Annotated in this window: 50 protein-coding genes (2 of these 50 cut by a window edge); 19 read left to right on the forward strand and 31 right to left on the reverse strand. The window is 62.8% G+C overall.

Annotated elements, in window-relative coordinates; all coding sequences use genetic code 11:
• From AC1D0N_RS16670 to melA, 5 genes are all read left to right on the forward strand, one after another.
• Positions 1-574, forward strand: partial view of an ABC transporter substrate-binding protein gene (locus tag AC1D0N_RS16670; protein ID WP_477245691.1) — the end only. The gene continues 1,511 nt to the left of window position 1, outside the view; the window shows 574 of its 2,085 coding nt (coding positions 1,512-2,085); the start codon falls outside the window, past its left edge; its stop codon occupies positions 572-574.
• A gap of 154 nt (positions 575-728) precedes the next feature.
• The gene (locus AC1D0N_RS16675; protein WP_477245693.1) at positions 729-1,736 is read left to right on the forward strand and encodes an ABC transporter permease; all 1,008 of its coding nucleotides are present in this window, start codon (positions 729-731) and stop codon (positions 1,734-1,736) included.
• 1 nt (position 1,737) lies between these two features.
• Entirely contained in the window at positions 1,738-2,874 is a 1,137-nt protein-coding gene (locus AC1D0N_RS16680) for an ABC transporter permease (RefSeq protein ID WP_477245695.1), read from the forward strand.
• A gap of 9 nt (positions 2,875-2,883) precedes the next feature.
• Positions 2,884-4,551, forward strand: coding sequence for an ABC transporter ATP-binding protein (locus tag AC1D0N_RS16685; RefSeq protein ID WP_477245697.1), 1,668 nt, complete (start codon positions 2,884-2,886; stop codon positions 4,549-4,551).
• 21 nt (positions 4,552-4,572) lie between these two features.
• Positions 4,573-5,943, forward strand: coding sequence for an alpha-galactosidase (gene melA / locus AC1D0N_RS16690; RefSeq protein ID WP_477245699.1), 1,371 nt, complete (start codon positions 4,573-4,575; stop codon positions 5,941-5,943).
• A gap of 67 nt (positions 5,944-6,010) precedes the next feature.
• On the opposite strand, the gene AC1D0N_RS16695 is transcribed toward melA, so the two are convergent.
• The 6 genes from AC1D0N_RS16695 to AC1D0N_RS16720 all read right to left on the reverse strand — a co-directional run bounded on the left by AC1D0N_RS16695 (position 6,011) and on the right by AC1D0N_RS16720 (position 11,978).
• Entirely contained in the window at positions 6,011-6,838 is an 828-nt protein-coding gene (locus AC1D0N_RS16695; RefSeq protein WP_477245701.1) for a GNAT family N-acetyltransferase, read from the reverse strand.
• A 5-nt stretch (positions 6,839-6,843) separates the two neighbouring features.
• Positions 6,844-7,590, reverse strand: a complete 747-nt coding sequence (locus tag AC1D0N_RS16700) for an aspartate/glutamate racemase family protein (protein ID WP_477245703.1) — start codon at positions 7,588-7,590, stop codon at positions 6,844-6,846.
• Positions 7,591-7,598: 8 nt separating this feature from the next.
• Positions 7,599-8,417 (reverse strand): ABC transporter permease, encoded by an 819-nt coding sequence (locus tag AC1D0N_RS16705; RefSeq protein WP_477245705.1) that lies wholly within the window; start codon positions 8,415-8,417, stop codon positions 7,599-7,601.
• 1 nt (position 8,418) lies between these two features.
• Positions 8,419-9,327, reverse strand: coding sequence for an ABC transporter permease (locus AC1D0N_RS16710; protein WP_477245707.1), 909 nt, complete (start codon positions 9,325-9,327; stop codon positions 8,419-8,421).
• 235 nt (positions 9,328-9,562) lie between these two features.
• The gene (locus tag AC1D0N_RS16715) at positions 9,563-10,855 is read right to left on the reverse strand and encodes an ABC transporter substrate-binding protein (RefSeq protein WP_477245709.1); all 1,293 of its coding nucleotides are present in this window, start codon (positions 10,853-10,855) and stop codon (positions 9,563-9,565) included.
• 34 nt (positions 10,856-10,889) lie between these two features.
• Positions 10,890-11,978 (reverse strand): ABC transporter ATP-binding protein, encoded by a 1,089-nt coding sequence (locus AC1D0N_RS16720; RefSeq protein ID WP_477245711.1) that lies wholly within the window; start codon positions 11,976-11,978, stop codon positions 10,890-10,892.
• 261 nt (positions 11,979-12,239) lie between these two features.
• Between AC1D0N_RS16720 and AC1D0N_RS16725 the strand changes: the two genes are divergently transcribed.
• From AC1D0N_RS16725 to AC1D0N_RS16735, 3 genes are all read left to right on the forward strand, one after another.
• Positions 12,240-12,953, forward strand: coding sequence for a GntR family transcriptional regulator (locus tag AC1D0N_RS16725; RefSeq protein WP_477245713.1), 714 nt, complete (start codon positions 12,240-12,242; stop codon positions 12,951-12,953).
• Positions 12,954-13,140: 187 nt separating this feature from the next.
• Entirely contained in the window at positions 13,141-14,004 is an 864-nt protein-coding gene (locus tag AC1D0N_RS16730; RefSeq protein WP_477245715.1) for a hypothetical protein, read from the forward strand.
• Between the two features lie 137 nt (positions 14,005-14,141).
• Positions 14,142-15,005, forward strand: a complete 864-nt coding sequence (locus AC1D0N_RS16735; RefSeq protein ID WP_477245717.1) for a hypothetical protein — start codon at positions 14,142-14,144, stop codon at positions 15,003-15,005.
• Positions 15,006-15,014: 9 nt separating this feature from the next.
• Here AC1D0N_RS16735 and AC1D0N_RS16740 read toward each other — a convergent pair whose 3' ends face one another.
• A complete protein-coding gene (locus tag AC1D0N_RS16740) occupies positions 15,015-16,229 on the reverse strand; it encodes an ROK family protein (RefSeq protein WP_477245719.1) in 1,215 nt (404 codons plus the stop codon).
• Positions 16,230-16,448: 219 nt separating this feature from the next.
• Here AC1D0N_RS16740 and AC1D0N_RS16745 point away from each other — a divergent pair, with 219 nt between their 5' ends.
• The 6 genes from AC1D0N_RS16745 (at position 16,449) to AC1D0N_RS16770 (ending at position 22,532) form a co-directional block, all read left to right on the forward strand.
• Positions 16,449-17,687, forward strand: a complete 1,239-nt coding sequence (locus AC1D0N_RS16745; RefSeq protein ID WP_477245721.1) for an extracellular solute-binding protein — start codon at positions 16,449-16,451, stop codon at positions 17,685-17,687.
• An 83-nt stretch (positions 17,688-17,770) separates the two neighbouring features.
• Positions 17,771-18,655, forward strand: a complete 885-nt coding sequence (locus AC1D0N_RS16750) for a carbohydrate ABC transporter permease (protein ID WP_477245723.1) — start codon at positions 17,771-17,773, stop codon at positions 18,653-18,655.
• Entirely contained in the window at positions 18,655-19,500 is an 846-nt protein-coding gene (locus AC1D0N_RS16755) for a carbohydrate ABC transporter permease (protein ID WP_477245725.1), read from the forward strand. Before AC1D0N_RS16750 ends, AC1D0N_RS16755 begins: the two co-directional genes overlap by 1 nt.
• Positions 19,501-19,502: 2 nt before the next feature.
• Entirely contained in the window at positions 19,503-20,519 is a 1,017-nt protein-coding gene (locus AC1D0N_RS16760; protein WP_477245727.1) for an SIS domain-containing protein, read from the forward strand.
• Positions 20,519-21,457, forward strand: coding sequence for a PfkB family carbohydrate kinase (locus tag AC1D0N_RS16765; protein ID WP_477245729.1), 939 nt, complete (start codon positions 20,519-20,521; stop codon positions 21,455-21,457). The genes AC1D0N_RS16760 and AC1D0N_RS16765 overlap by 1 nt, the downstream gene beginning before the upstream one ends.
• The gene (locus tag AC1D0N_RS16770) at positions 21,444-22,532 is read left to right on the forward strand and encodes an ABC transporter ATP-binding protein (RefSeq protein WP_477245730.1); all 1,089 of its coding nucleotides are present in this window, start codon (positions 21,444-21,446) and stop codon (positions 22,530-22,532) included. The genes AC1D0N_RS16765 and AC1D0N_RS16770 overlap by 14 nt, the downstream gene beginning before the upstream one ends.
• Before the next feature lie 57 nt (positions 22,533-22,589).
• Here the strand turns inward: AC1D0N_RS16770 and amaB are convergent, their stop codons facing one another.
• The 14 genes from amaB to AC1D0N_RS16840 all read right to left on the reverse strand — a co-directional run bounded on the left by amaB (position 22,590) and on the right by AC1D0N_RS16840 (position 39,547).
• Positions 22,590-24,101: an L-piperidine-6-carboxylate dehydrogenase gene (gene amaB / locus AC1D0N_RS16775; protein ID WP_477245732.1), complete on the reverse strand. Its 1,512-nt coding sequence runs from the start codon at positions 24,099-24,101 to the stop codon at positions 22,590-22,592.
• Positions 24,102-24,284: 183 nt separating this feature from the next.
• Positions 24,285-25,559 (reverse strand): RNA polymerase sigma factor, encoded by a 1,275-nt coding sequence (locus AC1D0N_RS16780; protein ID WP_477245734.1) that lies wholly within the window; start codon positions 25,557-25,559, stop codon positions 24,285-24,287.
• Positions 25,556-25,930 carry a YciI family protein gene (locus AC1D0N_RS16785; RefSeq protein ID WP_477245736.1) on the reverse strand — a complete coding sequence of 125 codons (375 nt, stop codon included), beginning with the start codon at positions 25,928-25,930 and terminating at the stop codon, positions 25,556-25,558. The genes AC1D0N_RS16780 and AC1D0N_RS16785 overlap by 4 nt, the downstream gene beginning before the upstream one ends.
• An 85-nt stretch (positions 25,931-26,015) precedes the next feature.
• Positions 26,016-27,122: a DNA topoisomerase IB gene (locus AC1D0N_RS16790; protein ID WP_477245738.1), complete on the reverse strand. Its 1,107-nt coding sequence runs from the start codon at positions 27,120-27,122 to the stop codon at positions 26,016-26,018.
• 64 nt (positions 27,123-27,186) lie between these two features.
• Positions 27,187-27,951: a glycosyltransferase family protein gene (locus tag AC1D0N_RS16795; protein WP_477245740.1), complete on the reverse strand. Its 765-nt coding sequence runs from the start codon at positions 27,949-27,951 to the stop codon at positions 27,187-27,189.
• Positions 27,948-28,904 carry a glycosyltransferase family 2 protein gene (locus AC1D0N_RS16800; RefSeq protein WP_477245742.1) on the reverse strand — a complete coding sequence of 319 codons (957 nt, stop codon included), beginning with the start codon at positions 28,902-28,904 and terminating at the stop codon, positions 27,948-27,950. Before AC1D0N_RS16800 ends, AC1D0N_RS16795 begins: the two co-directional genes overlap by 4 nt.
• Positions 28,819-29,754, reverse strand: coding sequence for a glycosyltransferase family 2 protein (locus AC1D0N_RS16805; protein ID WP_477245744.1), 936 nt, complete (start codon positions 29,752-29,754; stop codon positions 28,819-28,821). The genes AC1D0N_RS16800 and AC1D0N_RS16805 overlap by 86 nt, the downstream gene beginning before the upstream one ends.
• A 129-nt stretch (positions 29,755-29,883) precedes the next feature.
• Positions 29,884-30,768 (reverse strand): transglutaminase family protein, encoded by an 885-nt coding sequence (locus AC1D0N_RS16810; protein ID WP_477245746.1) that lies wholly within the window; start codon positions 30,766-30,768, stop codon positions 29,884-29,886.
• A gap of 8 nt (positions 30,769-30,776) precedes the next feature.
• Complete coding sequence (locus AC1D0N_RS16815; RefSeq protein ID WP_477245748.1) at positions 30,777-33,188, reverse strand: circularly permuted type 2 ATP-grasp protein; 2,412 nt, start codon at positions 33,186-33,188, stop codon at positions 30,777-30,779.
• 6 nt (positions 33,189-33,194) lie between these two features.
• The gene (locus AC1D0N_RS16820; protein WP_477245750.1) at positions 33,195-36,554 is read right to left on the reverse strand and encodes a transglutaminase family protein; all 3,360 of its coding nucleotides are present in this window, start codon (positions 36,552-36,554) and stop codon (positions 33,195-33,197) included.
• 191 nt (positions 36,555-36,745) lie between these two features.
• Positions 36,746-37,162, reverse strand: a complete 417-nt coding sequence (locus AC1D0N_RS16825; RefSeq protein WP_477245752.1) for a GFA family protein — start codon at positions 37,160-37,162, stop codon at positions 36,746-36,748.
• A gap of 39 nt (positions 37,163-37,201) precedes the next feature.
• Complete coding sequence (locus tag AC1D0N_RS16830) at positions 37,202-37,666, reverse strand: SRPBCC family protein (RefSeq protein ID WP_477245754.1); 465 nt, start codon at positions 37,664-37,666, stop codon at positions 37,202-37,204.
• On the reverse strand, positions 37,663-37,983 hold the full coding sequence (locus AC1D0N_RS16835; RefSeq protein ID WP_477245756.1) for an ArsR/SmtB family transcription factor: 321 nt from the start codon (positions 37,981-37,983) through the stop codon (positions 37,663-37,665). Before AC1D0N_RS16835 ends, AC1D0N_RS16830 begins: the two co-directional genes overlap by 4 nt.
• Before the next feature lie 367 nt (positions 37,984-38,350).
• The gene (locus AC1D0N_RS16840; RefSeq protein ID WP_477245758.1) at positions 38,351-39,547 is read right to left on the reverse strand and encodes an acyl-CoA dehydrogenase; all 1,197 of its coding nucleotides are present in this window, start codon (positions 39,545-39,547) and stop codon (positions 38,351-38,353) included.
• A gap of 110 nt (positions 39,548-39,657) precedes the next feature.
• On the opposite strand from AC1D0N_RS16840, the gene AC1D0N_RS16845 reads away from it, so the two are divergent.
• Entirely contained in the window at positions 39,658-40,581 is a 924-nt protein-coding gene (locus AC1D0N_RS16845; RefSeq protein WP_477245760.1) for a LysR family transcriptional regulator, read from the forward strand.
• Here the strand turns inward: AC1D0N_RS16845 and AC1D0N_RS16850 are convergent.
• Entirely contained in the window at positions 40,566-41,459 is an 894-nt protein-coding gene (locus AC1D0N_RS16850) for an SDR family oxidoreductase (protein WP_477245762.1), read from the reverse strand. The genes AC1D0N_RS16845 and AC1D0N_RS16850 overlap by 16 nt on opposite strands.
• A 127-nt stretch (positions 41,460-41,586) precedes the next feature.
• On the opposite strand from AC1D0N_RS16850, the gene AC1D0N_RS16855 reads away from it, so the two are divergent.
• Positions 41,587-42,552: an AraC family transcriptional regulator gene (locus tag AC1D0N_RS16855; protein WP_477245764.1), complete on the forward strand. Its 966-nt coding sequence runs from the start codon at positions 41,587-41,589 to the stop codon at positions 42,550-42,552.
• A 9-nt stretch (positions 42,553-42,561) separates the two neighbouring features.
• On the opposite strand, the gene AC1D0N_RS16860 is transcribed toward AC1D0N_RS16855, so the two are convergent.
• The 8 genes from AC1D0N_RS16860 to AC1D0N_RS16895 all read right to left on the reverse strand — a co-directional run bounded on the left by AC1D0N_RS16860 (position 42,562) and on the right by AC1D0N_RS16895 (position 53,156).
• Entirely contained in the window at positions 42,562-44,880 is a 2,319-nt protein-coding gene (locus AC1D0N_RS16860; protein ID WP_477245766.1) for a Tex family protein, read from the reverse strand.
• 128 nt (positions 44,881-45,008) lie between these two features.
• Positions 45,009-46,184: a serine hydrolase domain-containing protein gene (locus AC1D0N_RS16865; protein WP_477245768.1), complete on the reverse strand. Its 1,176-nt coding sequence runs from the start codon at positions 46,182-46,184 to the stop codon at positions 45,009-45,011.
• Between the two features lie 44 nt (positions 46,185-46,228).
• Positions 46,229-47,425, reverse strand: a complete 1,197-nt coding sequence (locus AC1D0N_RS16870; RefSeq protein WP_477245770.1) for a serine hydrolase domain-containing protein — start codon at positions 47,423-47,425, stop codon at positions 46,229-46,231.
• Positions 47,426-47,488: 63 nt separating this feature from the next.
• Positions 47,489-48,523, reverse strand: coding sequence for an ABC transporter substrate-binding protein (locus AC1D0N_RS16875; protein WP_477245772.1), 1,035 nt, complete (start codon positions 48,521-48,523; stop codon positions 47,489-47,491).
• A 23-nt stretch (positions 48,524-48,546) separates the two neighbouring features.
• A complete protein-coding gene (locus AC1D0N_RS16880; protein WP_477245774.1) occupies positions 48,547-49,347 on the reverse strand; it encodes an ABC transporter permease in 801 nt (266 codons plus the stop codon).
• Positions 49,340-50,260: an ABC transporter permease gene (locus tag AC1D0N_RS16885; RefSeq protein ID WP_477245776.1), complete on the reverse strand. Its 921-nt coding sequence runs from the start codon at positions 50,258-50,260 to the stop codon at positions 49,340-49,342. Before AC1D0N_RS16885 ends, AC1D0N_RS16880 begins: the two co-directional genes overlap by 8 nt.
• Complete coding sequence (locus AC1D0N_RS16890) at positions 50,260-51,354, reverse strand: ABC transporter ATP-binding protein (RefSeq protein ID WP_477245777.1); 1,095 nt, start codon at positions 51,352-51,354, stop codon at positions 50,260-50,262. The genes AC1D0N_RS16885 and AC1D0N_RS16890 overlap by 1 nt, the downstream gene beginning before the upstream one ends.
• Positions 51,355-51,482: 128 nt before the next feature.
• Positions 51,483-53,156, reverse strand: coding sequence for an amidohydrolase (locus AC1D0N_RS16895; protein WP_477245779.1), 1,674 nt, complete (start codon positions 53,154-53,156; stop codon positions 51,483-51,485).
• Positions 53,157-53,407: 251 nt separating this feature from the next.
• Here AC1D0N_RS16895 and AC1D0N_RS16900 point away from each other — a divergent pair, with 251 nt between their 5' ends.
• The 3 genes from AC1D0N_RS16900 (at position 53,408) to AC1D0N_RS16910 (ending at position 56,741) form a co-directional block, all read left to right on the forward strand.
• A complete protein-coding gene (locus AC1D0N_RS16900) occupies positions 53,408-54,061 on the forward strand; it encodes a TetR/AcrR family transcriptional regulator (protein ID WP_477245781.1) in 654 nt (217 codons plus the stop codon).
• Positions 54,062-54,084: 23 nt separating this feature from the next.
• Complete coding sequence (locus AC1D0N_RS16905) at positions 54,085-55,116, forward strand: histone deacetylase family protein (RefSeq protein ID WP_477245783.1); 1,032 nt, start codon at positions 54,085-54,087, stop codon at positions 55,114-55,116.
• A 326-nt stretch (positions 55,117-55,442) separates the two neighbouring features.
• Positions 55,443-56,741 (forward strand): ImmA/IrrE family metallo-endopeptidase, encoded by a 1,299-nt coding sequence (locus AC1D0N_RS16910; RefSeq protein ID WP_477245785.1) that lies wholly within the window; start codon positions 55,443-55,445, stop codon positions 56,739-56,741.
• 135 nt (positions 56,742-56,876) lie between these two features.
• Here the strand turns inward: AC1D0N_RS16910 and AC1D0N_RS16915 are convergent, their stop codons facing one another.
• A protein-coding gene (locus tag AC1D0N_RS16915; RefSeq protein ID WP_477245787.1) for a TMEM43 family protein crosses the window boundary here: on the reverse strand, positions 56,877-57,671 show its 3' portion. The gene runs 399 nt beyond the window's last position; the window shows 795 of its 1,194 coding nt (coding positions 400-1,194); the start codon falls outside the window, past its right edge; it ends in the stop codon at positions 56,877-56,879.

A 57,671-nucleotide genomic window follows, 5' to 3' on the forward strand; every position in this document is an offset into this window, starting at 1 on the left:
CACCACCGACAAGAGTCTCGCCGAAGGTGTCGTCGGCCAGATGGAAAAGCTTGGCCTGCGCATTGTCCTCAACGGGCTCGACGGCACCCAGCGCGACGCCTCACAATATTCCGGCCGCTTCGACTGGCTGGTACGGCGTAACGACCAGGAGCTCACCTCCGTCGTGCAGAACACCGAGCAACTGGCCCCTGTCGGTCCGAAGACCAGCTGGAACCATCGCGCCCCGGAAAGCGGCCAGGTCGATCTGATGCCGTTCGAGAAGGACCTTGTCGACATCGTCAACAAGTTCGTCTCGACGCAGGACAATGACGAGCGCGCCAGCCTGATGAAGCAGTTCCAGAAGATCTCGACGGAACACATCTACACGATCGGCCTGACGGAATATCCGGGCGCGCTGATCATCAACAAGCGCTTCTCGAACATCCTGCAAGGCACGCCGATCTTCATGTTCAACTGGGCCGAAGACTCGATCATCCGCGAACGTGTCTGGGTCGCCGCCGACAAACAGGGCAAGTATGAGCTGTTCCCCGAACAATTGCCCGGCAAGCCCGGAGACAAGGGTCCGATGAACTAAGCAGAAACTTAAGGCGCGCCGCACTGCGACGCGCTTTAAGATCCTCCCAGACGAAAAGACCTTCCGGCCGCGCCGCGAGCGCGGCCGGACAAAAAAGAAACCGCCGGCTGCACCCACGAGGAGCATCTGCTGCAAAAGCGAAGCGAACCGTCCAATGTTACGATTCCTGCTCGTGCGCATAGCCTCCGCCATACCGGTGCTGGTCATCTTGAGCGCGGTCACTTTTGCCATCATCCAGGCACCGCCGGGCGACTACGCGGATTACATTCGCTCCCAGCTCATCAATCAGGGCGGCGCCTCCTTCGCCGAGGCCGACGCCCAGGCGCAGGCCTACCGGGTCGAGCACGGGCTCGATAAGCCGATGTTGGTCCAGTATTTCAACTGGATCGGCGGCATCGTCACCCACGGCGATTTCGGCTACAGCCTCTACTACAACAAGCCGGTTGCCGATGTGGTCGGCGAGCGCTTGCCGCGGACGTTGTTACTGGCGCTGGTTTGCCACATCCTGGCTTCCGTGCTCGGCATCGGTTTCGGCATCTGGGCAGCGACAAGACAGTATAGCTGGATTGACAGCGCGCTTTCGACCGTCGCCTTCCTCGGCATGACGGTGCCGCGCTTCCTGATGGCGCTGATCATCGTCTATCTTCTGGTTTTCAAGTTCAACGTGTCCGAGATCGGCAGCTTCTTCTCGCCGCAATATGGCGGGGCGCCATGGTCGTGGGCAAAATTCGCCGATCTCGTCAAACATGTCTGGCCGGTCGTGGCGATCGCAACTTTTGGCGGGCTTGCCTACAATATGCGCGTCATGCGCGGCAACCTGCTCGACACGCTGAATGCCCAATATGTCGAAACGGCCCGCGCCAAGGGCCTGGGCGGCGCTGCGGTCGTCATGCGCCATGCGGTGCCCAATGCACTGCATCCGCTTGTCATGTACCAGGGCGTGGTGCTGCCCTACATGTTGACCGGCGAGATCGAGACGGCAATCATCTTTGCGCTGCCGACCGTCGGGCCCGCGATCGTCGGCTCGATGGCGGTCGGCGACGTCTATGTCACCGCCACCTTCATGATGGTGCTGTCGGCGACACTGATCGTCGGCAACATCATCGCCGACATGCTGCTGGTCCTGCTCGACCCCCGCGTCCGCCAGTATGCGGGGGCTTGAGATGCTTGCCATCGATCCCTCCCTGCCGCCGCCTGTCGAAGAACCCGTCACGACGAGAACGTCGCATGGCAATGAAAGCTATATGGCGCTCGTCTGGCGTCGGCTGAAGCGATCCTGGACCGGCATGGCCGGGCTGATCCTGGTTGTATTTCTGGTGCTGATGGCGGTGTTCGCCGATTTCTTCGCCCCCATGGACCCCAAGGTGACCGATGTCGGTTTCGCGCCACCGCAAATGATGAGCTTCCACGACAAGGACGGCAATTTCGTCTTCCAGCCGCGTGTCTATGCGCTGGCCGATTCCGAAGAGCTTGACCCGGTCACCTTCCAGCCGGTCGTAGGACCGGACTATGACCACCCGCGCCTGCTCGGTTTCTTCGTCAAGGGCGCGGACTACAGGCTCCTTGGCCTGATCCCTGCCAACCGGCACTTCTTCGGCTCGACCGACGGCCTTCCGGTGCATTTCCTCGGCACCGACAAATTCGGCCGAGATGTGCTGGCCCGCGCCATCTATGGTTCGCGCATCTCCTTGATGATCGCGCTGACCGTGGTCTTCATCGTCACCGTGATCGGCACCACTGTCGGCATGGTTTCGGGCTATTTCGGTGGTGTGTTCGATGTCTGGGTGCAACGCTTCGTCGAACTGGTGCTCGCTTTTCCGCAATTGCCGCTCTACCTGGCGCTGACATCGCTGGTCCCGGTGACGGCGCCGACCAACGTCTTCCTGGCCTTTGTGATCATCGTCATGTCGGCACTCGGCTGGGCGCAGATGTCGCGCGAAGTCCGCGGCAAGACGCTGGCGCTGGCCCGGATCGACTATGTCCGTGCCGCGATCGCCGTCGGCGCCACCGACCGTCGCATCATCATGCAGCACATTTTCCCGAACGTAATGAGCCACGTCATCGTTGCCGTCACCTTGGCGATCCCGAGTGTCGTGCTGCTCGAATCGTTCCTGGGCTTCCTCGGTTTCGCGGTGAAGCCGCCGCTGATCTCCTGGGGGCTGATGCTGCAGGACACCGCGACCTATTCGGTCATCGGCACCTATCCCTGGATACTTGCGCCCGTCGGCTTCGTGCTCGTCACCGTCTTCGCGTTCAACGCGCTTGGCGATGGGCTGCGCGATGCAGTGGATCCTTATTGAGGTGATGTGATGGCTCTCGCACTCGTCAACACCTTCGCCCCGCCTGTCCGGCTCGATCATGACGGACGTTCGGAAAACCCGGTCATCGACGCCCGCAACATCGCGGTCGATTTCAAGGTCGAACACGGCACGGTCGAAGCCGTCAAGGACATCTCGTTCCAGCTCTATCGCGGCGAGACGATCGCCATCGTTGGCGAATCCGGATCGGGCAAGTCGGTGACGGCGCGCACCGTCATGGGGCTGCTGTCCAAGCGCGCCGTGGTGTCGGCGAAATCGACAGTCGAGTACGATGGCGCCAACATCCTGAAATTCTCCGAACGGGAGCGGCGCAAACTGCGCGGCGACCGCATTTCGATGATCTTCCAGGAGCCGATGAGTTCGCTCAATCCGATCTACACGATCGGCAGCCAGATCGTCGAGGCGATCCGGGTGCATCGCAAGGTGAGCCGCAAGCAGGCCGAGGCACGAGCCCTGGAATTGCTGCAACAGGTGCAGATACCAGACCCTTCCGCGCGGCTGCGGCAATATCCGCACCAGCTTTCCGGCGGCCAGCGCCAGCGTGTGATGATCGCCATGGCGCTCGCCAACGATCCGGACGTGCTGATCGCCGACGAGCCGACAACGGCGCTCGACGTCACGGTTCAGGCGCAGATCCTGAACCTCATTCGCAACCTGCAGAAACAATTGCGGATGGCGGTGATCCTGATCACCCACGACCTGACGGTGGTGCGGCAGTTCTCCGACTATGTCTATGTCATGCAGCACGGCGCCATGTGCGAGCACAATGTGACGGACAGGCTTTTCGCCGATCCGCAGCATCCCTATACAAAGCATTTGCTGGCCTCCGAACCGCGCGGCCAGGCCAATCCGCTGCCGGAAGGCGCCGGCATCATCCTCGATGCCAAGCGCGTGCGCGTCTCCTTCATGCTGCGGCATGGCACGTTCCTGAAACCGGACCTGCGCGAACTCGTCGCCGTCGACAGTCTCGACCTGACCCTTTGCCGCCACGAGACACTGGGCCTCGTCGGCGAATCCGGATCGGGCAAGACGACCTTCGGTGAAGCGCTGCTCAGGCTCAACACCAGCAGCGGCGGCGAGATCTATTTCGACGGCCAGCCGATCCATGGCCGGTCACGGGCGGAGATGCGACCGTTGCGCTCGCGCATGCAGATCGTCTTCCAGGATCCGTTTTCGTCGCTCAACCCGCGTATGACGATCGGCCAGATCATCGAGGAAGGGCTGGTCGTTAACCGGATCGGGGCGACCAAGAACGACCGCATCGACCGGGTGCGCGACGCGCTGACCAGCGCCGGCATGCCGGGCAACATCCTCTCGCGCTTCCCGCACGAGTTCTCCGGCGGCCAGCGCCAGCGCATCGCCATCGCCCGCGCCATTGCGCTGGAACCCGAGTTCATCGTGCTCGACGAGCCGACATCGGCGTTGGATCTCTCGGTCCAGGCGCAGATCATCGAACTGCTGCGCAAGCTGCAGCGCGAACGCGGCCTCAGCTACCTCTTCATCTCGCACGATCTCAAGGTCGTCCGCGCGCTCTGCCACCGTGTGATCGTCATGCAGCACGGCAAGATCGTCGAAGCGGGGCCGGTCAACGAAGTTCTGTCCAATCCCAAAACCGCCTACACGCAACGGCTCGTCAAAGCCGCTTTCGAGGTAGCCTGATTGCATTTGCCGGAGACTGTAATGACAAGAAATCCCAAGATCACATTCATCGGAGCTGGCTCCACGGTGTTCATGAAGAACATCGTCGGCGACGTGCTGCAGCGTCCGGCATTATCGGGGGCAAGCATCGCCCTGATGGACCTCAACCCGCAGCGCCTCGAAGAGAGCGCCATTGTCGTCAACAAGCTGATCTCGACTCTCGGCGTCAAGGCCAAGGCCGAAACCTATTCCGATCAGCGCAAGGCGCTGAAGGGCGCGGATTTCGTCGTCGTCGCCTTCCAGATCGGTGGCTACGAACCCTGCACGGTCACCGATTTCGAAGTCCCGAAGAAATACGGCCTGCGCCAGACCATCGCCGATACGCTGGGCGTCGGCGGCATCATGCGGGGCCTCAGAACCGTGCCGCATCTCTGGAAGGTCTGCGAGGACATGCTCGCCGTTTGCCCGCAGGCGATCATGCTGCAGTACGTCAACCCGATGGCGATCAACACCTGGGCGATATCAGAGAAATACCCCGAGATCAGGCAGGTCGGCCTCTGCCATTCGGTGCAGGGAACGGCGATGGAACTGGCGCACGACCTCGACATTCCCTACGAGGAAATCCGCTACCGCTCCGCCGGCATCAACCACATGGCCTTCTACCTCAAATTCGAGCATCGCCAGCCCGACGGCTCCTACCGCAACCTCTATCCCGATCTGGTGCGCGCCTATCGCGAAGGCCGGGCGCCAAAGCCAGGTTGGAATCCACGCTGCCCAAACAAGGTGCGCTATGAGATGCTGACGCGGCTCGGCTATTTCGTTACCGAAAGCTCGGAACATTTCGCCGAATACACGCCCTACTTCATCAAGGAAGGCCGCGACGATCTGATCGAAAAATTCGGCATCCCGCTCGATGAATATCCCAAGCGCTGCATCGAGCAGATCGAACGCTGGAAAGGGCAAGCCGAAGCCTATCGTTCCGCCGACAGAATCGAGGTCGAGCAGTCGAAGGAATATGCGTCCTCGATCATGAATTCGGTGTGGACGGGCGAGCCGTCGGTGATCTACGGCAACGTCCGCAACAATGGCTGTATCACCTCGCTGCCCACCAATTGCGCCGCCGAGGTGCCGTGCCTCGTCGATGCTTCCGGCATCCAGCCGACCTTTATCGGTGACCTGCCGCCGCAACTCACCGCCCTGATCCGCACCAACATCAACGTGCAGGAACTGACGGTTCAGGCACTGATGACGGAAAACCGCGAGCATATCTATCACGCGGCGATGATGGACCCGCACACGGCAGCCGAACTCGACCTCGACCAGATATGGTCGCTGGTGGATGAATTGCTCGCCACCCATGGCGACTGGCTTCCGGTCTGGGCGCGTAAAACGCCAGGAGCCCGGGCGGCCTGACCGTCGTTTCCAAAACCCGACTGGGAAGAACGAGGCGGCAATGACCGCCCGTTCCTGGAGCTCGGCTTCAGCCGAGCTCCAGGGTCGTTATCCCGAAAACTCCTGACGGGGCAGACACGCCTCCCCTGTACATCCGGGTCGTTGTGAAGCCCGGTGACAGACCAGCCGCCTCGAGCGCGGCGATGAACCCGCCATTGGTTGCGGGAGCGTCGATGTGCAGCGTGTCGCTTGCCTGCAAGCCTGCCAGTCCCGTCAAAAGTTGCAGCGCGATGTCCATATTGTCGGCGAACAAAGGCCCGATCTTGAAACCGTCGCGGCACGGCCGCGCGACGCCATAGCCGGAGATCCTTCCTCCGTTGACGACCGCAAACGCGTTGCGCGGTGGCCGCAACCATTCCTGTAGGAAGGCTTGCCGCGGCGCCGGAAAACAGTGGCGGTCGTAAGCCACGATATCGGTGACAAGGCCAGGCGTGACGGGCCGGATGTCGCCTCCGCTGGCCAGGCTGGCCGCGCGCCCGCTGTAGCGAACGGTGTCATAGGCAGGCACGAAGCCCATGCTGCGGTAATTGGCCTGCTGCTCTGCAACGCCGTCGAGACCGATGGTTCGGTTGCCAAGCCGCGCCATGCCTGCGTCCCACACCGCCTTGCCATGGCCCTCGCCACGCCGGTCCGGACGGCAGATGTAGAGGCCGATGAAGCCGAAATCGTCGCCATAGGCGACAGCCGAAATCCCGGCCACCATCTCGCCATCGACAAAAGCGCCGATGAAGCCACCTGGATCCGCCGCCCGGAACACCGCGGCATCGCCGAAGCCGGGGTTCCAGCCTTCGACAGCTGCCCAGTCGACAAGCGTTTCCACTTCGCTCTCAGCGAGCGTCCGGATCGTTCGAGGCATTGCAATCACTCGGCGGCGACAGTTCCCGGTGCAAAGGATTCTAGTGCGCCACGATAGGGCTTTGCCAGCGGGTTTGCATAGGCGCCACGCTTGGATGTCGACAGGCCGAGCGCGATCAGCGCCTCGGCCTGTTTGACCGCGGCGCCGACACCGTCGATGACCGGAACGCCGAATTCCGCCTGCAGCCGGTGGGCAAGATCGGCCATACCGGCGCAGCCGAGCACGATCGCCTCGGCGCGATCCTCGTCGATGGCGCGCGCAATCTCGCCACGCAGTTTTTCGACCGCACCGGATGCCGGGTCTTCAAGCGCGAGCACTGGAACATCGGCGGCGCGCACGCGTGCCCGGCCCGCCATGCCGTAACGCTGCACCAGCGCCTCGACAGGAACCCATGACCGTGTGGTCGTCGTCACCACGGTAAAGCGCTGGGCAATGAACGAAGCGAGGCTGAGCGCCGCCTCGCAAATGCCGATGACAGGAATGTTGGCCATGGCGCGCGCGGCGTCGAGGCCGGTGTCGTCGAAGCAGGCGATGATCGCAGCCTGCGCGCCCGCGCGCTCGCCGGCGGCGATCTCGACCAGCAGGCCCGGCACGGCCAGCGCCTCGTCATAATAGCCTTCGATCGACACAGGTCCCATCGACGAAGTGACGGCGACGATTTCCGTCCAGGCGCCAGCCGCCGACCGGGCCGCCGCCGCAACGGTTTCGGTCATGCTGGCTGTGGTGTTCGGATTGACGACGAGGATCTGCACTGCGGTTCTCAAGCCCTTGCCCGGCGGCGGCCGACATAGAGGATCGCGCCAAGCGTCGCCAGGATCACCAGGAAGGAGAACACCGTAGTCACCGTGCCCAGCGCATAGAGCACCGGCGTCGTGACGTTGGTGGTCATGCCGTAGATTTCCAGCGGCAGCGTGTTGAAGGTGCCAGACGTCATCAGCGTGCGGGCGAACTCGTCATAGGACAGCGTGAAGCCGAAAAGGCCGACGCCGATCAGACTCGGCGCGATCATCGGCAGCACGACATGCACGAAGGTCTGCCAGGACGTGGCGCCAAGATCCCGCGCGGCTTCCTCATAGGCCGGCGAAAACCGGTTGAAGACGGCGAACATGATCAGCACGCCGAACGGCAAGGTCCATGTCAGATGAGCACCGAAGGCAGACGTGTACCAGGCGGGACGAAAACCGATCTGCTGGAAGACAACGCCGATGCCGAGTGAGATGATGATCGACGGCACCACGAGGCTGGCAACGGCCAGGTAGAACAGCGCGGTGGCGCCGCGAAATTTCTGGCGGAAGGCGAGGCCGGCAAGCAGCGACACGACAACGGTGACGATCATCACCATGACACCCAGCATCAGCGAGCGCTTGAAGCTGCCGCCGAAATCACCGACCGCCTGGCGCTCGAACAGATTGGCGAACCAGTGCAGCGACACGCCATTGAGCGGAAACGTCAGGCCGCCATTCTCACCCTGGAAGGACAGGATCAGGATCGCCGACAGCGGACCGTAGAGAAACAGCACGAACAGCGCGAAGAACGCCGCCAGCACGTAGAATTCAAGAGTGCGCTTCTCGTGGCTCACGTCAAAGCTCCTTGCGGATGTCGACGATGCGCAGGATGCCGGCGACCATCAACAGCACCAGCACCAACAGCACGACCGCATTGGCGGCGGCCGCCGGATACTGCAGCAGCGACATCTGGTTCTTCATCATCAGCGCCACCGAGGCGCTCTGGCCGCCCGACATCACCTGCACGGTGGAGAAGTCGGCCATCACCAGCGTGACGACGAAGATGGTGCCGATCGCCATGCCCGGCTTGGCCAGCGGTATGATGACGTTCCAAAGCACCTGCCAGCCGGAGGCGCCGGCGTCGCGCGCGGCCTCCATCAGCGAGCGGTCGATGCGCATCAGCGTGTTGAAGATCGGCGTCACCATGAACAGCGTGTAAAGATGCACCATGGCCAGCACCACGGCGAATTCGGAATAAAGCAGCCACTCGATCGGCTTCGGCACCAGGCCCAGTTGCACCAGCGTCGAGTTGATCAGCCCGTTGCGGCCGAGCACCGGAATCCAGGAGATCATGCGGATGATGTTGGAGGTCAGGAACGGCACCGTGCAGACCAGAAACAGCACCATCTGCATGGCCGTGGTGCGGATATGGAAGGCAAGGAAATAGGCCACCCAGAAACCGATGAACAAGGTCAGCGCCCAGACGATGGCTGCGAATTTGATGGTGTTGAGATAAGTCTTCCAGGTGACCCAGGAGCCGAGCACGTCGGAATAGTTGGTGGTCAGCAAATCCGGATACATCGCCGCGAAGTCGTAGTCCCAGAAGGAGACGACAACGATCATGATGATGGGCAGCAAAAGGAACGCGCCGAGGATGAGCGCCAAGGGGGCTGACTGCAGGTAGGGCGTGACGGCGCTGAACGACCAGCGCTTGGCGGGCTTGGCGGCAGTGACGGTAGCAGGCTGATCGAGAGCCACGGTCATCTGGAGAATCCTCGCGATCGCGATGATTCGCGATCCTTCGCGCCCCCCTCTGTCCTGCCGGACATCTCCCCCACGAGGGGGGAGATTGAACTCTCATAGCGACCTTCGCCAACCTCCAACGTTGCTAAGGGAGAGCCGGCCATGACGCTGCCAATCTCCCCCCTCGTGGGGGAGATGTCCGGCAGGACAGAGGGGGGCGCGAAGGATCGCAACATCACAGCGAACGCGTCCCGCTTTACGCCGCGATGAACTCGTTCCAGCGCTTCACCATGTAGCGGTCCTCGTCCATCACCGAGTTCCAGCAGGCAACCTTGCCCATGCGCTCTTCGAAGGAGCCGCCGTCGCGCACGGCGCCGGCCTTTTCCATGACGGTGCCGTCCGGCGCCTTGATCTCGCCCTTGGCCGGCTTGCCCTCAATCCAGTAGCCCCACTCGTCCTCGGACATGAACTTCTTGGCCGAGACCATGTTGGCGGAATAGTAGCCTTGGCGGTTTAGATAGCCGCCTACCCAGCCGGACGTGTACCAGTTGATGTATTCATAGGCAGCGTCGAGCTCGGCGCCCTTGAGGTGAGCCGCAAGACCAAGGCCGCCGCCCCACGAGCGATAGCCCTCCTTGAGCGGCTGGAACCGGCAGGCGATGCCCTTGGAGCGCACGGCGGCAACGGCGGGCGACCACATCGACTGGATCACCACTTCGCCCGATGCCATCAGATTGACGCTCTCGTCGAAGGACTTCCAGAAAGCACGGAACTGGCCGGCCTGCTTGGCCTTGATCAGGAAGTCGATCGTCTTGTCGATCTCTTCCTTGGTCATGTTGCCCTTGTCGGCATATTTGATGTTGCCGGTGGCTTCCATGATCATCGCCGCGTCCATGATGCCGATGGACGGGATGTTGAGGATCGCGGTCTTGCCCTTGAACGCCGGGTCCATGATGTCGGCCCAGGTGGTGATGTCGCGGCCGACGAGGTCGGGCCGGATGCCAAGCGTGTCGGCGTTGTAGATGGTCGGCACCATGGTGAACCAGTTGGTCGGCGCCTTAGCGAAGGTCTTTGAGTCCTGCGCCTCGACATAACCGACCGTGTGCGGCGCGGTGCCCTGGGCAATGACGCTGTCGGGCGTCAGTTTGCCGGTTTTGAACAGCGGCACCAACTCGTCGTAGTATTTCAGCTTGCTGACATCCATCGGCTGCAGCACGCCGCTCGGGAACACCTTCTTGCAGATCCAGTATTCGATGTCGGCGATGTCGTAGCTGTCCGGCTGCGTCACCGCGCGCTGGGCGGCAGCGTCGGAATCGGTCGCGGTCATTTCCAGCGTGATGCCGAGATCGGCCTTGCACTTGTCGGCGATGGCGTTGAGGTTCGACACGCCGGTGCCGAACTGGCGCAGCGTGATGTTGGACTGCGCCCAGATGGTCGGGAAGCCTGTGATGGCGCCGGAGCCGGCGGCAAAGCCGACGGCGGCGGCCCCTGTCTTGAGCAGCGAGCGGCGGGAAATTCCTGTCTTCTTGGTGTCGGTGGTGTTGGTCATTTTCTGTTCCCCTTTTCTGGTTGGTTATGCTGGTTCAGGAATCGAGACGGCCGAGGACGATCGCGTCCGCGGGGTCCCAGGCGATTGGCACCGCATCGCCGACGGCCACCGGCTTGGCGAAGAAGCTGGTGTCGTCGACGATGACGGTGAAATCCTCGATGCCGGCGCCGTTGACCGAGAGCTTCACGGTCGAGCCGCGGTACTCGATGTTGGAGATGATGCCGGTGAAGCCGAGCCCGCTGGCCGGCGGCTCACCGATCCGCACATGATCGGTGCGAATGGCGATGTCGATGGGCTCACCGGCCGGCCTGCTCTGCCCGCTGGCTGCCAACGAGATACCACCCGGCACATCGAAGACGACCATGCCGTCGCGCTCACCACTGACGCGGCCGGAGATCACGTTGTGGTCGCCCATGAAACGGGCGACGAAGGCGGTGGCCGGTCGCTCGAAGACGTCGCGCGGTGGTGCCGCCTGCTCGATGCGGCCGTCATTCATCACCACGATCAGATCGGCCAGCGCCATCGCCTCTTCCTGGCTGTGGGTGACATGGACGAAAGTGATGCCGAGCGACGCCTGCAGTTTCTTCAACTCGGCCCGCATGCGGATTTTCAGGAACGGATCGAGCGCCGACAGCGGTTCGTCGAGCAACAGCGCCTCGGGGTCGGTAATCAGCGCGCGGGCCAGCGCCACGCGTTGCTGCTGGCCGCCTGAAAGCTGCGCCGGGCGACGGCCGGCATAGGCCTCCATCTGCATCAGCTTCAGCATGTCGAGCGCCTTGGCGCGACGCTCCTCCTTGCCGACGCCTTTCATCTTGAGGCTGAACGCGACATTGTCGATCAGGTCGAGGTGCGGAAACAGCGCGTAGGACTGGAACATCATGGCGGTGCCGCGCTTGGCCGGCGGCAGGTCGGTGACCACCACATTGCCGAGCCGCACATCGCCGCTGGAAATGCTCTCGTGCCCGGCGATCATGCGCAGTGTCGAGGTCTTGCCGCAGCCGGACGGCCCAAGCAGGCAGCAATAGGTGCCGGCCGGGATTTTCAGGCTGATGTCTTCGACGGCGGTGGTCGCGCCATAGACTTTCGAAACGGACACGATGTCGATTTCGGCGGCTTTGGACATCCGGCTTCCCCTTTGATCGGATTAACCAAAGCATCATGCGTGCCAGTCACTCGCCGTGAGCCTCAAGCATTTGAATCTTTGAGAAAATCAGCGTCGATACCGACTGCCCGCCGAAACGTCACCCTTGTGCAATGCACAAATTATGAGCGATTGTTTTCGATCTGCGCAAAAATCGTATGCAATCTTTTCTGCGATCGTGTTCACTTTGGCTCTCGTCCATGCGCCCCGATTCAGGATAGAAAGGCGCGAGGGTACGCCGCCATGAACATTGCCGACCAGACTTTCCCCGCTATCGACAACGCCAATGAGGATCGCGCCCAGGCGATCCGCGACCAGCTGCGCGACGCGATCGTCGACCGCCGGCTGGCGCCCGGAACCAAGCTGTCCGAAGGCGAGGTCGGCACTCTGTTCGATGTCAGCCGCACCGTGGCACGCGCCGCACTGCAGATGCTGTCCTTCGAAGGCCTGGTGCGAACCGAGCGCAACCGCGGCGCTTTCGTCGCCAATCCCTCGCCGGAAGAAGCGCGACAGGTCTTTGCCTCGCGCCGGCTCATCGAACCCGGCATCGCCATTGCAGCCGCCGGGCGCATCACGCCGGAGCATGTCCTTGCGTTCAAGGCTCAGCTCGAGGAAGAGGGCCGCTTCATTGCCGAACGCGGGCCGACCGCGAGACGCTCCGAAATCAAGGCGTCAGGTGATTTTCACTTGCTGCTGGCCTCGGTGGCGGGAAACGTCATCCTGCAGCGCTTCATGGAAGAGCTGGTGGCGCGCTCCTCGCTGGTGATCGCGCTTTATGGCCGCTCCGGCATTTCGAGCTGCGGCCACAACGAGCACATGCAGATTCTCGACGCGCTCGAAAACGGCAATGCCGAACGCGCCAGCGCACTGATGCTGCACCATATCGACCACATCGAAGCCGATCTCGATCTTCGCGTCAGGGGTGGTCCGGCACTGCGGGAAGCACTCGAACTCTGACGCGCCGCTCCTTCAACCAGGTGAAGACGGGCACCTGCTCCACGAACAGTCGCCAACAGTTGGCCGCAAGTATTGGGTGCGATCGGCTCGGGCCTATTGTTCAGGCTGGAACGTCTAGACACGAAGTGTGAAGGCTGAAAATGTAATCTGCGTCTTCGCAGGCTGGGGCTGGGTCGGAGCGAGGAGGATGGCGCTGAATTTGGAAGATATTGCCGGCCATCCGGCATTGCATCGCGGTGTCCGGGCGCAGTCGCTGGCCCTGCTCCAGATTTATGAAGCGACGCCGCGTCTTGCTTCGGTGTTCGCCACGCAGCAGCGTTGGCTGATGGCCCATGTCGGCCTTGCCCTGCATTTCAGGCGAGACCCGCACGACCGTCACACCGAGGTGACGGTGACGCGTTTCATGGAGGCCATCCGCCGCAATTCGGTGGCCAGCCGCAACACCGCCGACGCTTTCATCAAGGAGATGTTGCACTACCACATCATTGAGTATCTGCCGAAGACCGAGGACGGCCGTGCCCACCCCTTTCAGGTGACGGCGGCCACGCTGAAGGCATTTGTCGGCTGGGTCGTTGCCCACCTGCGCACGCTGGACAGTCTCGATGGCGGGAGCCGGTTGGCCATGTTCCTCGAACGACCCGACATCATTGCCAAATTGCAGCCGCTGGTGGCGGACGGCCTGCTTTCCTCCAGCCCGGTGCGCGAACCCAAACAGACCTTTTCGCTGTTCATCTGGCTCAACAATGGCGGCATCGTCATGGACCGGCTGATGTCCGGCATCGACCCCGATCATGCTGGCCTCGATCGTATCCCGACCAGTGTCGTTTCGATCGCGGAGTTTGCCGATTGGCTCAAGCTGTCGCGAACCCATCTGGCGCGCAAATTGCGCGATGCCGAGGCGCTCGGCAGTATTGGCTGGCTGGGCCAGCCCGGCCATTCGGTCATGTGGGTGTCGAACCAGTTTTACCAAGAGTACATGACGGTCCAGGCCGCTAAGCTCGCCATCGTCGAGGCAGCCTTCCAGGCGTGTTTTCCGACAGCTGAGGCGTAGCAACCACCTGCAGAACACAGCCATGATCGATCCGTTGTGTCGTCCTGATTTTGGGCGTCTGGACACAAGCGGCGAAGACTGAAAATGTGATTTTCTTCTTCGCAGCCGGGAGCCTGTAGCGGCGCACGGGGGAGGATATGCTGACCTTGGAAGATATTGCCGGGCATCCGGCATTGCACCGCTGTGTCCGGGCGCAGGCGCTGGCGATGGTCAAAGCCTTCAGAGCCGACCCGCGCCGCTCTTCGGTGTTTGCCACGCAGCAGCGCTGGCTGATGGCGCATCTCGGCCTTGCAATGCATTTCAGGCGGGATCCGAACGACTATCGCAAGCAACTGACGATAGCCCGTTTCATCGACGTGATCCGTCAGCACTCCGTCGCCAGCCGTAACACCGGTGACGCCTTCATCCGCGAGATGCTGCACTATAATTTCATCGAGTATCTGGAAAACAGCGAGGACAGGCGCATCCGCCCTCTGCAGCCCGCAGCAGCTACGCTGGAGGCGGTGACCGGCTGGCTTCTTGCCCATCTGCAGACGCTGGACGGTTTGGACGGCGCCAGCCGGCTTGCGAATTTCCTCCAACGACCCGACGCGCTCGCAAGGGTGCAGCCGCTGGTGGCCGACGGCTTGCTGTCGTCGAGTCCGGTGCGTGAGCCAAAACAGACCTTCTCGCTGTTCACCTGGCTCAACAATGGCGGCGTCGTCATGGACTGGCTGATCTCCGGCGTCGATCCCGACCATTCCGGGTTGGACCGGATCCCGACCGGCGTGGTGTCGATCGGCGACTTTGCCAACTGGCTCAAGCTTTCGCGCACCCATCTTGCCCGCAAACTGCGCGATGCCGAAGGGCTCGGCAGCCTCGGCTGGCTCGGCCAGCGCGGCAAATCCATCATGTGGATCTCGAACAGTTTCTATCAGGAGTACATGACCGCCCAGGCCGTCAAGCTGGCCATCATGGACGCGGCCTTCGCAGCGTGTTTTCCGCCATCGAATGGCGCTTGAACGTCGATTTCAGGACCCGCCGGAGCGTGTCTTCAGGATCGCTGAAAACCGCGGGTCGAAGGCGCGGCTGATCGGCTCGGCCGCGGCACCGAGCGCAATCGACCAGGGATCGGTGATGCCGAGTTGCAGGCGTGGCAACAGCCGTCCGGGCCGGTCGGCGATCGACGGCAGCAACGGGTGCATCGCCTCCAGCAGGCGGCGGGCCAACGCTTCCGGTGCGCCGCTGGTCAGGATGACGGTCTGCGGATCGAAGATCGTTTCGATGAGATGCACGCTCCAGCGCAGATCATGCGCAGCACCCTCGATCCAGCCCATGATCTTGGGATCCTCGGCCACGGCCAGTGCATTCATCCGCTCGTAGAGACCTTCGTCGGCGAGGTTCATGTCGAGGTGCTGGTAAAGTGAGGCGAGCGAGGCGCGGTGCTCGAGCGGCGTCGAGCCGGGACCAGCCGGCGACAGCAGCGCCATGCCGATCTCGCCGGCATTGCCGTTGCCGCCGCTGTACAGCTCGCCGTTCAGGATAAGTCCGGCGCCGATGCCGTAGCCGACATAGAGGCAAACCGCATGATCGACACCATGCGCGGCGCCGACGATCCGCTCTGCCGTTGCACAGGCGGCAGCGTCGTTCTGCAGCCCGACATTCAACCCGGTGCCTGCGGCAAGGGTTTCCAGCAGCGGAAATTTCTGCCAGGCCGGCATCATCCATTTGTCGTCGGAATTCTTCACCCCGAACGGGCCGGGCATGGCGACGCCAAGGCCGACGAGCCGGCTTTCGGACTGGCTGGAAATATCGGCCAGCTGGCGTCTGACGCCGGCGATCAGGCCGAGGATGATTTTGACGCCTTGTGAGGGCTCGTCGACGGGCAGGTTGGCTTCGGCGCGCGCCAGCACGCTGCCGACCAGATCGACGGCGACCGCCCGCGTCACATGCCGGTCGATCTGCAGCCCGATGGCGAAGGCGCCTTCCGGAACCAGCCTGTAGGGAGTCGAGGGTTGTCCCCTGCCCTTGCGCACCGTGTCGAGGGCAATGACCAGGCCATCGCGCTCAAGGTCGTCGATGATGTTGGAAACCGCCTGCTTGGTCAGTTGTGTCGCCCGTGCCAGGTCGGCGCGCGAAAGCGCACCGTTGAGCCGCAGCGCCTCGATCATGACACGGCGGTTGTGCGCGCTGGTGCCTTCCTGGTTGGTGCCGCTTTTGGCGCGGATCGGGCTGATATCGTTCACCGGCGTTTCCCTCTTGACTCCAGTAAACTATTGATCGACTAATTAAGTCAAGCGGATTGACTTAATGGTGAAACGGGCGCTCCAGAAAAAGATGGCCAAGGCTGAATGCCTATCGCCACCGATCGCTCCGGGGAACAAAAGGTCACGCGACATCAGTTCGAGAAGGCGGTGCAACGCCGGCGCCACCAACTCGCCAACGCTGGAAAATGGGAGATGAAAATGTTGAAATCGATTGGTAAGGCACTTTTGGGCGCAGTCTTCGCAGGAGGATTGCTGGTTCCTCACGCTTTCGCAGAAACCTCGCTGAATGCGCTGTTCATGGCGCAGGCCGCCTACAGCGAAGCCGATGTCCGCGCCATGACGGACGCCTTCACCAAGGCCAATCCGGACATCAAGGTCAATCTCGAATTCGTCCCCTATGAGGGCCTGCACGACAAGACCGTGCTGGCGCAAGGATCGGGTGGCGGCTATGACGTCGTGCTGTTCGACGTCATCTGGCCGGCTGAATATGCCACCAACAAGGTGCTGGTCGACGAGTCGTCGAAGATCACCGACGACATGAAGAAAGGCGTGCTGCCCGGCGCCTGGACCACCGTCCAGTATGACGGCAAATATTACGGCATGCCCTGGATCCTCGACACCAAGTACCTGTTCTACAACAAGGAGATCCTGGAAAAGGCCGGCATCAAGGCGCCGCCCAAGACCTGGGAAGAACTGAACGAACAGGCCAAGATCATCCAGGACAAGGGCCTGCTCAAGACCCCCATCGCCTGGAGCTGGTCGCAGGCCGAAGCCGTGATCTGTGACTACGCCATGCTGGTCAGCGCCTATGGCGGCGACTTCCTCAAGGACGGCAAGCCGGACTTCCAAAACGGCGGCGGGCTCGACGCGCTGAAATACATGGTGGCCAGCTACAAGTCCGGCCTCACCAATCCCAATTCCAAGGAATTCCTCGAAGAGGACGTCCGCAAGGTGTTCGAGAACGGCGATGCCGCCTTCGCGCTCAACTGGACCTATATGTACAACATGGCCAACGACCCCAAGGACAGCAAGGTCGCTGGCAAGGTCGGCGTCGTGCCGGCGCCCGGCATTGCCGGCAAGAGCGAGGTTTCGGCCGTCAACGGTTCGATGGGCCTTGGCGTCACCGCGGTCTCCAAGCACCCGGACGAAGCCTGGAAGTACATCGAGTTCATGACTTCGCAGGCAACGCAGAACCAATACGCCAAGCTCTCGCTGCCGATCTGGGCCTCGTCCTATGACGATCCGGCGGTCACCAAGGGCCAGGAAGAACTGATCGCCACCGCCAAGGTCGGGCTTGCCGCCATGTATCCGCGCCCGACCACGCCGAAATACCAGGAGATGTCGACCGCTTTGCAGCAGGCGATCCAGGAATCGCTGCTCGGTTCGGCTTCGCCGGAAGACGCGCTGAAGACGGCTGCTGAAAACAGCGGTCTTTGAGCCCAGCTGTTCGTTGAGCACGGGCGGCGAAAGGCCGCCCGTGCTATCTCTCAAATCGCGATGAATGAAGAGAGGCTGCTCCGATGTCGAGCACCTGGATGACAACCCGTGCGTGGCTGCTGATGCTGCCGTTGCTCGTGGTCATGGTCGCCGTCATCGGCTGGCCGCTCGTCGACACTGTCGGCCTGTCCTTCACCGACGCTAAGCTGGTCGGCACGGAGGGCTCGTTCGTCGGCATCGACAACTACACCAAGATGCTGTCCAGCTCGAATTTCTCGCGCACGCTGGTCACCACGACCTGGTTTGCTGTCGCCTCCGTCGCCATCGAAATGGTGATCGGCGTCCTGGCCGCACTGCTGCTGAACCAGGAGTTTCGCGGTCGTGCCTTTTTGCGGGCGCTGATGATTCTGCCCTGGGCATTGCCGACCGTGGTCAACGCCACGCTGTGGCGGCTGATCTACAATCCGGAATATGGCGCGCTGAACGCGGCGCTGACGCAGCTGCATCTCATCGACGCCTACCGCTCCTGGCTCGGTGAGCCAGGGACGGCGTTGGCGGCATTGATCGTCGCCGACTGCTGGAAGAATTTTCCACTGGTGGCGCTGATTGCGCTGGCCGCCCTGCAAGCGGTGCCGCGCGACATCACCGCTGCCTCGCTCGTCGACGGCGCCGGACCTTTCGCCCGCTTCCGCTTCGTCATCCTGCCCTATCTCGCCGGACCGCTGATGGTGGCGCTGGTGCTGCGCACCATCGAGGCCTTCAAGGTCTTCGACATCATCTGGGTGATGACCCGCGGCGGCCCTGCCAACAGCACGCGCACGCTGTCGATCCTCGTCTACCAGGAGGCCTTTTCCTTCCAGCGCGCCGGCTCCGGCGCCTCGCTGGCGCTGATCGTCACCTTGCTCGTCACCGTGCTCGCCGTCGCCTATGCAGCACTTGTGAGGAAGACCGCCGGGAGTGCCAACTGATGGAACGCAAGAGCCCTGCCTTCACCGTCTTCATCTACGCATGCGCGCTGCTGCTTGCCGTGGTGATCCTCGCTCCTATCGCCTGGCTGTTCATCATGAGCATATCGCCGGCCGCCGACCTGGCCGCCAAGCCGCTGCGCTGGTGGCCGCAAAGCGCCGACTTCTCGCGCTACCGGCAATTGCTGTCGACGGGCGAGAACAGCGCCGGCGCCGCCTTCACCGCGTCGCTGCGCAACAGCCTTGAGATCGCCGGCATGGCGACCATTGCCGCCCTGCTGCTCGCCATTCCCGCCGGCTGGGCCGTCTCGCGCACGCCGTCGATCGGCTGGTCGCTGTCGATGGTCATCGCCACCTATATGCTGCCGCCGGTGGCACTCGCCGTGCCGCTCTATATGGGTCTTTCGCATCTTGGCCTGCTCAACAACGTCTTCGGCCTGGCGCTGGTCTATCTGACCATCCTGGCGCCGTTCACCACCTGGCTGATGAAGGCGGGATTCGACTCGATCCCGCGCGAAATCGAAGCGGCGGCGATGATCGATGGCGCCGGCCTGTTCCAGACGCTGCGCATCATCACGCTGCCGCTGGCAGCCCCTGTCATGGCGACCTCGGCACTGTTTGCCGTGCTGCTTGCCTGGGACGAGTTCTTCTACGCGCTGCTTTTCACCTCCGATCAGCGCGCCAAGACGCTGACCGTCGCCATCGCCGACCTCGCCGGCGGCCGTGTCTCCGACTACGGGTTGATTGCTACAGCCGGCGTGCTGGCCGCCTTGCCGCCAGTGCTGATCGGGCTCGTCATGCAACGTGCCCTGATTTCCGGCCTGACCAGCGGTGGTGTCAAAGGATGACGATGACTGTACAAAAACCGCGGCCTTCCGGGCTCGCTGCGATCGACCGCGAAATGGCGCGCCAGCATACGGATGCGATCGCGTCTTTCCAGGACAACGCGGTAATGGCGACCAAAATCGCCACCTCGATACGACGGACCGGCCGCCTGCTTCTGCTCGGCATGGGCGGCTCGCATGCCGTGGGACGCGCCGTCGAACCGCTCTATCGCGCCCATGGCGTCGAGGCCATCGCGTTGCCACTGTCCGAGCAGCTTGGCCAGCCGTTGCCGCTCACCGGCAGGACCGTGCTCGTCACCTCCCAGTCCGGCGAAAGCGCCGAGGTCGTGCGCTGGTTCGCGGAAGCCGGCGTTGCCTCCGACGCGTTCGGCCTGACGCTGGAGAGCGCCTCATTCCTCGCCAGAACGGTGCCCTGCCTGGTTGGCGCCGGCGGCACCGAGCTGGCCTTCGCCGCGACCCGCAGCCTGACTGTCAGCTTTGCTCTGCATCTCGCGATCCTGGCGGCGCTCGGCGACGACCCGGCGGCGGCACTCGGCGCGCTCGACGCTCCCGAGACCGCCGACATCGGTGACGCGCTTGCAGCCCTCGACAAGGTGACGACTGTCGTCACCTCCGGCCGCCGGCTGCAAGGTCTTGCCGAAGCGCTGGCGCTCGGCCTCACCGAACTGTCGCGATTGCCGTGCTTTTCTCTCGAAGGTGGCCAGCTCCGTCACGGTCCGATGGAGATGCTTGGCCCGCAGACCGGAATCATCCTGTTTCGCGGCAGCGACCCGACGGCGGAGCTGGTCGCCGCCATGGCCAGGTCCGTGGTCGAGGCCGGCGCACCACTCGTCATCTTCGATTCCTCAGGGCAAGCGCCGGTTGCCGGCGCCGTCACGCTTTCGTTCAAGCCGGCCTCCGGCCTGGCGGCGATCTTTGCCATGCTGCCGGTGGCGCAACTGCTGATGATCGCCTTTGCCGACGCCCGCGTCGACAATGCCGGTACGCCGGTTCGTTCCACCAAGATCACCCGGAGCGAATGATGCGGCCGCTTGCAGTGATCGGCAACGTCAATGTCGACCTGATTGTCGGCCCGGTCGCGCCGTGGCCTGCGGCGGGCACGGAAACCGTCGTCGACCATGACGAGTTGCGCGTCGGTGGGCAGGCGGGAAACACCGGCCTCGCCTGGATGGCGCTCGGTGTCGACTTCGAGATCGCCGCCAATGTCGGCGACGACCAGTTCGGCCGTTGGTTGCGCGAGGCCTTCGGCAGCCGGGCGCAGAAATGGCCGGTGCGCCCGGAAGGCACGACGCTGTCGGTCGGCATGACCCACCCCGACGGTGAGCGCACCTTCTTCACCACGCGCGGCCACTTGCCGCGCTTCAGCCTTGCCGATGTGTTCGCCGTGCTCGACGGCAAGCGGCTCTCCGGCGGCTACGCGCTGTTGTGCGGCTCCTTCCTCACCGATGATCTGACCGGTGACTACGACGCGTTTTTCGACTGGGCGGACGAGCACGACATTGCCGTCGCGCTCGACACCGGCTGGCCGATGGCGGGCTGGACGGCGACGAACTGCGCCGCCGCGCGCGCATGGCTGTCGCGCTGCGATCTCGCGCTTTTCAATGAGGTCGAGACGCTGACCCTGGCGGGGCTTGAAAGCCCTGTCGACGCGGCACGCGAGATGAGGTCCAGCATGAAGAAAGGCGCCACCGTCGTCGTCAAGCGCGGCCCGGATGGCGCGCTCGCCATCGGCTCCGACGGTGCCCTGGTCGAGGCGCCGGCGCCAAACGTGAAAGTCGTCGACACGATCGGCGCCGGCGATGTCTTCAACGCTGCCTTCCTCGCCGCACTGGCGCAGGACCAGCCGCTGAGTTCCTGCCTGTCGGCCGCCACGCATGTGGCGTCCCGTGCGATATCCACTCTGCCCCGCAACTATGGCGGGCCCATGCAATTCGAGGACGCCGTCCATGAGCGCGCTTGAAATCCGCAATATCCGCAAAAGCTACGGCGCCGTCGAAACGCTGAAAGGCATCGACATCGCGCTGGAGAGCGGCGAATTCCTGGTGCTGCTCGGTTCGTCGGGCTGCGGAAAGTCGACGCTGCTCAACATCATCGCCGGGCTGGCCGAGGCGACCAGCGGCGATGTGCTGATCGGCGGCCGCTCGGTGCTTGGCGTCCATCCCAAGAACCGCGACATCGCTATGGTCTTCCAGTCCTACGCGCTCTATCCGAACCTGACTGTTCACCGCAACATCGGCTTCGGCCTGGAGATGCGCAAGGTCCCAGCCGTCGAGCGCGACAAGACGGTGCGCGAAGCCGCAAAACTGCTGCAGATCGAAGCCCTGCTCGACCGCAAGCCGAGCCAGCTGTCCGGTGGCCAGCGCCAGCGCGTCGCCATCGGCCGGGCACTGGTGCGCAAGCCGCAGGTCTTTCTGTTCGACGAGCCGCTCTCCAACCTCGATGCCAAGCTGCGCCTCGAAATGCGCACCGAGCTCAAGCGCCTGCACCAGCTCCTGCAGACCACCGTCGTCTATGTCACCCATGACCAGATCGAGGCGATGACGCTGGCAACGCGGATTGCCGTGATGCGCGACGGCAGGATCGAACAGCTCGGCACGCCCGAGGACATCTACAATTATCCGGCGACGCTCTACGTCGCCGGTTTCGTCGGCGCGCCGTCGATGAACATGCTGCAGGCGGTGGTCGAGAACGGAACGCTGGCCATTGCCGGCTCGGCTGTGCGATTGCCCTTGCCTGCCCGTTTCAGAAACGCGGTAAAGGATGGCGCACAGGTCGTTGTCGGGATCAGGCCCGAGGCGCTTCGCCTCGCCACCGGCGCGGCAACGGAATTGTCTTTGCCGGTAGAAATCGACGTCGTCGAGCTGACCGGCCCAGAACTGGTCACCACCGCCCGGATCGGCACGCAAAGGCTGACGGCCTGCCTGCCGCCACGCGCCCGCGTCGCCAAGGGCGAACCATGCGCGTTCGCCTTCGACGAGGAGACCTTGCGCCTCTTCGACCCCACGACCGGCAAGGCCTTTGACGCCGTGCCATAGAAACGAAAACGGGCAACGCCTCACGGCGCTGCCCGAATGCTATTTCCAACGAATTCCTCAGTCGATGTCGAAGGACACGCCCTGCGCCAACGGCAGCGCCTTGGAATAGTTCACCGTGTTGGTGGCACGGCGCATATAGGCCTTCCACGCATCGGAACCACTCTCGCGACCGCCGCCGGTTTCCTTCTCGCCGCCAAACGCGCCACCGATCTCGGCGCCCGACGTGCCGATATTGACGTTAGCGATGCCGCAGTCCGAACCGTCGACGCCGAGGAAGCGCTCGGATTCCTGCAGGTCGCGGGTGAAGATCGACGACGACAGGCCGGCGCCAACCGCATTGTGCTCGTCGAGCACGGTGTCGAAGTCGGAATACTTCATCACATAGAGGATCGGCGCAAAGGTCTCTTCGGTGACAGGAGCCACCTGCTTCGGCATTTCGACCAGCGCCGGATGCACGTAATAGGCATCGGGATGGCCGTTCTCGACCCGCGAGCCGCCGGTCAGCTTGCCGCCGTGAGCGGTGGCTTCCTTGAGCGCTTTCTGCATGGCGTCGAAGGCAGCCTTGTCGATCAGCGGACCGACCAGCGACGACGTCTCCAGCGGATTGCCGACCGAAACGCTCTCATAGGCCTTCTTCAAGCGCGGCAGCAAAGCATCATAGACGCTGTCATGCACGAACAGGCGCCGCAGCGTCGTGCAGCGCTGTCCCGCCGTGCCCATGGCGCCGAAGGCGATGGCGCGCAAGGCCATGTCGAGATCGGCCGTGGGGCAGACAATGCCGGCATTGTTGCCGCCGAGTTCCAGCACGGCGCGGGCAAAGCGCTTGGCCAGCCGCGGACCGACGTCCCGGCCCATGCGGGTCGAGCCGGTGGCCGAAACCAGCGCCACCTTCGGGTGGTCGACCAGGATTTCGCCGATGGCGCGGTCGCCGATCAGCACCGGCGCCAGCCCTTCCGGGGCATCGCCGAAACGCTCTGCCGCGCGCTTGAAGATCGCCTCGCAGGCAAGCGCTGTCAGCGGCGTCTTTTCCGACGGCTTCCACACCACGGCGTCGCCGCAGACCAGCGCAAGTGCTGCGTTCCACGACCAGACCGCAACCGGGAAGTTGAAGGCCGAGATGACGCCGACGACGCCCAGCGGGTGCCAGGTTTCCATCATGCGATGTCCCGGACGTTCGGTGGCGATGGTCAGGCCGTACAATTGCCGGGAAAGGCCGACGGCGAAATCGCAGATGTCGATCATTTCCTGCACTTCACCAAGGCCTTCGGACGGGATCTTGCCGACCTCAATCGACACCAGCCGGCCAAGCTCGGCCTTGTGCGCGCGCAGTTCCTCGCCGAGCAACCGCACCAGTTCGCCGCGTCTCGGGCCAGGCACCATCCGCCAGGTCTGGAAGGCCTTGTGGGCGGCTTCGATGGTCTTTGCCGCATCGGCCGGTGAGATCGTCTTCAGCGCCGCAATCTGCTCGCCCGTTACCGGGCTGCGCACGATGAGATCGCCGCCGACAAGCGCGCCCTTGGCGACGCCCAGTTTCGCCAGAAGCTCAGTCGTTTCCTTCGCTATCGTCATTTTTGTTCCTTTCAGAGTCCGCCGCTTATTGGCTGGCGGCTCAAGCCTTGCGTCATGCCTTCCTGGTGCCATCTGGCACAGGAGGCGCTGTCATGGCGTGCCATTACCTGTTTCAGGGAAAAATCGCCACCCCGGCATGGTCCAAGCCGGGGTTAGACCGTTGAACCAGACGGATGAACAGGATCAGAGGGCCGCCTTGGTGACGCCCTTTGCGGCGCCGTCCTTCATCAAGCGATCGATATGCATGCGGATATGGGCCGCTTCCGCAGCCGTGTTGGCCAGTGCGATGGCACGGTCGAAGGCGACGCGCGCCTCCTCGCCGCGGCCAAGCTGCATCAAGAGGCCGCCCTTGAGGCCGAAGAAGTGGAAATAACCGGAGAGCCTGGATTCCAGCGGCTCGATCATGGCAAGCGCCGCTTCCGGGCCGCGCACCTTGGCAACGGCGACCGCGCGGTTGAGGGTGATCACCGGCGACGGCTGCATCTGTTCGAGCAGGCTGTAGAGCAGATCGATTTCAACCCAGTCGGTATCCTCGGCCCGTTCCGCCCGCGCATGCAGCGCCGCGACCGCCGCCTGCACCTGGTAGGGTCCGGGCCTCTGGTGGCGCAATGCCTTATCGACCAGCGCCAGGCCCTCGTCGATCATCTTGCGGCTCCACAGGCTGCGGTCCTGGTCCTCGAGCAGCACGATCTCGCCGTTCTCGTCGAAACGCGCCGGCGCCCGCGCATGCTGCAGCAGCAGCAGCGCCGTCAGGCCCATGATCTCCGGCTCGGTCTGGAACAGCCTGAGCAGCAGCCGGGCCAGCCGGATCGCCTCTTCGCAGAGCGGCGCGCGCGCCGGTGCTTCACCGCTGTTAGTCGAATAGCCTTCGTTGAAGATCAGATAGACCATGGCCGCGACAGCAGCGAGCCGCTCCGAACGCTCGACCGCGCCCGGTGTCTCGAACGGCACGCCGGCGTCGGCAATGCGCGCCTTGGCGCGGGTGATGCGCTGCTCCATGGCGCTTTCGCCGACAAGGAAGGCGCGGGCGATCTGCTTGACGGTCAGGCCGGAGACGATACGCAACGCCACCGCAATCTGCTGTGTCGGCGGCAGGTCTGGATGACAGCAGATAAACAACAGCCGCAAGATGTCGTCGCGGTAGTGCGCTCCGTCCAGCCGCTCGGCGATATCGCTCTCGGCATCCTCAAGGTCGGAAATCTGATCCTCCTCCGGCAGCGGCGCCTGTTTGGCCCGCTTGCGCACCGCGTCGATGCCGCTGTTGCGGCCGACAAAGATCAGCCAGGCTGCCGGATCGCGCGGCGGACCGTTTTTCGGCCAGTTGTTCAGCGCTCTCAGGCAAGCGTCCTGGAATGCTTCCTCCGCCGCATCGAGATCGCGGAAGTAGCGCAGCAGCGCGCCCATCGCCTGCGGACGGGCGGTGCTGATCGCCGTGCTGATCCAGGCGAGCTCGGTCATACGGGAACTCTTGCGGGGTTGAAGAGGGAAACCGGCCGGATCTCGTAGGAGCCGCCGCTTGGGTTGACCTCGGAAAGCTCACGCGCGAACTCGACCGCCTCGTCGAGATCGGCGCATTCGAGCGTGTAGAAGCCGAGGAACTGTTCCTTGGTCTCGGCGAACGGGCCGTCGATGACCACCGACTCGCCCTTGACCCTTCGTAGCGTTGTCGCCGCCGTCGTCGGCAGCAGGCGCGCCACCGGGCCAAGACGGCCGGCCTTGGCGTATCTTTCCTGGACGTCGAGCAGATTGGCCATGACCTCGTCGTCCTGCGCCTTGCTCCAAGAGCAGACGACATCTTCGGAGGCGTAGCAGAGGATAGCGTAGAGCATGGCACGTCCTTTTCTCTGTCAAAGGACGAAACAGTAGGACCGATCCCGACATGGCGTCGATAAAAAAATTGCGCCTGACCTGGCGTCAACCAGCCACCGCCTTGAGCCATCTCAAAACGAGGGCTTCCTCGTCGTCGAGACCGTCTATCGATCGTTTGCGCCTGTTGGCCTCCGCCATTTCACCGAGCAGCCTTTTTCCAGACCAGGCATCGAAGACTTGCGGATGGATGTAGCATTTGCGGCAGACGGCGCGCGTGTTGCCCAGCCGCGCGGCGACCTTGTCGATGACCCCGTTGATCACCCTTTTCGACTGCACCTGGCTGTCGGGACGCTCGGTCTGCGCAAACAGCGACGCGGCTTGGATGGTGCCGCCCCAGGTGCGGAAATGCTTGGAGCTGAAATCGGCGCCTGCTGCTTCGCGGATGTAGCGGTTGACATCGTCGGAATGGACCGGCCGCCTGTTGCCGTCCTCGTCGACATACTGGAACAGTTTCTGGCCGGGCAGCTCCTGCGCCCCACGCACGATCTTGGCGATGCGGCGATCGGTGAGCTTCAGCCGCCATTCCTTGCCGGACTTGCCCTTGAAGGCGAAACGCAGGCTCGATCCCTTGATATCGACATGTCGGTCGCGCAGCGTGGTCAGCCCAAAGCTCTTGTTGTCGCGCGCATAGGCGGCATTGCCGACGCGGATCATGGCGTTGTCGAGCAGCCAGACGATCGCCGCCACCACGCGCTCCAGCGGCAGGCCGTGACGGCGCAGATCGGCATCGATCTGGTTGCGCAGGGCCGGCAGTGCCTCGGCAAAGGCAATCAGGTTAGAATATTTGGCGCCGTCGCGCTCTTCCGCCCATTGTGGGTGGTAGCGATACTGCTTGCGTCCGCGCTGATCCCTGCCAGTAGCCTGGATGTGACCGTCGGCATCGGGCGAAATCCAGACATCCGTCCAGGCCGGCGGAATGGCGAGCGCCTTGATGCGCGCACGCGTGCCATTGGAGACTGCCCGCCCGTTTGGCCCCTTGTAGGAGAATCCCTTGCCTGTCTTCAGCCGGCGAATACCGGGCTCGGTATCGCTGACATAAGTAAGAAAGGCTCGCTCGGCGGAAGCCTGGGCGCCATTCGTCAGCGCACCATTCTTTGGGGCAAGCCCCTCGGCTGCCGATGAGCCGGATGGCGACGCGCATTTGTCCAGCATGTCCTCTCCACGGAATTTTTCCCGTAGATAAGCTGCGGAACCGGCAGCTGGTTCCACCGAGCTCCTATGGAATGTCGTCTGGTCCACCAACGGCGGTACCAGCCGGCACGTCGGCCATCCAGAGGCCGCCATCATCGACGTGCAGCGGGCGATAGTCGCGCCCGGGCGGAATCTGTTCGAACACGGCCCCTGCCTCGTCCGCAAGGTAGTCATAGCCCACCTCCTGCAGGAGATGGTTCGGATCGAGGTGGTCATAGAGGTTGCGGCGAGCGATCCGCCGCTTCGGCTCTATCATCTCCAGATGATAGAGGTTGAGCCCGCTTTTGCGGGCCTTGAAACCGAGATCGGGAGGATACCAGAGCCCATGCAGGTCCTCTGGTCGGTATTTCGCCGGATCGTAGGCCCTGAACAGACGATACTGGAACTTTTCGGCCCACAGGCCGTCAACCCGGTACTCGGTCGGCGAATACAATTCGCGGAGGCGGAACCCCCAGGCCATGCGCCGGTAGTCGCCCATTAATTGTCCAATCCGCTCCGCGGCACCGCGTTCCAACCGCTCATCGGGATCGATAGCCAGGATCCAGTCGGCGTCGGCGTTCTTCGCTGCTTCGAGCAATATCTGCCGCCGCTGAGGCTCACTGCTGAACACGCCGGTCGCCCCACGATCATCATAGGCAATCCAGCCGTCGACGACCGGATCGACATTGGCGATCAGATCGGCAACCAGATGCGCGTCATAGCGATAGCTGAAAACTGCGATCGTTCTCTGCCGCGTCCAGAACAGTCGGCTCCGTCGCCAGCGGCGAGGTTTGATCTGGCTCGTTATCATTTTCTTGTCGCCGCTTTCATGCGATTCCGCACGCCGGCACAGACGCCCATGGACTTGACCAGCAGGGCAAGCCAGACAATTGGCAGCGACATCATCGCGAAGGTTAGATCCCGTCCGGAAAGCCCGATCTTTGCCAGCTTGCGGGCATTGCGCCGGTCGCGAAAAGTGTCGCGAAAACCCCGAAACGAAGTGCTCGGGGTGGACGCTGCAAGGTAATCGCCGCGGCGATAGCCGCGCCTGTACTGATCGGCAAGCAATCTGGACAGCCGGGTTTCGTTGCGATGAACCGTTTTCACCTCCGGCTCCCAAACCGGCTGCAGTTCCTGCGGCAGCCGCCCCAGGAATTCGGTGTCTTCGGCAGCAGGCATGATTTCATCGAACAAGCCATATTCATCGAACAGCCGGCGATCGAACGATACGCCGTAACGCAGCGCACGATCCGCCGGCAGACCGGGAAGCCGTCGCATGAACATGATCAGATGAGCTGCACAGGCAATCAGATTGCGCGGATGGCTGTTCACCATTGCGCTCGCCACAGCGCGATCGCCGGCCAGATGCCGCTGCATCCGTGCCTCGGCCCAGCCCGGACAGGCGAGGCAATCATCGGCAAGAAAGGCAACGAATGGCGCCCGCGTCGCAGTGATGCCGAGATTGCGAGCCGCACCAACAAACAGCCTTCGACTGACCTCGATCACTGGCACTTTGACCCCGACGCCAGACAGCAGCGCCAGCACGTCCCCTCCACCCGAGTTGACCACAATGATCTCAAGGGGCGCATTCTGATCAAGCAGGGATATCACCGCCTCGACGATTTGAGCCGGCGCGCGGTAGCCAATGACAATGACCGCAAGCTTCGGCGGGTCCGTGTCAGGCACGTTGCAACTGGGCATGCGGAGGGAAAAAACGACGGCGCACCGCAAGCTTGAACTGGTAGCGCATGCAGCGCCAGGCATCCGAGGCACCTTTCGGCGCCGCCATGGCCACGTTCAGGAACCGCGCCGCTGTGTTCAGATCGCCGCGCGCATAGTGGACGCGGGCGATCTTGAGCGCGACCATGCCTTCCCTGACCTTCAGCGTCGACTTCGGAATGCCGCAGTCCGTCAGTTTGCGCAGTTCAAGATGCCAGTCGAGGAAGCGTTGCGCCGGCTTGATCGCGAAACGGTCGTCGGAGCGCTCCGCCGACACGACGTAAATCATCACAGGTCGTGAAATGACGGCAAGCGACGCCCTGCTCATCAGCCGTACCCAGAACAATGTGTCCTCGTCATAGGCGAGCCCGGTCGGGAACCTGGTGTCTCCGATCACGCTGCGTGACACCAGCACGCTGCCCACGGCAATGGAGCGTATGTGACCTTTCAGATAGGCCGAAGCATTGGCGGCACCGTTGGCCGTATAGCCGCTCGGAACCTTGACATGCCTATCGTCGCCATCAGTCCGTCGGCGGTAGGCACCGACCACCATATCGGCCGGCGGCTGGGAATTAGCGCGCAAGATCAGAGACCGCAGCCCGCCTTCCAGATGCAGGTCGTCAGCGTCGATCATGTATATCCAGGAACATCGCGCCTGCGCCAACGCCAGATTGCGGGCACCGCCGGCATCACGGCAGTTGCCCGCGAGCACGCGCAACGGCAATGACACTTGCGACGCGGCGTCCCGCGCGACGGCTGCCGTACCATCCGACGACGAATCGTCGACCAGCAGAACCTCGCCGATAAGGTCAGCCTCGGAGCGAAGTGAGGCCAGCGTAGCGGCGATGGTTGCCGCAGCATTGTGGGCCGGAATGACAACGCTGACTGCTTTCAATGATAGCTCCACACCGGCGCATTTCACGCGTGCAGACGGTTCCCCTCAAATTCGCCCAGGATAACCGCCGCATCCGAGTTTGAGAAGCAGTCTTTGCCCGCCTGGGCTGCCCCCGCACACTCGCCGCCATCATGCCTTCTCGAGCGCCACCGGAATGACGTCCACTGCCTGGTCGCCGACCTGTCCGCCGGTGGTTTTCAGAACACCGACGATCGGCGCCACATCCGAGTAGTCGCGGCCATAGCCGACGGTGATGTGGTCGTTGCTTGCCCGCATGCCATTGGTCGGGTCGAACTCCTGCCAGCCGGCATCACGTCCGCACCACACCTTGACCCAGGCATGCATGGCGTCGGCGCCTTCGAGCCGAGGCTTGCCCTTCGGCGGGATGGTGCGCAGGAAGCCGCTGACATAGCCGGCCGGAATGCCGAGGCCGCGCAGGCCGGCGATCATGATGTGCGAAAAATCCTGGCAGACGCCGCGTTTGAGTTTGAAAGCGTCGCTGGCTTTGGTGCGGACGGTCGTCGCCTTGCCGTCATAGGTGAAATCGCGGCGAATGCGGTTGCACAGATCCACGGCCGTACCGATGATCGAGCCGCCGACGCTCCCTTGCGCATAGGCGGTGATCGCCGCGTCAATGCCGGCATGATCGCTGGCCGCCAGGAAATGGTGCGGTGTGTCAGGCGACAACGACCGCACTGCGGCAAGTTCGGCCCGCAGCCGGGCAATGTCGGGCGACACATCGAGCCCGGGCTCCGGCCGCGCCACCGCCACGCGCGCACTCATCCTTATGTCGAGCGCGTCATGGGCGTCGCGAAAGGCGATCGCGGTGACGTTGTTGCCAAAGAAATCGGAAAAGTCCGAACGCTCGCTCGGCGCCGGCGCAAACGACAGCGAAGCGGCGATCACCCGCTGCACGCCTGGTATCGTCGGCGGCAAGACACGCACCTGATGGCGGCCGCCGCCGGCCGCAGCGTCATAGTCGTAGCGCAGATGGAGCCTGATGTCGTAGAGCATGCCCGCTTTTACCCGAAATAGGCTTTGGCGAGGCTGTTGTAGAGGCCGCCGATCTCACTGGCGAGATCGTCCAGGGCCATCGCCGTCATATCCGAAGGCTCCTTGATGGCGATCGCGGTGTTCAGCTGCAGGATCTCCTTGGCTGCGAGCGACATATGCCCCTCGCCGCCAATAGAAGGCAGCAGCCCGATTTCGGCCTTCAGCCTTTCGAGCTGGAACAAAATGGAGCGCGGATTGAGCGGATCGAGCACCAAGAGGTCGATCACCGTGCGTCGGCCCGCCTGCACCGGATACTGCCGCCGGTGGGTCATGACGCTGTCGCCGATCTCCAGCATCATGTCGAGCGCGCCGTCCGGCGCCTTGGGATTGGTCAGCCGGGCCAGCGTGCGGGCGATCTGGATGCCGCGTTCCAGCCGCCGGCCGATCTCCAGGAAACGCCAGCCGGTGAAACGGTACATGTTCTCATGCAGCAGGCCGGAAAATCCGGCGAGCTTGCGCAGCAGCACCGTCATCGCCCGGGTCGCGTCATCGCCAGGCGCCACCGTCGTCGCGAACTGATGCACGGTCTTCGACAGATCCTTCAGCGCCAGCCAGCCATCGGGCGAAAACCGGTCGCGGATTTGCCCGGCGCTGTAGACGGCGCTGTCCAGCGTGCCGATCAATCCGGATGGGATTGCCGAATCGACGTCGATGCCGAAGGGCTCGAGATAATCCTTGATATCGGCCAGCAGCGGCATGTCGGGGTCCGACGTCTCGGCCAGACGGACGTGATAGGCGCGCAGGATGCGCACCGTGTCTTCCGAGCGCTCGATATAGCGGCCAAGCCAGGTCAGGTTTTCCGCCGCGCGGCTGGGCAGGCTGCCCGGCATGCTGCGGGTAAAACTGTCATGCTCCTGCGGCAGCAGCGTCTCACGCTCCACCGGTTTGTCGCTGACCACCCAGACATCCGCCGCCTGGCCGCCGCGCTGCATGGCGATGGCGGTCGGGTCGAGCGAAAAGCCGACGCGGGCAAAACCGCCTGGCATCACCGTCCAGCCTTCCGGGGTTCGCGCCAGATAGACGCGCAGGCTTGCTGGGCGCGGCTCCAGCCATCCGCCGACATAGACCGGCGTCGTCGACAGCGTCACCGCTTCCTGGCCGACGAAATCGCCGCCGGCCTGTTCGATGCGCGCCACCAACTCCGCCCGCTCCCCTGCGGACAGGGCCGAGCCAAGCTTGGTCTGGTCGTCATCCTCGAAGGCCAGCCGCGTCGACAGCGCCGGGCCGATCACCATGCGATCGATATTGGCAAGCACATGGGCCCGTTCGGTTGCCTGCCCGCACCACCAGGTGGCGACGCTTGGCAGCAGCAGCTCCTCGCCCCGCAACTCACGCGAAATCTTCGGCAGGAAGGCGAGCAGGGCGCGCGTTTCCATCAGGCCGGAGCCCAGCGCATTGACCGTTGAAACAGCGCCTCGGCGGATCGCCTCGACCAGGCCCGGCGTGCCGATCTGCGAATCCGAGCGCAGTTCAAGTGGATCGGCGAAAGCGGCGTCGAGCCGCCGCCATAGCACGCTGACCGGCTTCAGGCCGGAAACGGTGCGCACCATCAGGCGGCCGCCGGAGACGGTCAGATCCTCACCTTCAAGCAGCATGATGCCGAGATAGCGGGCGATATAGGCATGCTCGTAGTAGGTTTCGTTGAGCGGTCCCGGCGTCAGGATGGCGACGCGGCCGTCGGTTTCCTTGGCCATGCCGATCAGCGCGTCGCGGAAACGGCGGAAGAAGCCGGCAAGGCGATGCACATGCATCTCGCCATAGATATCGGACAGCGCGCGCGTGGTGGCGACGCGATTTTCCAGCGCAAAGCCGGCGCCCGACGGCGCCTGCGTGCGGTCGCCAAGCACCCACCACTGGCCGTCCGGGCCACGGCCGAGCTCGAAGGCGCAGAAATGCAGGAAATGGCCGCCTGCCGGCCTGGTGCCGACGACCGGCCGCAAATATTCCGGGCTCGCCGCAATCAGTCCCGCCGGCAGGATGCCTTTCTCGATCAGCCGGTTCGGCCCGTAAATGTCGGCGATGGTTTCCTCGAACAGCTCGGCGCGCTGGACGAGGCCGGCGCTGATGTCAGCCCATTCCTTGTCCTCGATCAGCAGGGGAACATGCGCCAGCGGCCATTCCCGCTCGTTGGCGCCGGCCTTGTCGTAGACGCGGTAGTAGACACCGGCATCGCGCAGATACTGGTCGGCACGAGCAAAGCGCTGGGCGAGCTTTTCGGGCCCGAGTTCTTCCAGCGCCTCGATGAAGTTCTTCCAGACCGGGCGGGGATTGCCCGAGGCGTCGACCATCTCGTCGACGACGCCGTCAATCGGCTGGTAGTGCTCCAGCAGACTGTGGGTTTGCGGCTTGCCGCCGACCCTCTTGTGATTCCCCTTTGCCATCGCTGATCAGAGTCTGGCAGGGCGGCGCAGGTCAAGGGTCATCGGAAAGTCTTCAGCAGCTTCTTCATTGCGCAGCACGTAACCGGACGGCGTATGGCCGCGCGGCTCGAAGCGGGCGAGCCTTCTTGCTTCCGCTTCGTTGCCGTTGACCGGGAAAGTGTCGTAGCTGCGCCCGCCGGGATGCGCGACATGGTAGACGCAGCCGCCGACCGCCCTGCCCGACCAGCGATCATAGATGTCGAAGACCAAAGGCGTGTTGACCGGCAGTGCCGGATGCAGGCCGGATGCCGGCTGCCAGGCCTTGAAGCGGACGCCCGCCACGGCAACCTCCCGGTTGTCGGTCACCTTCATCGGCACGATGCGGCCATTGCAGACGATGGCATGACGCTCCGGGTTGAGGCCTTCGGTCTTGACCTGCAGCCGCTCGACCGAGGAATCGACGAAACGAACGGTGCCGCCGATCGCGCCTTGCTCGCCCATGACATGCCACGGTTCCAGCGCCTGGCGCAGTTCCAGCTTGATGCCGGAATACTGGACCTCGCCGCAGAACGGGAAGCGGAATTCAAGCTGCGCGTCGAACCATTCGGGTCGGAATTCAAAACCGTTCAGCTTGAGATCGTCGAGCACGTCGAGGAAATCGGCCCAGACATGATGCGGCAGCATGAAGCGGTCATGCAGCGATGTGCCCCAACGCACGAAACGGCCATCGAGCGGGTTTTTCCACGCGCGGGCGATAATGGCGCGCACCAGCAATTGCTGCGCCAACGACATGCGCGCATTGGGCGGCATCTCGAAGCCGCGAAACTCGACCAGGCCGAGACGGCCGGTCGGACCGTCGGGCGAGAACAGCTTGTCGATGCAGATTTCCGAGCGATGCGTATTGCCGGTGACGTCGGTCAACAGGTTGCGGAACAGCCGGTCGACCAGCCACGGCAAGGGTGCATTGCCTTGATCCGGATGCGGCACCTGCGCCATGGCGATCTCGAGCTCGTAGAGCGAGTCATGACGCGCCTCGTCGAAGCGCGGCGCCTGGCTGGTCGGGCCGATGAACAGGCCGGAGAACAGATAGGATAACGACGGATGCCGCTGCCATTGCAGCACCAGGCTTTTCAGCAGGTCTGGCCGGCGCAGGAACGGACTGTCATTGGGTGTGGCGCCGCCGACGACGACATGGTTGCCGCCGCCGGTGCCGGTGTGGCGACCGTCGATCATGAACTTGTCGGCGCCAAGCCGCGTCTGCCGCGCTTCCTCGTAGATTGCCGTGGTCGTCGCCACGCAATCCTGCCAGTTTGAGGCCGGGTGGATGTTGACCTCGATGACACCGGGGTCCGGCGCGACGCGGATGACGTTGAGGCGCGGATCGTGCGGCGGGCCGTAGCCTTCGATGTGCACGGGAAGGCCGATCGCCTTGGCCGCGTTTTCCGCCGCCGCGACCAGTTCGAGATAGTCCTCCAGCGCCTCGACCGGCGGCATGAACACGCAGAGCCGCCCGTCGCGCGGCTCGACGGAGAGTGCCGTGCGCACCGCGCCGCCGATTTCGGTGATCTCCTGCTCGACACGGTCCTGCTGGCCGGTCGTAGCCGTGAAGGACACTGCCTGCTGGCGGCGCGCCATTTCGTCGGCGCCTTCCAGTTCGGCCGGAGCAGCGGTAGGCAAAATCGCTTCGCGCGTGGGCAGCGGTCCGCGCGGCAGCGACGGGTCCACGGGCACGATGTAGGGGAACTGCGCCGGCGGCACATAGGGCAGCGTGCCCAGCGGCAAGCGGTAGCCGACCGGTGAATCGCCCGGCACCAGGAACAGCCGTCCGCGCCGCGTCTTCCATTTTTCCGAGCGCCAGCGTGGACCCGATGCCTGGCTGTTCCAGCGCTGCACAGGCAGCACATAGCCCGAGGGCTTGGTCAGCCCACGTTCGAACACCTTTGCCATACGGCTGCGTTCTTCGGGATCTTCCAGTTTGGAATTGGACGGATCGACATTGTCGGGCAACTTGCCTTCCTTGAGCAACCACTCCGCCGGATCCTCATAGGCCTCGCTGACCATGGTCTTCTCGATGCCGAGCTCACCGGCGATCGCTGTCAGCAGGCTCTCGGCCTGCTTCGGCCCGATATCCGCCTCGCTCTTTTCGCGCGCGATCAGCGACGGATCGCGCCACACCGGCTGACCGTCGGTGCGCCAGTAGAGCGAGAACGTCCAGCGCGGCAGGCTTTCGCCCGGATACCATTTGCCTTGCCCGTAGTGGAGAAAGCCGCCCGGCGCGAAACGCTCGCGCAGTTTGCGGATCAGCGCGTCGGCTTTTTCCCGCTTGGTCGGGCCGACGGCGGCGGTGTTCCATTCCGCCGACTCGAAATCGTCGATCGACACGAAGGTCGGCTCGCCACCCATGGTCAGCCTGACGTCGCCGGACGCAAGTGCTGCATCGACCTTGTTGCCGAGCGCATCGAGCGCCTGCCAGCTTTCGTCCGAGAATGGCTTGGTAATGCGTGGATGTTCGGAGATGCGGTCGACTCGCATCTCGAAGCCGAACTCGACATTGGCAAAACTCGCCATGCCGGAGATGGGCGCGGCGTTGCGGAAATGCGGCGTCGCCGCCAGCGGCACATGGCTCTCGCCGGTGAGCAGGCCGGAGGTCGGATCGAAACCGATCCAGCCGGCGCCCGGCAGGTAGACCTCGCACCAGGCATGCAGATCGGTGAAATCCACAGCGGTTCCGGGCGGGCCATCGAGCGCCACCAGATCGGGCTTGAGTTGGATCAGATAGCCTGAGACGAAACGCGCGGCGATGCCGAGATTGCGCAGGATCTGCACCAGCAGCCAGCTCGAATCACGGCACGAGCCTTTTTTCGCAGCCAGCGTTTCCTCCGGCGAGAAGACGCCGGTTTCCATGCGCACGATATAGGCGATCTCCCGCTGCAGCCGCGCATTGAGGTCGACGACGAAATTGACGGTGTTGGTCGCGCTGCGGTCGATGGTTTTGAGGAACGCCGATAGCAGCGGTCCCGCCGGCTCCGGCGTGCGGTAGATAGCGAGATCGTCCCTGATGTCTTCAGGGTATTCGAACGGAAATGTCTCCGCCGACGGCTCGACGAAGAAATCGAACGGATTGTAGACCGTCATGTCGGCGACGAGGTCGACTTCGATCTTCAGTTCTGTCACCGGCTCCGGAAAGACGAAACGGGCGAGGAAGTTGCCATAGGGGTCCTGCTGCAGATTGACGAAATGGTTTGCCGGCTCGACCTTCAGCGAATGGCTCAAGACCTTGGTGCGGGAATGCGGCGCCGGCTGCAGCCTGATGACCTGAGGGCCGAGGACCACCGGCCGGTCATATTTGTAGTGGGTCAGGTGGTAGATGGCTGCCAGAATTGCCATGGGGCCTCGAAAGTCGGCGTTTCAACGAATTCGCCGAACCCTGACACAAATGACGCCCATTCTCCAAGCAGAGATGTTGCGGTGCACCTAATTTAGGCTTGGGAACCGTTGATCCTGCAGCACGTCACGGCCGCTCCGAGCCCGGGCGAACCCGCCAACATTGTCGGCGGGTTCGGATTGCTCCAGCGGATTCATCCGGTCGGCATGCGCTCGAATGCCTGCAGGGCGGGATCGATCGTGTCCCAGGCGTGGCCGCGAATGCCGTAGGTGAGCACTTGCGGCTGGAACTGGCCGGGATCGTCAAGGCTGGTTGCGTGGATCGCTATCAGCTCGGGCATGGCGACGAATGTCAGGTAGACCGGCGTTCCGCAGGTCGGGCAGAAGGCGTGGATTTTTTCGTTGCCGCTGTCACCTTTTATCCGCCAGGTTTTCGCCTCGCCTGTAATCGCCATATCGGCGCGCCGGGCAAAGGTCAGATAGGAGCCATGCCCGGTGCCGCTGCGCTTCTGGCAATCGAGGCATTGGCAATGGTTCTCGAAGATGGGTTCGCTGCTGGTTTCATAACGGATCGCGCCACACGCACATCCGCCGCTATATCGCTTGCTCATGGTCATTCTCCGCTGGCGGATTTGCTGATTGGCAAGGGATCAGGCCGATTTCGGTTTGGCGAAAACGTCGATGCCGCTGCCGGTTTCCAGCAAGGATTTCAGGCTGGACAGCACGACCGGCCAACCCTGGCTGATGCCTTTCGCCATGCCGCTGCCGGCTTCGAGTTCGTCATGGGTGACGGTCAGCCGGACCATATCGTCGTATTCCTCGATGCCGAAGGTCACGCGACTGTAGGCTCCCGGATCGGCGGCCTGCGAAGGGCTCGCCCAGGTGATGACGAGACGGGTTGGCGGCGAGACCTCGACGACCTCACCGACAATCTGGACGGTCCGCTCATCATTGGCGCGGATATGTTCCCATTTCGATCCGGGCTTCCAGTCGGAGACGTTCTCGTGGCCCCAATAACGCCTTGCAACGTCTGGTTTGGTGATGGCTTCGAACACTTTTTGCGGCGTTGAGCGAATATAGGTCACGTAGACAAAGCTGGTCGTTTCCCTGGTCATTGGTCGTCTCCTTCGAGTTCTTTTTTCAAATCGTGCAGCAGGCTGAGCCGCTGCTGTTCGAATTTCCGCACCCAGCGCTCGTAGATGTCGTGCAGCGGCACCGGGTTGATGAAGTGCAGCTTTTCGCGGCCGCGCTTGACCGTGCTCACCAGATTGGCCGCCTCCAGCAGGTCGATGTGCTGGGTGGCCGATTGCCTTGCCATATCAAGGTTTTCGCAAAGCTGGCCGAGCGTCTGCCCGTTCTTCTCATGGAGAAGGTCGAGCAGCCTTCTGCGTGTCGGGTCGCCCAGCGCCTTGAAAACCTTGTCAGCGTCCATCGGTCTCGCTCGTTGTTGAGGCTATTATATGCAGGTAAATACCTGCATGTCAAATGGCAACTTTCTCGCGCTCGCCGCGACGAGCGAGGCAACTGGCGCGGGCGTGATCGATGCCACACATCTGAAAGCCCACCGAAGGGGGCCAGCGAAAGGGAGAGTCCGTCGTCTTTAGGGGGACGAGAAGCGGCCTGAACTCCAGGCCGCACGCGGTTTGCGACGCCGATGACTATCGTCGTGCAGCATTGAACGCGAGTCGGCAGGCCTAGGGATACGACCGATGCGCCCACGCCTTCATGAGCGCCATCGCCTTCGCGGCAACCAGCATCTTCTGACTAAAAGTCCTGAGCCCAGGCAGCTCTTGCAGGGCTTAGAAAAACGCCTGCAACCCGGTCTGCGCCCGCCCGAGGATCAGCGCATGCACGTCATGCGTGCCCTCATAGGTGTTGACCGTCTCCAAATTCTGCGCGTGGCGCATGACGTGGTAGCCGATCTGGATGCCGTTGCCGCCATGCATGTCGCGGGCCTGGCGGGCGATGTCGAGCGCCTTGCCGCAATTGTTGCGCTTCACGATGGAGATCATCTCCGGCGCCATCTTGCCTTCGTCCATCAGCCGGCCGACCCGCAAGGACGCCTGCAGCGCCAGCGCGATCTCGGTCTGCATGTCGGCGAGCTTCTTCTGGTAAAGCTGCGTGCCGGCCAGCGGCTTGCCGAACTGCTTGCGGTCGAGGCCGTATTGGCGCGCCCGATGCCAGCAATCCTCGGCCGCACCCATCGCACCCCAGGAAATGCCATAGCGCGCCCGGTTGAGGCAGCCGAACGGACCGGCGAGGCCCTTGGCGTTGGGCAGCAGCGCATCCTCGCCGACCTCGACGCCTTCCATCACCACTTCGCCGGTGATCGAGGCGCGCAGGCTGAGCTTGCCGCCGATCTTCGGCGCCGACAGGCCCTTCATGCCCTTTTCCAGCACGAAGCCGCGAATTTCGTCCTTGCCGTTCTCGCCCTTCAACTTCGCCCAGACGACGAACACATCGGCGATCGGCGCGTTGGAAATCCACATCTTCGAGCCGGAAATCTTGTAGCCGTTGGCTGTCTTCTCGGCCCGCGTCTTCATGCCGCCGGGATCGGAGCCGGCATCCGGCTCGGTCAGGCCGAAACAGCCAATCCACTCGCCACTGGCGAGCTTTGGCAGATATTTCTTGCGCTGTGCCTCCGAGCCATAGGCATGGATCGGATACATCACCAGCGACGACTGCACTGACATCATCGAGCGATAGCCACTATCGACGCGCTCGACTTCCCGCGCCACCAGCCCGTAGGTGACATAGTTGGCGCCGAGCCCGCCATATTCCTCGGGAACGGTCAGGCCGAGCAGACCTGCCTCGCCCATCTCGCGGAAGATGCCGGCATCGGTCTTTTCCTCGAGATAGGCTTCCTCGATCTTCGGCGCCAGTTTGTCGGCGGCAAACGCCGCGGCGCCGTCGCGCACCATGCGCTCGTCTTCCGAAAGCTGGTCCTCGATCAGGAAGGGATCTTCCCAGACGAACGCGTTCTTGTCGGCGGCCATGGCTCTCGGTCTCTCCCAGCGAAAAATCTGAAGTGCCCGGCTTATCCGCCTCCGCCTCCGAAAAATCAAACGAAATTGCTTCACCGATCAATGAGCGTTAGTAATGGATCATGAGTGTCCAACGCCGCCTTCTGCCAAGCACCAGCGCCCTTGCCGCCTTCGAGGCGGTGGCCCGTCTGGGCAGTTTTACCGCCGCCGCCCAGGAGCTCGATCTCACCCAAGGCGCTGTCAGTCGACAGATCGGGCTCTTGGAGGATCAATTCGGCCGCCGGCTGTTCGAGCGAGACAGCCGCAATGTCCGGCTGTCTACGGCAGGCGAAATCTATGCCGACGCGGTGCGGTTAGCGCTTGGTCAGTTGCGCGACGCCGCCCTTGGATTGATGAGCAATCGGCATAGTGGCATCCTTAACCTTGCGATCTTACCAACCTTCGGCACCCGCTGGCTGATGCCGATGATCCCCGATTTCGTCGAAAGCAACCCTGATATCACCATCAATTTCGTCACCCGCGTCGGCCGCTTCGACTTTGCCCGCGAGCGGCTGGATGCCGCCATCCACTATGGCTTGCCCGACTGGCCTGAGGCCGACTCGACGCTGCTGGTGCGCGAAACAGTCGCCCCGGTGGTCTCGCCCGAATTCCTGGCCGGGCGCGCCATTACCGCGCCGGCCGATCTCGGCCGCCTGCCGCTGCTGCACATGGCGACGCGCCCCGGTGCCTGGACGGAATGGTTCGAGCATCAGGGTCTGAGCGCGCCGACCGGGCCGGGCATGCAGTTCGAACAATTCGGCACCGCCGCCCAGGCCTGCATGGCCGGACTCGGCGTGGCACTGCTGCCGCAAATCCTCATCGCCGGCGAATTGCAGCGCGGCCAGCTGCTGCCGGCGCCCGGCCAGCCGATGCAAAGCCGCAGCGCCTATTACCTGGTCGTGCCGCACGACAAGCGCGGCCATCCGCCGGTCGCCAGTTTTCGCGACTGGCTGCTCACGCATGTCGGCAAGAAGGGCGAAGCCGTCCCCGCTCAGCCGCCGAAATAGCGGGGATGGTCGAGGTCGGCGATCAGCCCGGACTCTCGCGGCTGCCATCCCAGAACGTCGCGGGTCTGCTGGCTCGACGCCGGCCAGTCCAGGCCAAAGAAGTGCCCGACAAAGCCGAAATGTCCGGCCGCCTCCTCATGGGTCTTGGCGACCACCGGCAGGTTCAGCCGCCGGCCGATGATCTCGGCGATCTCCAGGGTCGGCACGCCTTGATCGGCGACGGCATGATAGCGGGCGCCCCCAACCCCCTTCTCGAGCGCCAGCCTGAAAAGAGCGGCGGCATCGAGCCGGTGCACCGCCGGCCAACGGTTGAGCCCGTCGCCAACATAGGCTGAAACGCCCTTGTCGCGCGCGATATCGATCAACATTGGAACGAAGCCATGATCGCCATCGCCGTGCACCGAGGGCGAAAGGCGCACCGTCGAGGCACGCACGCCACGCGCCGCGAGTGCTGCGGCCGTCACTTCCGAGGCGCGGCGATAGGAGGCGGAGGGAGGCACAGGCGCATGATCCTCGGTCGCCACGCTGCCTTGCGACAGCACCGCGAGCCCCGAGGTAACCAGCAGCGGGCGCTCGGACCCTTCGAGAACCGCGCCGAGCACCTCGATGGCGCGCCGGTCCGCCGCGCAATTCTCGGCAAACTTCGAGAAGTCGTGGTTGAAGGCGGTATGGATCACCCCGTCCGATCGGGCCGCGCCACTGCGGAGGCTTTCAAGGTCCGTGATATCGCCGCGATGCGCCTCGGCACCAGCGGCGACGACCGCCTTGGCGCCTGCATCCGAACGGGCAAGGCCAAGGACCTGATGGCCCGCGTTGAGGAGCTCCTGCACAACGGCGGAACCGACGAAACCTGTAGCTCCGGTGACAAATACCCGCATCGGGATTTCTCCTTTGTTTGGTTCGAAAGCTGCGGGGGCAGCCTGTTGCCAAAGGAGATACGGGATTGAGGAAATACGATCTATGCTGTAAAGTCCGTGATATCTTCGCGATCGTCCGGAACAGTGCATGGATCCCCTCTCAGACGTGCTGTCGCTGCTGAAGCCGCGCAACTACCTCTCGGCCGGCCTGGAGGCGGGTGGGGACTGGTCGATCCAGTTCCCCGACCAGCAGGCAGCCATCAAATGCGGCGCCGTGGTTTCCGGCCAATGCTGGCTGTCGGTGGAGGGCGTCACGGATGCGGTTCGGCTGGAGACGGGCGACTGTTTCCTGCTACCGCGCGGACGGCCTTTCCGCCTTGCCAGCGACATGAGCCTGACGCCGGTCGATGCCCGCACGGTTTTTTCACCCGCCCGCACCGGCGGCATCACCGCGCACAATGGCGGCGGCGATTTTCTTCTTGTCAGCAGCCGCTTTGCCCTATCCGGCGACCACGCCGGCATCCTGTTGCGGATGCTGCCGCCCATCGTCCACATCCGCAAGGAGACCGACCATCCGGTGCTGCGCTGGCCCGTCGAGCGGATGATGCAGGAACTGCGCGTGCCTCAGCCGGGCGGCTTCCTGGTCGTCGAGCACCTCGCCCACATGATCCTGATCGAGGCCCTGCGGCTGCATATGGCGGAAGGGCCGCGCGGTGGCGTCGGCTGGCTCTTCGCGCTGGCGGACAGGCAGATGGGCGCGGCGATCAACGCCATGCATGACGATCCGGCACATGGCTGGACCTTGCAGGAGCTTGGAGAGCGCGCCGGCATGTCGCGCTCGACCTTTGCGCTGAAATTCAAGCAAACGGTGGGCACGTCCGCCATGGACTATCTGACGCGCTGGCGCATGCTGCTGGCCGGCGACAGGCTGGCGAATTCCGGCGATCCCGTTTCGGTCATTGCGCTGTCGCTCGGCTATGAATCCGAAAGCGCCTTCAGCACCGCTTTCAAGCGGGTGATGGGCTGTTCGCCACGCCAATATGGCCGTGGCCGGGCGTCCGCAGGCGAGGCGGAAGCCGCCAACGCCAATCGGATCGCAGCCGTCGCCAGCTGACCTGCCCGGCTACTTCCGCTTCAGCGCATCCGCCAATGCAGCGCCGAACGCACCTTGCTGAGCTGGCCTTTCCGGCTGGCGCAGCGGTGCCGGCGAGCGTGGCGCCGGCTTGTTGCCATTGTCGCGCGGTCCTCCGCGCGAGGCGCCACCGTCGCCGTCCTTGCGCATCGACAGCGCGATGCGCTTGCGCTTGATGTCGACCTCGACGACGCGCACCTTCACGACGTCGCCGGCTTTGACCACCTCATGCGCGTCCTTGACGAAGCGGTCGGCCAGTTGCGAGACATGCACCAGCCCGTCCTGATGCACGCCGATATCGACGAAGGCGCCGAAGGCGGCGACATTGGTGACCGTGCCTTCCAGGAGCATGCCGGGCTTCAGATCCTTGATGTCGTCGATGCCGTCGGCAAAGGTCGCGGTCTTGAAGCCGGGACGCGGATCGCGGCCGGGCTTTTCCAGCTCCGCCAGGATGTCGCGCACCGTCGGCAGGCCAAAACGCTCATCGACGAAGACGCGCGGGTCGAGCGCCTTCAGCACCGCGCTGTCGCCCATCAGCGAGCGCACATCGCGGCCGCAGGCCGCGACGATCTTCTTGGCCACGCCATAGGCTTCCGGATGCACCGACGAGGCATCGAGCGGCTCGCTGCCATTGGCAATGCGCAGGAAGCCGGCAGATTGTTCGAACGCGCGCGGCCCAAGCCGCGCCACCTTGAGCAAATCCTTGCGGCTGGCGAAGGGTCCTGTCGCATCGCGATGCGCAACGATCGCTTCGGCCAGCGACGCGCCAAGGCCTGAAACCCGTGCCAGCAGCGGCGCCGATGCGGTATTCAAGTCGACGCCGACGGCATTGACCGCGTCTTCGACGACAGCCTCCAGCGAACGGCCGAGCCGGTACTGGTCGACATCGTGCTGATATTGGCCGACGCCGATCGACTTGGGCTCGATCTTGACCAGTTCGGCCAGCGGATCCTGCAGCCGCCGGGCGATCGACACCGCGCCGCGCAGCGACACGTCGAGGCCGGGAAATTCAGCTGCCGCTGTCGCTGAAGCCGAGTACACCGAGGCGCCGGCCTCGCTGACGATCACCTTGAGCGGCTTTGGCCCGGCATCGGCAGGCATCTCGGACAGCATGTCGGCCACCAGCTTTTCCGTCTCGCGGCTGCCAGTGCCGTTGCCGATCGAAATCAGCTCGACCTTGTGCAGGCGAATGAGCTTGGCCAGTTCCGCTTGCGTGCCGCGCACATCGTTCCTGGGCGGAAAAGGATAGACGGTCGTCGTCGTCAGCACCTTGCCGGTACCGTCCACCACCGCCACCTTGACGCCGGTGCGGATGCCGGGGTCGAGCCCCATCGTGGCGCGCGAGCCGGCGGGTGCGGCGAGCAGCAGATCTTTCAGGTTACGGGCGAAGACATGGATCGCCTCTTCCTCGGCCCGCTCGCGCAGATCGCGCATCAGATCGAGCGTCAGATGCAGCGAAAGCTTGATGCGCCAGGTCCAGCCGGCGACCTCCATCAGCCAGCGGTCGCCAGGCAGGCTGCCACCGATGGCATAGGAGTTGGCGATCATGCGCTCGACCGGCTTCACCGGCGACGCATCGTCGGCATCGACCTCGATGTCGAGCGACAGCACTTCCTCGTTGCGGCCGCGCAGCATCGCCAGCGCGCGATGACTCGGCACCGTGGCCCAGCGCTCGACATGGTCGAAATAGTCGGAGAATTTCGCACCAGCCTCCTGCTTGCCGTCGACGACCCTGGCCCGCATGAAGGCGCGTTCCTTCATGTAGCTTCGCAATTTGCCGACCAGATCGGCATTTTCGGCGAATTGTTCCGACAGGATGTCGCGCGCGCCGTCGAGCGCCGCCTTGGCATCCGCCACCTCTTCGCCGAGATAGGCCAGCGCCAGTTCGGCCGGCACCAGCGCACGATCAGCAAGGATGGCCTCGGCCAGCGGCCCCAGCCCGCGCTCACGCGCGATCTCGGCTTTGGTCCTCCGCTTCGGCTTGTAGGGCAGATAGATGTCTTCCAGTTCGGCCTTGGTGGTTGTTGCCGCGATCTTGCCTTCCAGTTCCGCCGTGAGCTTGCCCTGCTCGCGGATCGAACCGAGAATGGTGTCGCGCCGCGCCTCGAGTTCGCGCAGATAGGCAAGCCGCTCGGCCAGCAGGCGCAACTGCGTGTCATCAAGCCCGCCGGTGACTTCCTTGCGGTAGCGCGCCACGAACGGCACCGTCGCCCCTTCGTCCAGCAATTCGATCGCCGCCGCAGCCTGTTCAGGCCGTGAAGCAATCTCGGCTGCAATGAGGGCTGCGATGCGCTTGATGTCGGATGCCATGTCGTTCCTGTACCCAGTCGAAAAGAGCGGCGACCATAGGCGCTGCGCATCGCCACGCCAACCGCGGCGTTTTCAACCCCCAAAAAGGTCCACAGGAAAGCGCACCGAAGTCCGGATGCCCGGCGTGCCTAAACCAGCCGGCTGAGCGCCTCCAAAAAGGCGACGATCTCGACATCCAGCGGGTCATTGACCGGTACCGGTTGCGACGACATCTTTGCGATCACCACTTCTGCTTGCGGATTGACGTAGAGCCATTGACCATGGATGCCGATGCCGCAGAAAGCGCCGCTTGTCGCACCGGTCTGATACCATTTGTTGCGGTAGCGTCCCCCAGGAAACAGGAACGCCATGGTGCCGCGCTGCCAGGCATCGAGGCTGCCGCCGGTGGCAACCGTATCGCGCACCCAGGCTTCCGGCACGATGCGGCGGCCATTGGCCATTCCACCTTGCCGCATCATTTCGCCGACTCGCGCCAGGTCGCGCGGCGTCACCGAAATGCCGCCGGCCGTGCGCGCGGTGCCTTCCATGTCGACGCCGACAGAGGCTTCGCTGACAGCGCCAAGCGGCAGCCAGAGTTTCTCGCGCATCAGATCGGCAAAACGCTGGCCCGACGCGCGTTCGAGCAGAATGCCGAGCAAGTCGGAATTGGGCGAGCGATAGCGGAAAGTCTGGCCATGCGGCTCGGCAAGGCGCTGCAGCGTCAGGATGAATTCACGCAGGCTTTCCGTACCGCCGCCCGGATTCCACAGCGTGGCGCGACGGTAGCGGGCAAAGGCGCTTTCCGGGTCGAGATAGGCCTCCTCAAAATCCAGGCTGACCGTCATGTCGAGCACATGGCGCACGCTGGCATCGCCATAGGCCGAACCGGCAGCTTCAGGAATGTAGTGCGTGACAGGGGCTTGCGGATCGAAAATCCCCTCGCCTTCCAGTATCCCGGCGATGATGGCGGTGACCGACTTGCTGATCGAAAAGATGATGTGGCGCGCGCCGAACTCCATATGCGGCGCGAACCAGTCGCCGACGACCTTGCCGCCTTTCATAATGGCCAGCGCGTCGGTATCGGAACGCTTGAGAAAGGCCGCAACGGTCTCCGCGCCATTCGGCAAGGCGATCTTCTTGCCGAGCAACCCGCCAAGATCCTGAGCCGGCGCCTCGCTGCCACCCGCCGCCACGCGGGCAGTCGGCACCAGTTCGCCGAGGTTCTGGAACGACCACCTGTTGTAGGGGTTTTCCCGCCAGTTGCCGAGCAGCACCTGATTACGGGCAAAGCCATATCGGATCTCGAACGCGGTCGTGCCGGTCATGGCGTCTCCTCAGAATTTTCTTGTTGGCTGTTTCTTCTTGGGGCTCAGGCCAGTGCCGCGGCAATCGCGTGCACGGCCTTCAGCGTCGCCACCGAATAGGCGATGTTGGTGAAATCCGGATAGGTCGAAAGCTTCACCACGACCATCCTCGTATCCCAGTCGATGTGGATCATTTGCCCGAACACGCCCCGGCACATCAGCGCGCGTGAACGCGGGTCTTCGATCCAGAACTGGTTGCGGTAGCTGCCTTCCGGCAGGCTGGGATTGAAATCCGGTCCGTGCCGGCCGTTGCGCGTCGCCTCGATCCACTCGGCCGGCACCACGCCGCCGCCATTGTCCAGGATCAGCTGGCCGAAGCGGCCATAGTCGCGCAGCGTCGCGTTGAAGCCGCCATCGGCCACCGCATAGCCGGTGCTGTCGACGGTGAAGCAGGCGCTTTCATCGGCGCCGAGCTTTTGCCAGATCTCTTCGGAAACCAGCTGCGGCAGCCGCTTGCCGGTCACCCGCTCCATGATGAAGGCGAGCACGTCGGTCTCGATCGAGCGGTATTCGAATGCAGCGCCATGCGGCCGGCTTTGCTCCTTCAGGCCCAGGATCAGTTCGAACATATGCGACGGCCAGCGAAAGTCCGGATCGCTGCCCGGCGGCACCGGCTTCCAGCCGGTCGCGACATCGACCTGGCCGATGTCGGAATAGGGGTCGGTGTATTCCTCGGAGAAGCGCACGCCGCTGGTCATGTCCAGCACATGCTGGACGCTGGCGCCGGCCCAGCCGGTGGCGGCCAACTCCAGCAGATAGGTCGTCACCGGCAGCGCCGGATCGATCAGGCCGCGCCCGACCAATATGCCGAACACAGATGATGTCACCGACTTCGCCATCGACTGCGACAGATGCAGCGAGCGGTCGGTCATGCCGTTGAAATAGCGCTCATAGGCGACCTTGCCGTCCTTGAGCACGAGGAAACCGTCCGTGTAGGTTTCGTCGAGCAGCCCGGCCAATGTCGTCGGCTGACCCGTACTGTCCACCACCGGCAGCGGATCGAGATCGACTTCTGCCCGCTCGAGCCGGTGCCGATGGCCGTTGCCGCGCCACACCTCGGCGGTCGGCAGGAATTCACGGATGTGCTGGAACGCCCAGCGATTCCACGGGCCCCTGTCCCAGTCGAGCTTCGGCAGAACCATCTGCGGCGGCGAGCCCTGCATGATCGGCGGCGCCGGATCGCTGTTGCGATAGGAGTCCATGATTTCATGTCCTGACGAGAAACGGACCCGGCGGCGGCTGCCGCCGGGTCCGTCTTGAGGCGGCTACTTCTGCAGTTCGGTCCAGATCTTGGTGTAGAGATCCTGGATTTCCGGCGCACACATCTGTTGCAGCTCGGCATGCGGCTTGTCAGCTTCAGGAATGACCACTTCCGGCGCATCCTTCATGTCGGCCGGCATGTATTTGTCGGAGCCGGTGATGGCATTGGCATAGCGGTGGAAAGCCGACAAGCCGGCGGCGTTCTCAGGATCCATGATGAAGTTCTGGAACAGCTTGGCGTTCTCGACATTCTTGGCTTCCTTGAGAACGACCAGGTTGTCGCTCCACAGGCCATAGCCTTCCTTCGGATAGAAGTAGTGAATGGCCGGGTTGGCCAGCCGCTGGCGCAGCGCCGAGCCATTCCAGTCGCTGGTCGCCTTGAAGTCGCCGGCGCCCATCTTCTCGATGGTGTTGTATTCCATGGCGATCCAGTTCGGCTTGGCCGCGACAAGCGTGTCGCGCACCTTCTTCAGCACCTCCTTGTCGGTGGTGCATTGCTGGCCGCCGACATATTTGATCGCCGCAAAGATCACGTCGTTCATCTCGGGAACGACATTGACCTTGCCCTTGAGCTCATCAGGCGTGTTGAAGATGATGCCCCAGCTGTCGGCAGGACCCTTGTAGGCATCGGTGTTGACGACGACGCCGACCGTACCGAGCGCCCACGGCACCGAGTATTTGCGGCCTGGGTCGAAATCGGGATTGGCCCATTCGGGCGCCACGTTCTTGAAATTCTCCATCTTGCCCGGATCGGTCTCGAGCACGAGGCCTTCCTTGATCCAGATCGGCACGTAGGTCTGCGACGGCACCGCGATGTCGAAGCCGGTACCGCCCTGGCGCACCTTGGCCAGCGCCGTGTCGTTCGAATCGTAATCGGTGATGGTGACCTTGATGTTATACTTGGCCTCGAACTTCTTGATCACGTCGGGGCTGGTGTAGTTGCCCCAATTGTAGATGTTCAGTACGCCGTCGGCGCGAGCCAGGCTCGTCGTTGCGAGCAGCGCCAACCCGATGGCGGTCGCCGTTGTCTTCCAGTTCATGGTTTTAACTCCCATTTGTAGGTTCAGTCCCGTTTCCTGCTGATGAAGAAAAACAACGTCACGATGGCGACCGACAAGAGCAGGAACACGGTCGAAATCGCGTTTATCTCAGGGGTTATTCCCCGTCTTATCTGGCCGAGCATGTAGGTCGGTAGCGTGTCCTGGCCACCCGATTTGACGAACTCGGTGATGACAACGTCGTCGAGCGAAATCACAAAAGCCAGCATCAGCCCGGCCAATATGCCGGGCCACAGCAGCGGCAGCGTGATGCGCCGGAACGTCCGCCACGGCGTCGCATAGAGATCGGCTGCGGCGCGCTCCAGCGTCAGGTCCATATTCTCCAGCCGCGCGCGGATCGGCAAATAGGCGAACGGAATGCAGAACGCGGTATGCGCGGCGATCAGATAGCCAAGGCCGGAATAGCCGGTAAAAATCTTGACGCGCGAGAAGAAGATCAGCAGCGCCACGCCGGTGACGATCTCGGGCACCATCAACGGCTGGTTGATCGCCGCATATTTGAAGGTCAGGCCCGGATAGGCCGCCGTGCGGGTTGTGGCCAGCGCCGCCATGGTGGCGGCGACGGTCGCAAGCGTCGCGGCAATGGCGGCGATCTGGAACGACCGCAGCGTCGCATCGATCACCTGCGTGTTCTGCCACGCCGACTGGAACCATTTGAGCGAGAAGCCGCCCCATTCGGACGTCGATGTCGCCGCATTGAACGCATAGGCGACCAGCACGACAATCGGCAGATAGAGCACGACAAAGCAGGTCGCTGCGATCGCGGTGAATCCTGGCTGGTGCTTGATGGAGAAGGTCCTAGCCATGCCGCACCTCGGATCTGCCGGCATTGCGCACATAGGCAAGCAGGGCAACCATGACGATGACCATGACGGCGATCGACAGCGCCGAGCCGAGCGGCCAGTTGCGGCCCTGGCCGAACTGCAATTCGATCAGGTTGGACAGCATCATGTTCTTGCCGCCACCGAGCACGCTCGGCGTCACATAGGCGCCAAGCGCCGGGATGAAGACCAGGATCGAGCCGGCGATGACGCCGGGTTTGACCAGCGGGAAAATGATCCTCCGCAGCACCTTGAAGCGTGTCGCGTAGAGATCGTAGCCCGCCTCGACCAGGCGAAAATCGAGCTTTTCCATGCTGGCATAGATCGGCAGCACCATCAGCGGCAGATAGACATAGGCCATGCCTATAAGGATCGCGGTATCGGTGTAGAGCATCTGGATCGGCGCCGAGATGATGCCAAGCTTGAGCAGTATCGTGTTGATGATGCCCTCATTGCGGATGATCTGCAGCACCGCGAAAGTGCGGATCAAAAGGTTGGTCCAGAACGGTATGGTGATCAGGAACAGCCAGAGGTCGCGCGTCTTTTCGCTGCGCGTCGCCATGAAATAGGCGGTCGGGAAACCCAGCGCCAAAGTCGCGATCGTCGTCACGATCGCCAGTTTGATGGAGCGCCAGAAAATGGTGACGTGGGCAGCGGCGACCGAAAGCGTGTCGTCGAAGATGTCGCGTTCCATGAACACCGACACCCAGGCCTCCGGCGAGAACTGCCATTTGACGTCGCCATAGGAACCCGGCGTCAGGAACGAATAGACCAGCACGATCAGCAACGGACCGGTCGCCGCCAGAAGGATGATCAACAGTGCCGGCGCCGACAACAGCCAACGATCGCGAACGTCGCGCCGCTCGGCCGCCCTGGCCACTTCCTCCGCGCTTGCCATCAGTCCCTCAGCACTTGCGCGGCATCATTGCCGATCGAAATGCCTACCTTGTCGCCACGCTCGAAGCCGCAGCCTGCGCTGCGCGTGTTCTGCTGGCGCACGGTGAAGGCTTCGCCGCTGTCCAGTTGGACATGGATATGCGTGTCGGTGCCGAAATAGACGATGTTTTCAACGATCCCCGACAGGTCGCCCTTGCCCTTGGTCAGCTTGGCATGCTCGGGCCGCACCACCAGGGTGGCGTTGTCCTTCGGCTGGAAGCCTTCAGCCACGGTCGCGTCGATCGTCGCGCCGGATTTGAGCGTCGCCCGTGCCTTGCCATTGCCGATGCCTGATATGGCCGCGGTCAGGAAATTGGTTTCGCCGATGAAGTCGGCGACGAACCGTTCCGCCGGCTTGTCGTAGATATCCCAGGGCGAGCCGACCTGCAGGATCTTGCCTGACGACATCACCGCAATGCGGTCCGACATGGTCAGCGCTTCTTCCTGGTCATGGGTGACGAAGATGAAAGTGATGCCGGTCTCGTGCTGCAGCCGCTTCAGCTCGATCTGCATTTCCTTGCGCAATTTGTAGTCGAGCGCCGACAGCGGCTCGTCGAGCAGCAGCACCTTCGGCTGCGGCGCCAAGGCGCGGGCCAGCGCCACGCGCTGCTGCTGGCCGCCGGAAATCTGGCTGGTGCGGCGCGACGCCAACGCCTCCATCTTGACCAGCTTCAGCATCTCGTCGACGCGGGCCTTGATCTCGGCCTTCGGCTTGCCCAGCATTTCCAGGCCAAAGCCGATATTCTGCGCCACCGTCATATGCGGGAACAGCGCATAGGACTGGAACACAGTGTTGACCGGCCGCTTGAACGGCGGCAGCAGCGCGATGTCGTCGCCGTAGAGCAGGATTTCGCCGGCGCTTGGAAAGTCGAAGCCGGCGATCAGCCTGAGCAGCGTCGTCTTTCCGCAGCCCGAAGGCCCCAGCAGCGTGAAGAATTCGTTTTCGCGGATCGACACTGAGACCGTGTCGAGAGCAGCGACCTGGCTCTCGCCCGAGCCGAACACCTTGCGCACGCCACGGACTTCGATCGCATTTCTACCCGGTTGTTCCGGCACGCAGTACCCCACTGAAATAGCCTGCTCTTGGCGGCAGGTCTCGTTGCTGTTCGATTGTCACCACATGCCGATGGGCTTGGCAACCATGCAGTTGAATGTCGATTCAGAAAGCAAGCTCCATGCCACCGTCATGCCTGATAGGTCACTTTGCCGCCGCAGATCGTCGTCACCGGCCGCACCTTATGCAGCGCCTCCGGCGCGATCGCCTCGATATCGTCCGACAGCACCACCAGATCAGCCAGATAGCCTGACTTCAACATGCCTTTGCGATGTTCGGCGAATTCGGCATAGGCGCTTTCCACCGTGTAGCCGGCCAGCGATTCCTGCAGCGAGAAGCTCTGGTCGGGATCGCTTGCAGCCCACGGTTTGCGCAGCACTGCCGCCTGAATTCCCAGGATCGGATCGACCGGCGACACCGGCCAGTCCGAGGCGAAAACGACACGCGCGCCGGCATCCTTCAACGTCCGCCAGGCGTAGCTCAGCGGCCAGCGAGCCGGCCCGATGCGCGACACGGTCGGCTCCAGCGGAAAATCCATGGCGCCTGGCGGGTGCGGCGGCTGCATTGAAGCGATGACGCCAAGTTCGGCAAAACGCGGCACATCGGCAGCCGTGACCACCTCGATATGTTCGACGCGGTGCCGGCTGTCGCGCTTGCCGTTGGCCTTCTGCGCCGCCTCGTAACCGTCGAGCACCGCGCGCACGGCGCCGTCACCGATCGAATGCACCGCCATCTGCAACCCGCGTTTGTCGACGGCCACCGCCAGATCGATGAACTGCTGCGGCGTGAAAAGCGGCTCGCCTACCCAGTCAGGACGGTCCGCATAGGGCTCGACCATGACCGCTGTCCAGGAATCGAGAACGCCGTCGTAGAACACCTTGACCATGCCCGACGACAACCACTCGCTATGATAGCGCTCGGCCATGACAGACGCCTTGTCGAGCATGTCGAGGGTCATGAAATTCTTGTAGTGGAACGGTACCTGCACGCGGCAGGGCAAACCTTCCTCGGCCTCGATCTCGGCCAGCAGTTCGAGCTGGTAGAGATTGCCATCCATGTTCTGGATCGAGGTGATGCCGTGGCGTGCACACCAGGCCAGACCGCGCCGCATGATGTCACGGTCGGCGGCGCGCTCGGCGGCGGTCGGCATCGGATCCGGCTCGCCACCGGTCGCCAGCCCCAGCCGCACACGGCCTTCGCCGGCAAGGTCGAGCACCGGACCAAAGGCCTCGCCCTCGCGCAACTCGCCGGCGGCAAGGCCATCATCGCGCATGACGATCTCGTTGCCTGGACCAAGCGTGCGTCCGTGCAGGATGCCGGCCATTTCCAATGCTTTGGTGTTGGCCCACATAGTGTGATGATCGGGCGCGGCCATGCAGAACGGGCGATCGGGTAAAATGGCGTCGAGATGATGGCGCGTTACCCGCTCGTCGCCAAGCACGGTGTAGTCGACGCCCTGCCCGACCAGCATCTTTGCATCAGGCCGCGTCGACGCATAATCGCGGATCGCTCGTTGCAGCGCCTCGAAGCCATGGATACCGCCCAGCTGAAGATGGGCGAGCTCGGCCCCTCCCGAGAACAGATGCATATGAGCTTCGATGAAACCCGGCAGGACCGAACCGCCCTTGGCGTCGACGACCGTGGTGGCCGCTCCCTTGAGCTCTTCGATGGCGGCGCGGTTGCCGATGGCAATGATGGCGCCGTCCTTGACGGCAATGGCCTCGGCGGCGGGATTGTCATCGTCCATGGTCCGCACACGACCGTTGATGACGATCAGATCAGCACCCGCACCCGTGACAGACATCGCGACTCCGCGCTTTTGACGACTGACTGAGACCGGCGACCCTGTTGTCCAACAACCCGCGACTCCGCAGAGCGGCGCTGTCGGGCGAAAATGATGCCAGCGCGCTGTCTCTGGAAATTCCCCTTGTTATCCCCGAGGACAGCGTGGATAAAAGAATGCGACTAAATATTCGCGTTTGTCAACGTGCCGAATTTCGAATGTATTGTGGACAGCATCCGGCGCTTGGGACGGTGGAACGAGGGCATCGGGACGTGAAGCGCAATCTCAGCCGCGAAACCAGGATAGCGCTCGAACCGCGCAAGCAGCCGCGGCAGGAACGGTCGAGCAAGGTGGTCGACCGGATACTCGACGCGGCGCTGACGCTGACGCGCGAGCAAGGGACCAAGACCCCAACGACGCTCGCCATTGCACAGCGCGCCGGCCTGTCGGTCGGTTCGGTCTACCAATACTTTCCCAACAAGGAAGCCATTCTTCTCGACCTCGCCCGGCGCTGGCTGTCATCCTTTCCCGAGGTCATCGCCAAGCGCATCAAGGTCGCTGCGCCAACCAACCGCGACGAGTTTCGCCAGGAAGTGCGCAAGCTCTTCATCGATACCTCCAGGCTCTATCTCGACAACGCCAGCCTGATGCCGGTGATCGAGGCTATTTCGGGCAACGCCGACCTCAGGCCGATCCAGAACGAGTATGACGACCAGATCATCGCCCTCTACGCGGCATGGCTGCAGCATGTGAACCCGGCGCTTGAAGGCAAGATCGCCAGCCGGCTCGGCGTGGTTATGATGGAGGTCGGGCACGTCTGCCGGCTTGTGGGGTTGAAAAAAGACCGCAAGACGTTCGACCTCATTGAGGACGATGTGGAAACCATGTGGCTCGCTTTGGTGAGCCCCTATCTCAATCTTGACTAAGTTCGCATTTCGAGAGGAATTTTATGAAGACTGTCTATTCGCCGCTTCACGCCGGCCATGCCGGGCAGATGGAACTGGTTGCGTCAGCCATCGTGCCGGGTTTCGAAAAGCCGTCGCGGGCCGAGTTCATCAAGGCGCGGGTCGAAAGCGAGAAGCTCGGGCCGATCATCGGACCGGTCGAGCATGATCTTGCCGCCGCCAAGCGCATCCACAAGGCCGACTATATCGACTTCCTGCCTACCGTCTGGCCGCGATGGACGGCCGAGGGGAACAAGGGCACGGCCATGCCATTCACCTGGCCGACGCGCGGCCTGCGCGGCGACGTGCCGCCGCAGCGCATCGACGCCCTGCTCGGCTACTATTCCTTCGACGCCGGCGCCACTTTCGTCGAAGGCACCTGGGCGGCAATCAAGTCGTCCTATGACGTGGCGCTCACCGCGGCTGCCCTGGTCAAGGGTGGCGAGACATCGGCCTTCGCGCTCTGCCGTCCGCCCGGCCATCACGCCGGCGCCGGCTTCATGGGCGGCTATTGCTTCATCAACAACGCCGCTGTCGCCGCACAATGGTTCCTTGACCAAGGGGCCAAACGCATCTCGATCCTCGATGTCGACTATCACCATGGCAATGGCACGCAGGAAATCTTCTACAGCCGCGCCGACGTGCAGGTCCTCAACCTGCACGGTGATCCGATGGTCGAGTACCCCTTCTTCCTCGGCCATGCCGACGAACGCGGGGCCGGCGAAGGCGAAGGTTTTAACATCAATTATCCGATGCCCTTCGGCACCAACTGGGACGCCTGGAACGCCTCGCTGGAAGATGCCTGCGCCAAGCTCGCGGCTTACGCGCCTGACATCGTCATCGTCTCGCTCGGCGTCGACACCTTCGAGAAGGACCCGATCAGCCAGTTCAAGCTGAAAAGCGCGGACTATCCGAAGATCGGCCGCCGCATCGCCAAGCTCGGCCTGCCGACATTGTTCGTCATGGAAGGCGGTTACGCCGTCGAGGAAATCGGCATCAACGCCGTCGGCTTGCTGACCGGTTTCGAGGACAAGTAGGGGCAACGAGGGCGTCAGCAAGACGCCCTTCGTTCGCGGCACGCTGGCGCGAGATGGAAGCCGCTAGTCGGCAATCGAACCATTGCCGCCGTTCAGAGTGCTTCAGTCGTTACCCGAACCTGCCGTTCGTCCGTGGCCTAGCAACGGCAGAGCCGGTCCTTGGAATTGGCCTGTCGCGCTGGAGCGTAATGCTTCTACGCAACAGGTTGATTGTTCTCGCGAAGGGTCTTGTTCACGCGATCCCTCCAGGGATAAATTCACTTTGCAAAAGCTGCTGGCAAAGTAGAACATATGCGGCTTTCTGAACTCTTAGCGTCGAGGCAATTGTGAATTCGACCAGCAAAGGTGATAAACTAGAAGACGCATTCCACCGCTACCTTGTCGACCAAAAAGATCGCGGGGAGCTAGTTTTTGGCGCGTATCCATCGCAAAACTGCAAAATTTATAAGAAGAAAGAATACTATTGTCGCGAACGCGAGGCATACGTTGAATTCGATGTCGTTTTGGAACTGTACCGAACTGGCAGCGATGTCCCACACCTATACGTCATATTCGAGTGCAAGAATCATGACGCCAGCGTCTCCGAAATATACGTCAACGATTTTTCATCGAAGATTGGCCGGATATTTCCGCATGCGTCGAAAGGGGTCATAGTAGTAACTTCGAGGCTGCAGTCTGGAGCAGAGATGGTCGCCAGAAATGGCGCGATGGGCATTGTAAAATTCGACGAGCATGGTTTGGAAATCGTTGCGGATCGCAAAGGTTCTTTTCTGGAACATGGCTTCGTGCGCGCCCAAATTTTCAGAAGCGATGATGTCGCTAAGTCTCTAAAGTTCTCCGGTTTCCATGACGGCAAATATTTCGCAACCGTAGACGGGTTGCTGACAGATCTGGATCCTGAGGCAGCCGCTCTCTCTCGATACGATCTCGAAGCCGGGGGTCGATCGGTGCCCTTCTTATCGATAGAGCAAATCAAATTGGCCGCAGAGAAAGCGCTAAAATCAGTCGATTACACGTCCGATGCAGTAGACTTACCCAAGCTTTGCCAAATCCTATCTATCGATTTACAGTTTTCTGATCGTGAAATGATCGACGTTGACGGGACCCCGATCTTGGGGTCGGCAAACTTCAGACGAAAAATGATCATGATAAACTCACACTCGCTCCAGACACGAGAGCGCTTTACGGTTGCACACGAGATTGGCCATTTCGTTTTGGACCATGAACGATATCTACGCTCTGAGACCATTGTCGAGCGAGACCTTTTCATTACGAACGAGAATTCTAGCAGATTTAATTATGAAAGATTAGAGTATCAGGCAAACGCATTCTCAGCTGAACTGATATTACCCGATGAAATTTTTCTACAAAAAACAGCACAGACTCGCCGACAATTAGATATTAAAGATCGAGGGCACGGGTATATATTTGTCGACGACCGGCCATGCAATTTTTTGGTCTACAATGAATTACTTTCGCGCCTATCAACCTACTTTGCGGTTTCGAAGCAGGCAATCGAAGTGAAATTTAAGAAGTCGAAAATGCTGACTGATCAAAGAAGAAGGAATGAAATTCCACCGATAGCCAGCCTCATTAACGTCCTGACGTCATTTCAAAAGCATTGAGTTGTATCAACAAAAATATGAAGGCGTGTCGCGAGGCGACAGAATTTAGGACAGCTGCCGTAGCGTGGCCATCCTGAAACCTGCCTATCCGCTTTTCACCAATGTCGGTCATTCCCCCATTTATTGCTTCGGGAGCTACGCTGGCGCGCCGCTGCCTGCCGTGCCCATCGGTGCGGCCGGCTTTCGCGACCGGCCGAGATAATAGACCGCCGCCGCCGCGATGATGCCCGCCGCCAGAATGCCTGCCGCCAGCACCGGCCGGTACCAGAACCAGGCAATCGCGATGGTCGTCGTCCCGACCAGGATCGCCAGGAAGAAGGCGATGATGCCGGTTCCCATCCGCGCGATGCTGCCGAGGAAGGGGATGACGTCGAGGATGACGCCGATCGGGCTCAGAAACAGCGCAAAGCCGATCGTTAGCAGCAGCAGACCGGCGGCGCGCAGCAACCAGGTGATGATAGTGTTCTCAGAGACCGCGTCGGCGAACATCTTTGCCGCCGGCACGTCACCCGTGTCGACCATCAGCAGTTCGTCGCCGGCGACCGTCTGGTAGGGCTGAAACCGGCTGCCGGCCTGGCGCGCAACAATGCTGACCACGCCAAGCGGCGCCAGCTCATAGCCGATGCGATAATCGCCCAGTGCCGGCGATGCCGTGTCGGCGCCGAGGTAGATCTTGCCGTCGACGACGTTGATGGGCTTTGTGCCGGTGTAGGCGGCCTTGATCGCGGCCGTCTGGCTGGACGCGAGCGAATAGTCCTTGTCACCCTCGATGCGGTCGAGCACCGGCGTATCGAGATCGAACGCGACGAGTTTGCCGTCCGGAATCTGGAACGTCTTGCTGTGGACTTCCATCGGCGGATTCTGGTGGCCGTCCGGCTTCTTGAAATCCGATGAATCGATCTGGCTGTCGTCCCACACCTTGGAATAGGA

This window comes from Mesorhizobium sp. P2_E10 (assembly GCF_056404235.1).

What these genes read in the sequence shown, in the direction of transcription:
- AC1D0N_RS16815 (WP_477245748.1), bottom strand. Translation starts at nt 33,188, where the DNA reads ATGGCAAAGGGGAATCACAAGAGGGTCGGCGGCAAGCCGCAAACCCAC.
- AC1D0N_RS16870 (WP_477245770.1), bottom strand. Translation starts at nt 47,425, where the DNA reads ATGGACTCCTATCGCAACAGCGATCCGGCGCCGCCGATCATGCAGGGC.
- AC1D0N_RS16750 (WP_477245723.1), top strand. Translation starts at nt 17,771, where the DNA reads ATGTCGAGCACCTGGATGACAACCCGTGCGTGGCTGCTGATGCTGCCG.
- amaB (WP_477245732.1), bottom strand. Translation starts at nt 24,101, where the DNA reads ATGACGATAGCGAAGGAAACGACTGAGCTTCTGGCGAAACTGGGCGTC.
- AC1D0N_RS16790 (WP_477245738.1), bottom strand. Translation starts at nt 27,122, where the DNA reads ATGCTGGACAAATGCGCGTCGCCATCCGGCTCATCGGCAGCCGAGGGG.
- AC1D0N_RS16855 (WP_477245764.1), top strand. Translation starts at nt 41,587, where the DNA reads ATGGATCCCCTCTCAGACGTGCTGTCGCTGCTGAAGCCGCGCAACTAC.
- AC1D0N_RS16820 (WP_477245750.1), bottom strand. Translation starts at nt 36,554, where the DNA reads ATGGCAATTCTGGCAGCCATCTACCACCTGACCCACTACAAATATGAC.
- AC1D0N_RS16800 (WP_477245742.1), bottom strand. Translation starts at nt 28,904, where the DNA reads ATGCCTGGCGCTGCATGCGCTACCAGTTCAAGCTTGCGGTGCGCCGTC.
- AC1D0N_RS16695 (WP_477245701.1), bottom strand. Translation starts at nt 6,838, where the DNA reads ATGCCTCGAACGATCCGGACGCTCGCTGAGAGCGAAGTGGAAACGCTT.
- AC1D0N_RS16795 (WP_477245740.1), bottom strand. Translation starts at nt 27,951, where the DNA reads ATGATAACGAGCCAGATCAAACCTCGCCGCTGGCGACGGAGCCGACTG.
- AC1D0N_RS16745 (WP_477245721.1), top strand. Translation starts at nt 16,449, where the DNA reads ATGTTGAAATCGATTGGTAAGGCACTTTTGGGCGCAGTCTTCGCAGGA.
- AC1D0N_RS16725 (WP_477245713.1), top strand. Translation starts at nt 12,240, where the DNA reads ATGAACATTGCCGACCAGACTTTCCCCGCTATCGACAACGCCAATGAG.
- AC1D0N_RS16895 (WP_477245779.1), bottom strand. Translation starts at nt 53,156, where the DNA reads ATGTCTGTCACGGGTGCGGGTGCTGATCTGATCGTCATCAACGGTCGT.
- AC1D0N_RS16830 (WP_477245754.1), bottom strand. Translation starts at nt 37,666, where the DNA reads ATGACCAGGGAAACGACCAGCTTTGTCTACGTGACCTATATTCGCTCA.
- AC1D0N_RS16780 (WP_477245734.1), bottom strand. Translation starts at nt 25,559, where the DNA reads ATGACCGAGCTCGCCTGGATCAGCACGGCGATCAGCACCGCCCGTCCG.
- AC1D0N_RS16710 (WP_477245707.1), bottom strand. Translation starts at nt 9,327, where the DNA reads ATGACCGTGGCTCTCGATCAGCCTGCTACCGTCACTGCCGCCAAGCCC.
- AC1D0N_RS16905 (WP_477245783.1), top strand. Translation starts at nt 54,085, where the DNA reads ATGAAGACTGTCTATTCGCCGCTTCACGCCGGCCATGCCGGGCAGATG.
- AC1D0N_RS16880 (WP_477245774.1), bottom strand. Translation starts at nt 49,347, where the DNA reads ATGGCTAGGACCTTCTCCATCAAGCACCAGCCAGGATTCACCGCGATC.
- AC1D0N_RS16885 (WP_477245776.1), bottom strand. Translation starts at nt 50,260, where the DNA reads ATGGCAAGCGCGGAGGAAGTGGCCAGGGCGGCCGAGCGGCGCGACGTT.
- AC1D0N_RS16735 (WP_477245717.1), top strand. Translation starts at nt 14,142, where the DNA reads ATGCTGACCTTGGAAGATATTGCCGGGCATCCGGCATTGCACCGCTGT.
- AC1D0N_RS16675 (WP_477245693.1), top strand. Translation starts at nt 729, where the DNA reads ATGTTACGATTCCTGCTCGTGCGCATAGCCTCCGCCATACCGGTGCTG.
- melA (WP_477245699.1), top strand. Translation starts at nt 4,573, where the DNA reads ATGACAAGAAATCCCAAGATCACATTCATCGGAGCTGGCTCCACGGTG.
- AC1D0N_RS16720 (WP_477245711.1), bottom strand. Translation starts at nt 11,978, where the DNA reads ATGTCCAAAGCCGCCGAAATCGACATCGTGTCCGTTTCGAAAGTCTAT.
- AC1D0N_RS16685 (WP_477245697.1), top strand. Translation starts at nt 2,884, where the DNA reads ATGGCTCTCGCACTCGTCAACACCTTCGCCCCGCCTGTCCGGCTCGAT.
- AC1D0N_RS16765 (WP_477245729.1), top strand. Translation starts at nt 20,519, where the DNA reads ATGCGGCCGCTTGCAGTGATCGGCAACGTCAATGTCGACCTGATTGTC.
- AC1D0N_RS16760 (WP_477245727.1), top strand. Translation starts at nt 19,503, where the DNA reads ATGACTGTACAAAAACCGCGGCCTTCCGGGCTCGCTGCGATCGACCGC.
- AC1D0N_RS16785 (WP_477245736.1), bottom strand. Translation starts at nt 25,930, where the DNA reads ATGCTCTACGCTATCCTCTGCTACGCCTCCGAAGATGTCGTCTGCTCT.
- AC1D0N_RS16850 (WP_477245762.1), bottom strand. Translation starts at nt 41,459, where the DNA reads ATGCGGGTATTTGTCACCGGAGCTACAGGTTTCGTCGGTTCCGCCGTT.
- AC1D0N_RS16680 (WP_477245695.1), top strand. Translation starts at nt 1,738, where the DNA reads ATGCTTGCCATCGATCCCTCCCTGCCGCCGCCTGTCGAAGAACCCGTC.
- AC1D0N_RS16840 (WP_477245758.1), bottom strand. Translation starts at nt 39,547, where the DNA reads ATGGCCGCCGACAAGAACGCGTTCGTCTGGGAAGATCCCTTCCTGATC.
- AC1D0N_RS16770 (WP_477245730.1), top strand. Translation starts at nt 21,444, where the DNA reads ATGAGCGCGCTTGAAATCCGCAATATCCGCAAAAGCTACGGCGCCGTC.
- AC1D0N_RS16715 (WP_477245709.1), bottom strand. Translation starts at nt 10,855, where the DNA reads ATGACCAACACCACCGACACCAAGAAGACAGGAATTTCCCGCCGCTCG.
- AC1D0N_RS16875 (WP_477245772.1), bottom strand. Translation starts at nt 48,523, where the DNA reads ATGAACTGGAAGACAACGGCGACCGCCATCGGGTTGGCGCTGCTCGCA.
- AC1D0N_RS16835 (WP_477245756.1), bottom strand. Translation starts at nt 37,983, where the DNA reads ATGGACGCTGACAAGGTTTTCAAGGCGCTGGGCGACCCGACACGCAGA.
- AC1D0N_RS16825 (WP_477245752.1), bottom strand. Translation starts at nt 37,162, where the DNA reads ATGAGCAAGCGATATAGCGGCGGATGTGCGTGTGGCGCGATCCGTTAT.
- AC1D0N_RS16865 (WP_477245768.1), bottom strand. Translation starts at nt 46,184, where the DNA reads ATGACCGGCACGACCGCGTTCGAGATCCGATATGGCTTTGCCCGTAAT.
- AC1D0N_RS16755 (WP_477245725.1), top strand. Translation starts at nt 18,655, where the DNA reads ATGGAACGCAAGAGCCCTGCCTTCACCGTCTTCATCTACGCATGCGCG.
- AC1D0N_RS16845 (WP_477245760.1), top strand. Translation starts at nt 39,658, where the DNA reads ATGAGTGTCCAACGCCGCCTTCTGCCAAGCACCAGCGCCCTTGCCGCC.
- AC1D0N_RS16730 (WP_477245715.1), top strand. Translation starts at nt 13,141, where the DNA reads ATGGCGCTGAATTTGGAAGATATTGCCGGCCATCCGGCATTGCATCGC.
- AC1D0N_RS16860 (WP_477245766.1), bottom strand. Translation starts at nt 44,880, where the DNA reads ATGGCATCCGACATCAAGCGCATCGCAGCCCTCATTGCAGCCGAGATT.
- AC1D0N_RS16810 (WP_477245746.1), bottom strand. Translation starts at nt 30,768, where the DNA reads ATGCTCTACGACATCAGGCTCCATCTGCGCTACGACTATGACGCTGCG.